Origin of the sequence: Shewanella sp. 2_MG-2023, assembly GCF_030548905.1 — a bacterium.
Taxonomy (GTDB): Bacteria; Pseudomonadota; Gammaproteobacteria; order Enterobacterales; family Shewanellaceae; genus Shewanella; species Shewanella electrodiphila.
In genome coordinates, this window is sequence record NZ_JAUOSO010000012.1 from 115343 (window position 1) to 173013 (window position 57671).

The window sequence follows — 57671 nt, forward strand, 5'->3', positions numbered from 1 at the left end:
GTACCTGTTAAAAACTGCACATCTAAATGAGCAGCAAGTAAGGTAATAGCTTCTTCATTCTCTAATTCAACATTGTGATGAATCGCAGCAAGGGCTAATACGCGATAGATAGCACCGCTATCTAATAAGTGCCAATCTAGTTTCTCTGCGACTAATTGACATATGGTCCCTTTCCCTGCACCGCTTGGTCCGTCGATTGTGACTACTGGAGCACGTTCAGACATAAATTCCTCCGAAAAAAAACAATCTTCCATGAAAGTATAAAAAGGTTCATCAAAATGAGCGGGCGGCATTGTATAACAATTTTGATGAAAAAACTGGAGTATTTTGTAAGTTCACTAACCAGATCAAAACAACGGCAGTATATTGACTGCCGTCATTTAATTGGTCGATAAAATCAACAGCCTTATTGAGCTAAACGAGCAAACTCAGCGAAATAGGTAGGGAATGTTTTAGACGTGCAATCTGGGTCATTGATGGTAATCCCGCAGTCAGCAAAGGCTAACATAGAAAAACACATTGCCATACGATGATCATTATAAGTATCAATTGCTGCAGTATTTAACTCAGCTGGCGGAGTAACAGCAATAAAGTCATGACCTTCTTCTACAGTGGCACCGACTTTACGGAGTTCAGTTGCCATAGCTGATAAGCGGTCAGTTTCTTTAATTCTCCAATTGTAAATATTTGTTATACGTGTGGTCCCCTCTGCAAATAACGCAGCTGTCGCGATGGTCATTGCCGCATCAGGAATATGATTCATATCTAAATCAACAGCCGTTAGCTTTGCTTGGCGTGCAATAATGTAATCATCACCCCACTCAATGTCTGCACCCATTTTTTCAAGTACATCTGCAAATTTCACATCCCCTTGAATACTTAATTTACCAACACCAGTAACTTTAACTTCACCACCTTGAATTGCACCAGCAGCGAGAAAATAAGAAGCTGATGATGCATCACCTTCAACAAGCACTTTGCCCGGTGAAACATATTGCTGACCAGTTTGAATTTCAAAACGGCGGTAATCATGATTAATGACTTCAACACCAAACTGAGCCATTAATGCAATGGTAATATCAATATAAGGCTTTGAAACTAACTCGCCCTTGATATTTATGTTTACTGTGTCTTTAGTTAATGGGGCAACCATTAATAATGCCGTTAAAAATTGACTAGATAAATCACCTGCGATTTCAACTTCTCCGCCATTTAAGCCGTCAGCATTGATAGTTAAAGGTGGAAAGCCATCATTCTTCAGGTAAGTTATATTTGCACCTAACTGACGTAACGAATCAACTAAATCTCCAATAGGTCTTTCTTCCATGCGAGGTTCACCTGTTAAGGTAAACTCACCTGAACCTAACGTAAGCGCTGCACATAATGGGCGCATTGCCGTGCCTGCATTACCTAAAAATAAAGTCTGTGATTGCTGAGCACTTAATGGCTTGCCTAAACCTTCTAATTCACACACGGTGTTGTTTTCAGACAATTGGTACTCAACGCCTAATTGCTTTAATGATGCCAACATATAGCGAATATCGTCTGAATCTAATAAATTTGTCAGGGTTGTTTTCCCTTTTGCTAGCGTAGCTAACAATAATGCTCTATTTGATATGCTCTTTGAGCCAGGGATATTAACGACACCATTTACTTTGTTAACGGGTTCTAGACGCAATTGTTTCATTAGCGATTCTTCTTAAATGATTTCTAGCTAAACGCGAGAATGACTGAAGGCAAAAGATAAAGACAGCTTTGTCAATTTATCTATACGATTTGGGCACTATCAAATTGAATAATTATTCTTGCCTACAAATTTACTGATTGCAGCCCATGATTCAAGGGAAATATGACATTTATTTACTGTTTTTAAGCCAACTTGAATAAAATGAATGAAAAACAGCCTGTTTAACTTAAAGTCAGAGCCTGTTCTGCACTATTGAACCGTAAACTGTAAACTTTCGGCTCATAAAAATAAGCTTTTTGGTGTTATTAAAAAAAAGGCATTTCATTCAGTATTTAATCTACGTTACCCTTAAGTTAATCCTACTAAAACTGAATAATAAATAAGGTCAACAGTCATGTTCAAAACATTAACTGCTATGCCAGCCGATCCAATCTTAGGTTTGCTAACTCAATACCGCCAAGATAATCACTCACAGAAAATAGATTTAGGTGTTGGCGTCTATAAAGATCCAGCGGGTCACACACCCATTCTGGAATGTGTAAAAACAGCAGAAAAAATGCGTACAGAAACTGAAACCACCAAAGTCTACATTGGCCCAACCGGATCAGAGTCGTTTAATCAATTAATGTCTGAACTTGCATTTGGACAAAGTCATACAGCATTGCTTGCTGATCGTATTCGCACAGTGTCAACACCTGGCGGTACTGGCGCATTGAGAGTGGCAGCTGAATTTATTAAAAGTTGTAATCCCAATGCCGTCATTTGGGTTAGCGATCCAACTTGGGCCAATCACACTGGCCTATTTGAAGCTGCTGGCTTAACGGTTAAAACCTATCCTTATTATGACTATGACACTAAAACCCTTAAATTTGATCAAATGGTCGATGCATTAAAACAAATCAATAAAGATGACGTCGTTTTATTGCATGCATGTTGTCACAACCCGAGTGGAATGGATTTAACTCAATCGCAATGGGATGAAGTAATTAGCATCACAGCTCAGCAAGGCTTTACACCGCTGATTGATATGGCTTATCAAGGTTTTGGTGATGGTGTCGATGAAGATGCCTATGGCGTTCGCCAGATGGCTGCGGCTGTAGAGGAAATGATTTTATGTAGTTCGTGTTCTAAAAACTTCGGTTTATACCGTGAGCGTATTGGCGCATGTACTATTGTCGCTGATAATAGCCAAGCTGCAAACGTTGCTTTTTCTGTTCTACTGTATGTTGTGCGTTGTATCTACTCTATGCCGCCAGCACACGGAGCAGCATTGGTTGAGACCATACTTGGAAATCCAGAGTTAAAACAAGCATGGTTAAATGAATTAACAGTCATGCGCGATCGCATTAACGGCAACCGTCAAATGCTGGTGAGTAAGTTAATTGAAAACGGTGTTGAGCAAGATTTCAGCTTCATTGCTAAACAAAAAGGAATGTTCTCCTTCTTAGGTATTAACCCTGAACAAGTAGAAACGCTTAAGCAGCAACACAGTATTTATATGGTAGGTTCAAGCCGGATGAGTATTGCTGGTATCAGTGAAGCAAACGTTGATTATCTGGCTAAATCAATCGCGACAATTTTATAATCAACATCACTAAATACATATAAACTAAAAAGCGAACGACATTAATGTCATTCGCTTTTTTATTTATGATTAGCTTAAACAGTTATGCGCTATGTTGCTTTGCAAACGTTTCCATAAAGTTAACCAAAGCTTGAACACCTGATAATGGCATCGCATTATAAATACTTGCTCTCATGCCACCGACAATACGATGTCCTTTAAGCGCAACAAGACCCACCTGCTCCGCTTGCTTTAAAAACTCACTATCTAGACTGTTGTCAGTTAACTGAAAAGTGACGTTCATTCTTGAACGGTTTTCTGCTTTAACACCATTTTTATAAAACGGATTACTGTCTATACACTGATACAGTAAATCCGCTTTTTGTTTATTGATTTTTTCTATCTCAGTAACGCCACCTTGCGCAGTCAACCAATCAAACACTTCTGCGGCAAGATACCATGCAAAAGTTGGTGGTGTATTGAACATAGAATCGTTCGCCTGCGCGACGCTGTAATCCATAATTGAAGACTGAGCTAAACTAGGCAGTTTCAACATATCGTCACGAACAATGACAATAGATAAACCTGATGGGCCGATATTTTTTTGAGCGCCGGCATAGATCAGCCCATACTTACTAACGTCTATTTGGCGTGACATAATCGTTGAAGATAAATCAACCACCACAGGCCATGGGCTTTCAAGTGATTCAAATATTTCTATGCCGTCAACGGTCTCATTGGCACAAAAATGGACATAGCGATAATCTTTATCAATGGCATTGAGATCAGGAAGAACAACTTGATTGACACCATCACAGTTTTCGACAATGTTCATTTGATCAATATTGTCATCACCCACCAATTTAACCGCTTCTTTAACCGCTGCTGTTGACCATTGGCCATTAACTAAATACAAAGCCTTACCGTTATCACCTAAAAAGTTATTAACGACATTGGTGAATTGACCACGACCACCACCATGCATAAATAACACATGATAGTTTTCTGGTATATCCATTAATGCGCGTAATGTTTTTTCAGCATGTTGAGTTAATGCAATGAACTCTTTACTTCGATGGCTAATTTCCATGACGGAGACACCTAAACCATTCCAATCAATTAGTTCTTGCTGCGCTTTTTGCATTACAGCTTGTGGTAACATGGCAGGTCCAGCACAAAAATTATAAATAGCGCTCACAGCATTGTCCTTTATCGTTTTTAGTTAAAACATTAAATTGATAGCATTTTGACATGCAGTATATCCCAACTGTTTCACAGCTAAAATGAAAAATAATCATAAAGCAGATCAAGCATGATTTAATTACTCAAAATATACTTTTAAATACTATCAACAAGGCATTTTTTGATAGAATCTACTGGTCAATTATCAATAAATAACCTGCTATTTTATTAAGTGCTGCATAAGTAAACTACGGCACTATTTTTATGTTTAAAATGAAACAGATTTTATGAATTTACATGACGAGTCACTAGTAAATATCATTAAATTAAACAACAATACTTGTATACAAATGAGTAACAAACGTCCTTTTTAGTTATAGACGTCAACACAATAATAAATAAACCGTATTAACGGTCATTGGAACTGTACATGTTTTTAAAACCTATATTATTTTTAGGCGCTGTATCTTTTGTTAGTTTGCTCCCTACTTCCTTAATAGCTGCAGAGCAATCTGACTATTCTCCTTTAGCCGACAGCTTTAAACAGCGTTTTCATCAACAGCTTAAAACAAGCAAAGTGCCAGGTGGCGCATTTGTGATAGTTGAGGGCGACAAAGTGCTGAAACTCAGTACATATGGTAAACGAACAAAAGGCGGCAGTTTGAATGTCAATGCAGACACTGTATTTAGATTAGCGTCTGTATCTAAAACTTTTGCTGGCACGTTAGCCAGTATGTTGGTCAATGAGAAAAAATTAAATTGGCAACAGCCGATCAAAAGCTACTTGCCAGAGTTTACCCTTGCCGACAAACAAAAAGCGCAGCAAATCAATCTCGGTCATATCATTGGACAAAGTACCGGCTTGATGCCAAATAGCTATGATAATTTAATCAATGCCAATGTGGGCATGGAAAGAATTATCAACAAATTCTCTGAGCTCACCCCGATGTGTTCTCCTGGTGTCTGTTACAGCTACCAGAATGTAGCATTTTCGTTTATTCAAGACGCAATAGAACAACAATCGGGGCAATCTTATGAATCTTTACTGCAAAATAAGATATTTTCACCTTTAGATATGAAGTCAGCATCCATTGGTTATGACGCATTCGATCAACAAAGTAATCGCGCTGAACCACACGTAAAAACGAAATCAGGGTTCAGAAAAGTAAAAGTAAAACCCAACTATTACAAATTAGCGCCTGCTGCTGGTGTAAATGCCAGCATTACAGATATGTCAAAATGGCTAATTGCCAACCTAGGTGAAAACCCAGGGGTGCTGTCCAACAGTGTGATTAAAGATGTTACTACCCCAGGTGTTAGAACAACAAAAGAACTACGCCGCCGCGATTGGAGAACTTATCTAGATAATGCTCATTACGGTAAAGGTTGGCGGGTTTATGAATTTGAGGGTAGACCATTAATCTATCATGCTGGCTGGGTGGCTGGTTATGTTGCCGAAGTCTCCTACTCACCTGAATTAAATATCGGTATGGCAATGTTGCTTAATGGAGAATCAAGGGTTATTGCTAAACTCAGTTCGGCATTTTGGCGTGATACATTTAAACGTGCAGATGTCCTCGCCAGTAATACATCAGCGAACTAAAACTGAATAGAACTGAGCTGAACTAAATTAAGTTAAGTTAAGTTAAGTCATCAAGCTGTCTTAAACAAGTTAATCCATCGTGTGGAGAATATTTGTGACAGCGAATAGCTGTAGCCATTTACGCATTAAGTAGGTAAGTAAGCAACACCAAACCAGACACTGTAGTTTGAGACAATTTACAAACCTATAATTAAAAACACTAAAGCTGTGTTTACGCTAAGTTTAACGTTATCGATTATAAAAAAGAACCAATAAAAAAGGATGCCATTGGCATCCTTTTTTTGTTTCAGCAAATAACTCGATTAAGCATCTGCTTCTGGTGTATCAGTCGCATCGTCAGCAGTATTTTCTACTGCAGCTGTTTCAGACTCTTCGCCTTCAACAAACTCTTCTTCTGGGACTTCAATTTCATCAAGTCTTTGCAAACCGACTACTTTTTCATCTTCAGCAGTACGAATGATTGTCACACCTTGTGTGTTACGACCAATCAATGAAACACCGTTAGAAGGAGTACGTACCAGAGTACCTTTGTTACTAATCAGCATGATTTCTTCAGATTCAGTCACCTGAACAGCGCCAACGACTGCACCGTTACGCTCACTCACCTTGATTGAAACAACACCTTTAGTGCCACGGCTCTTAGCTGGGTACTCAGATAGGTCTGTACGCTTACCGTAACCATTTTCAGTTACCGTAAGAATAGAGCCATCTTCTTTAGGAATGATCATTGAAACAACTTTTTGACCATCTTCAAGTTTGATACCACGAACACCCGTTGCCGTACGACCCATTGGACGGATAGCAATCAGATCTTCACCAGTCTCAGGATCTTTCTTCACTTCACCCGTTTCAGAATCACGTACTTTCTCGTTAAAGCGAACAACTTTACCTTCATTCGAGAACAGCATGATGTCATCACTACCATTAGTAATATCAACACCAATTAACTGATCATCATCTTTTAGGTTAACTGCAATAATACCGTTTGCACGAGGATTACTATAAGCAGTTAATGCTGTTTTCTTAACGGTACCGTGAGCGGTAGCCATAACAATAAACTTATCATCAGCATATTCACGCACAGGTAGAATCGCAGTAATACGTTCACCATCAGAAAGCGGTAACAAGTTAATGATTGGACGGCCACGCGCTGTACGGCTTGCCAACGGTAACTGGTAAACTTTAAGCCAGTACATTTTACCGAAGTCAGAGAAACATAGAATCGTGTCATGAGTATTGGCAACAAGCAGTTTTTCAACGAAATCTTCATCTTTCACTTTCGTTGCAGCTTTACCTTTACCACCACGGCGCTGCGCTTGGTAATCAGTCAATGGCTGATATTTAGCGTAACCCATGTGTGATAGTGTCACCACGACATCTTCTTCGTTAATTAAGTCTTCAAGACTCATATCAACTTCGTTTTGATTAATCACAGTACGACGAGCATCACCGTATTGTTCTAGAATCTCTTCTAACTCTTCTTTGATGACTTCCATCAAGCGTTCAGGGCTACGTAGAATAAACAATAGACCTGCAATGAACTCGAGTAACTCTTCATATTCAGCAAGAATTTTTTCATGTTCAAGGCCCGTTAGGCGATGTAAACGAAGCTCTAGAATTGCCTGTGCTTGCTGCTCAGTTAAGAAGTATTCGCCATCACGAATACCAAATTCTGGCTCTAACCACTCAGGACGAGCTGCATCATCACCTGCTTTTTCAAGCATACCTTGTACATTTCCTAGCTTCCAACCTTGCTCTACTAATTTAACCTTAGCTTCTGCAGGAGTTGGTGAAGCCTTAATTAACGCAATGATTGGATCAATGTTAGCCAATGCAATAGCAAGTGCTTCTAGGATATGTGCACGTTCACGTGCTTTACGTAATTCAAATACGGTTCTACGTGTAACGACTTCACGGCGGTGAAGGATGAAACACTCAAGCATTTCTTTTAAGTTAAACAGTTTTGGTTGACCATTTGTCAACGCAACCATGTTAATACCAAAAGAGCACTGCATTTGAGTTTGAGCGTATAGGTTATTAAGTACAACCTCGCCAACTTCACCACGTTTAATTTCAATAACAATACGCATACCGTCTTTATCAGACTCGTCGCGTAAGCCACTGATACCTTCTATTTTCTTATCTTTTACAAGCTCAGCGATTTTTTCAATCAAACGCGCTTTGTTAACCTGATAAGGAATTTCAGTAACGATAATACGTTCACGGCCATTCTCTTCTTCAACTGCAGCTTTTGAGCGCATAACAGCACGGCCACGGCCAGTTTTGTATGCATCAATGATACCTTTACGGCCATTGATAGACGCTGCTGTTGGGAAGTCAGGACCTGGAATGTGTTCCATTAGCTGTTCAATTGAAAGACTTGGCTCTTCAATTAACGCTAAGCAACCACCGATCACTTCAGAAATGTTGTGAGGAGGTATATTGGTTGCCATACCAACAGCGATACCAGAAGAACCATTAATTAATAATGTCGGTACACGCGTTGGTAGTACAGCAGGAATAAACTCAGTACCATCATAGTTAGGTACATAATCTACTGTTTCTTTTTCTAAATCGGCTAATAATGAATGAGCCAATTTTTCCATGCGAATTTCTGTATAACGCATTGCTGCTGCAGAATCGCCATCAACTGAACCAAAGTTACCTTGGCCGTCAACAAGCGTATAACGCATAGAGAATGGCTGAGCCATACGTACGATTGTATCGTATACAGCAGAGTCACCATGTGGGTGATACTTACCGATTACGTCACCAACAACACGAGCTGATTTTTTATAAGGCTTATTAAAGTCGTTCTTTAATTCGTTCATTGCAAAAAGCACACGACGGTGAACCGGTTTTAAACCGTCACGAACGTCGGGTAATGCACGACCTACGATTACACTCATTGCATAATCTAAATAAGAATTTTTTAGTTCGTCTTCGATGTTAATTGGCGAAATTGATGATGCCAGATCAGTCATAAACTGCTCGTTCCCCTAAAATTAGCGCACAATAATTATTCCATTTTATTGTGTAGCTCAAAAACGTGATTTGGCATTCTAACACAGATATAAAAAGTGGCTAGACCCTAGGACAACGAAAAGTTAAAGCAAGTGAAAAACTGAATAAAAACAGCAAGAATAAGTCAATATTGTTTAGGTTTCTCTACTATTTAAATTACGAAAATGGTTTAACAAATATCGGATGTCCTTTTTATCTACAAATAGTGTTGAATATATAACCAACTAGAAATGAATCTTGTTTCATCTCACTATGTTTATTGCAACGGATGGTTATAATGCATGCAATAATCACTAATAAATCATGGGTCCTTGCAATGTCGAATCAAGAACACACCACTCAACAAAATGTTGATCATCAAGAAATCGAAAAATTTGCCAATATGGCTGAGTCTTGGTGGGATCCAAATGGTGACTTTAAACCTTTACATTTGCTGAACCCATTGCGATTAAATTATATCGACCAAACCTGTGGTGGTTTGTTTGGTAAAACAGTCGTTGATATTGGTTGCGGTGGTGGCATTTTGTCTGAAAGCATGGCAAAAATAGGCGCGAAAGTGACTGGGCTTGATATGGGTGAAGCCCAAATAGAAGTGGCAAAGCTGCATGCATTAGAAACAGGCGTGACAGTGGATTACGACACAATGACAGCTGAAGAGCATGCTGGTGCAAACCCTGCTAAATACGATGTTGTCACTTGTATGGAGATGCTTGAGCACGTCCCTGACCCATTATCTGTGATTCAAGCCTGTTGTGACATGGTAAAACCTGAAGGTTATGTGTTCTTCTCAACCATTAACCGCAATATGATGTCTTATATACAAGCCATTGTAGGTGCTGAATATGTATTAAAAATGCTGCCAGTCGGCACACACGATCACAGTAAGTTTATTAAACCATCTGAGTTAATAAATTTAGTGGATAAAACAGATTTAATTTGTCGTGATGCCCTAGGCATTACCCATAACCCATTATCGGGTGTATATAAGTACACTAATAAAGTTGACGTTAATTATATGATTGCCACTCAAAAAGTGGCTGACTAATTAATAGTTTTCATGGGTAGCATCAAATACGGTGCTGCCAGAGGCAAAATGCTTCGTTGGTAGAATTAGCTTTGACAAAGAGTGCTAATCCGTTTTGCTCATTGATAAAGTGTCGATTACGTATCTAAGGGATGTATGAATTCGATTAAAGCAGTGTTGTTTGATTTAGATGGTACTCTTGCTGATACCGCCCCAGATTTGATTCATGCATTAAATTTAAGCCTACAAGAACGCGGCATTGAGTCTAAAAGCGTTGATGAATTACGTTACTCAGCTTCTCATGGAAGTTTGGCACTGGTTAAAGCCGGAGTGCCACACCTTGATGAAGCATCTCAATTTGAAATTCAACAATCCTTATTGGCCTACTACAAACTAGTCAATGGTGAGAAAGCGAAATTATTTCAAGGGTTCGAAGCCTTCCTCACTTTATTAGATAGTCATAATATCCCATTTGGGATCGTAACTAATAAGCAAGCTAAGTTTACTCGCCCTCTAGTCTGTGCTTTAGGGCTGACTAAAAGGGCCAAAACGGTAATTAGCGGTGACTCAACTCAATATCCAAAACCACATACTGCGCCAATGCTATTAGCCGCTCAACAAATTGACTGTCTACCAGAGCAGATCTTATACCTTGGTGACGCTGAGCGTGACTTAGTCGCGGCAGAAAAAGCAGGTATGATTGGTGGGACGGCATTGTGGGGCTATTTGTCTGAATCTGATACACCGTCACAATGGCCAAGCCAACTTGAATTCGAATCAGTTCCTGCACTCCAGCAATACTTTCTAAATACTGTTCTCTAAACATTCTTCTCTAAAACTAGGGGGCTATTTAATTCGCTTACCGTATTTAAGACTATTTTTGACAGTGTTTTAATGAATTAAATAATACCAGTTTGGCTTAGCAAAACCTTTCTATAAAGATCAAACTATTTTTTCAACAAAACAATTGATCGCTGAATATTGTAGCGATCAAACCGAACTCGTTCTTCGTTCAAAATTTAACCTAACCTAATTATTCAAAGCGTAATTTGCGTTAGCAGGTTAGCTTTTACTAACTTGTTTCACTATACATAAGATATCCACAAGTTATTCAGTAAAATCTTGCTTGCAAAAGTACGCCAACCTCACTATCTTGTATGTATCAAATTTAAAAACACCATATCTTGTGTATGACATCACCACGAGACACTAGCTTAAAAAGCTCAGTATCTCGCTGTATCACTAGTATTTTTGTAAATTTAATGTTGTAAATGCTTTTGGATGATCGACTTACAAGGGAACGTAATGTGATTTATTGGCGATCGTAAGCAGTACGGTTAAACAAGATCCAAATAATAAATTACACCAATAAATATAGAACCAAGGTCTCTTTTTAATGAACAGCAATATGACAGTCACTAAACGTAGTGGCGAGCGCGAAACAATCGATTTAGACAAAATTCATCGCGTTATCGAATGGGCAGCAAAAGGACTGAATAACGTATCAGTCTCTGAAGTAGAATTACGATCACACCTGCAGTTTTTTGATGGTATTCCAACTGAAGCTATTCATGAAACTATTATTAAAGCCGCTGCGGATTTAATTTCTCCAGAATCGCCAGATTATCAATTTCTTGCTGCACGCTTAGCTGTTTTCCATCTTCGTAAAAAAGCCTTTGGCCAATTTGAGCCTCCAAAGTTAGTCGACCAAGTTAACCGTTTAGTAGAAATCGGTAAATACGATAAGCACATCGTTGAAGACTACACAGCTGAAGAATTAACCATTCTTGACGGCTATATGGATCATTGGCGTGATATGAACTTTTCATATGCTGCAGTTAAGCAGTTAGAAGGTAAGTATCTAGTACAAAACCGTGTGACTAACGAAATATACGAGAGTGCCCAGTTCCTTTATATTTTGGTCGCTGCATGTTTATTCGCTAAGTATCCAAAAGAAACCCGCCTTGACTACATCAAGCGCTTTTATGATGCGGTTTCTACTTTTAAGATTTCATTACCTACGCCGATTATGGCTGGTGTACGTACGCCGACTCGTCAGTTCAGCTCTTGTGTATTAATTGAATGTGATGACAGCTTAGATTCAATCAATGCTACAGCCTCTTCAATCGTTAAATACGTTAGCCAACGTGCTGGTATTGGTATTAACGCTGGGCGTATTCGTGCATTAGGAAGCCCAATTCGTGGTGGAGAAGCATTCCACACTGGTTGCTTACCATTTTACAAATATTTCCAAACAGCCGTTAAGTCATGTTCTCAAGGCGGTGTCCGTGGCGGTGCAGCAACCTTGTTCTACCCAATTTGGCATCTAGAAGTTGAATCTCTGCTGGTACTGAAAAATAACCGTGGTGTTGACGATAACCGTGTTCGTCACCTTGATTATGGTGTGCAATTAAACAAGCTGATGTATCAGCGTTTAATTAAGTCACAAAACATCAGCTTATTCAGCCCATCTGATGTCCCTGGTTTGTACGATGCATTCTTTGCTGACCAAGTTGAGTTTGAACGCCTTTATTTGCAGTATGAAGCTGACACTAGCATTCGTCGTAAAGAGATTAAAGCAGTTGAATTATTTTCACTAATGATGCAAGAACGTGCTTCCACTGGCCGTATCTACATTCAAAATGTTGACCATTGTAATACCCACAGCCCGTTTGATCCGAAAGTTGCACCAATCAAACAATCTAACCTTTGTTTAGAAATTGCCTTGCCAACTAAGCCAATGAAAAACATTGAAGATCCAAATGGTGAAATTGCCCTTTGTACTCTTTCAGCGCTAAACCTTGGCGCAATCAATGATTTATCAGAGCTAGAGCCTTTAGCTGATTTAGCCGTTCGTGCTTTGGATAACTTACTCGATTACCAAGATTACCCAATTATCTCTGCGCAACTTGGTTCAATGAATCGTCGTACGCTAGGTATAGGTGTAATTAACTTTGCAAATTACTTAGCAAAGAATGGCATGAAATATTCTGATGGCTCAGGTAACAACTTGACTCACAAAACCTTTGAAGCAATTCAATTCTACTTATTGAAAGCGTCAATGAACTTAGCCAAAGAGCAAGGTGCATGTCCGTTATTTAACGAAACGACTTATGCAGAAGGTATCTTGCCAATTGATACTTACAAACGTGACTTAGACAAAATCTGTGATGAACCATTACACATGGATTGGGAAGGATTACGTAGCGACATTAAAGAGTACGGTTTACGTAACTCAACGTTGTCAGCATTGATGCCTTCAGAAACCTCTTCGCAGATTTCTAACGCGACCAACGGTATTGAACCACCACGTGGATTAATCAGCGTTAAAGCAAGTAAAGACGGTCAGTTAAAGCAAGTAGTACCAGATTTTGATGAGCTTAAGCATCAGTACGAATTGCTTTGGAATATGCCGAACAATAACGGTTATTTAGAATTAGTCGGGATTATGCAGAAGTTTATCGACCAAGCAATTTCCGCCAACACTAACTACGACCCTACTCGCTTTGACGGTCAAAAAGTACCAATGCAAACCTTGCTTAAAGATTTGCTTACAGCCTACAAGTTAGGGGTAAAAACCCTTTACTATCACAACACTCGTGATGGTGCATCAGACAACTTAGACGACATTACTGTAGTCGAAAAAGAAGATGACGATTGTGCCGGCGGCGCTTGTAAAATTTAATCAATAATTAGCATATAATTGCGGGGGCTTTCCCCGCTTTTTTGGGATATATAAATGGCTTACTCTACTTTTTGTCAAACACCGAACAATCCAATGAACGAACCAATGTTCATGGGCCAATCAGTTAATGTTGCGCGTTACGATCAACAAAAATATGAAGTTTTTGAAAAGTTAATTGAAAAGCAATTATCTTTTTTCTGGCGCCCAGAAGAAGTAGATGTAAGTAAAGATAAAATCGATTATCAAAGTTTGCCTGAGCATGAAAAGCACATTTTCATCTCAAACCTTAAATACCAAACGTTACTTGATTCTATTCAAGGCCGTTCACCAAACGTTGCCCTTTTGCCGTTAGTGTCGTTACCTGAATTAGAAACTTGGATTGAAACTTGGTCATTCTCAGAAACCATTCACTCACGTTCGTATACCCATATTATTCGTAACATCGTTAACGATCCTTCGGTTGTATTTGACGATATCGTTGTGAACGAAGAAATTCTGAAACGTGCTGGTGATATTGCTCAGTACTATGATGACCTCATTGAGTTAACTCAAGTATTCAATCTGCATGGTGAAGGCACGCACACCATTAATGGTAAAGAGATAGCTGTTAGCTCTCGTATCCTTAAAAAATCACTTTACCTGTGCATGATGTCAGTCAACGCTTTAGAAGCGATTCGTTTCTATGTCAGTTTTGCCTGTTCATTTGCTTTCGCGGAACGTAAGTTGATGGAAGGTAATGCTAAGATTATTCGCTTAATTGCTCGCGATGAAGCATTGCACTTAAATAGTACGCAGCACATAGTGAATATCATGCAAGGTGGTAAAGATGATCCTGAAATGGGCGAAATCGCTAAAGAATGTCACGATCAAGCCTACGATATTTTTTATAAAGCGGCTGAACAAGAAAAAGAATGGGCACAATACCTATTCAAAGATGGTTCAATGATTGGCTTAAATGAACAAATTTTATGTCAGTATGTTGAGTACATAACCAACCAACGTATGAAAGCTGTTAACTTACCGCAACCCTACCCAGAGCAAACTAATCCACTACCTTGGATGAAAAACTGGTTAGAAAGTGACGCTGTTCAAGTAGCGCCGCAGGAAGTTGAAGTTTCATCATACTTAGTGGGACAGATTGACTCTGCAGTCGACAGTGATGAGTTCTCTGATTTTGACCTATAAGCACAATTTTAAAAAAGCGCCCATTGTCAGTTTAAATGGCGAACCAGTGTTGCTGTTCAACCAGCAGCAACACACACTACTTGAAGTATTAGAAACTAAAAAAGTAAATATTTTCTCTGAATGTAGAAATGGGTTTTGTGGCGCTTGTAAAACCAAGGTCAACAAAGGTAGCGTTCGTTACCTTACTAAGCCACTGATTGAGCTAAAACAAGATGAATGCTTACCTTGTTGCTGCGTACCTGATACAAATCTAGATCTAGATTTGACCACAGATGAGCCCAGTAACTTATATGTTCAACATAACAAGTCTGTGGTTTTCTTAGATTAAGCTAAGGTGAGTTGTCTCAAAAAAGCACTAACCTTTGGCTTTCTTTGCCTCATTAAACATTTTATCAACTTCACCAAACATCCAATTCATAATATTACCCGCCCCTTTATCGCGACGCTTTACCAATCCCATTTCAATCAATAACGAATCTGGAATGTGATAACAACTCAATTCTTTAATTTCACCAGAATACCAAGACGAGTCAGCAATGTGCTCAGGCACTAGCGCCCAACCTAAACCTCTTATGACCAAAGACGTAATATAGTAATAGCTATCAACATGCCAACAGTTTGCCGAAATGGGCTTACTCTGGGTTTGTAAATCACATATAACCAACTGTCGATACTGATTCAGTTCAGCGATATTGGGAGTCGCAACATTTGCTAGCGGATGATTTACCGAAACAATCAAAGATTGATGAAAACTGTCTATGCTAAAAAACTCAAGTCGCTCACAGAGTTGTTCATTGCGAAACAAAATACCTAAATCTGCTTTGCCATCATCAACCCATTGAGCAATGTCATCTCTTGAACCATTCAAAATAGTCAGTTTTAACAAAGGGAATGTATTGGCCGTTTTATCAAAAAAAGCTTCAAATGTAGAAATTGGTACAGCTTCGTCAATAGCAATAGTCAATGCAAGCTCATCCTCTGTTTGCACTGTCATTGCACGTGAATTTAATCGTTCACATTGTGCTAGTACTGCTTTCGCTTCGATGAACATCTGTTCGCCTTGCTCGGTAAGTACTGGCATACGCCCTGTTCTATCGAAGAGTTTAAAACCTAAATCTATTTCTAAATTGGCTACCGCAGTACTTACGCGAGACTGCGCTTTACCTAATGAACGCGCAGCAGAGGAAAATGATCCCATATTCGCCGCTGCAACAAATGCTTGTAACTGTTCTATAGACCAGTTCATGTTGACTCCCGCTAAAATACTATCCGAAAATCGGATAGATACTAACTTTATTCTATCTTATAAATAGCCATAATGGACAACATTAAGTCTGTAAATTTATTTGAGTGTGTAGAATGTCTAACCTTATTTCAAAACCATCAAGTTTGACGGTCAGCCAGCATTTCTGGAAATATGCCATCCCTTCTATTGCTGCTATGCTCGTCAGCGGCTTATATCAGATTATTGATGGCATTTTTGTTGGTCACTATGTGGGTTTTGAAGGTTTAGCTGGGATCAACATGGCTTGGCCAGTAATCTGCTGTATCGCCGGTGTTGGAATGATGATTGGCATGGGCGGTGGTAGTTTATTATCCATCAGCCGTGGCGAAAATAAACCCGAAGACGGACAGCGTGTATTAAATAATGCCATCGCACTAATTGTGTTGTTAAGTATTGCTGCTGCCGTATTCATTCAACTATGGGGTGAATCGTTATTATTGTTACAGTCAGCTAGCGGCGCTAACTACACCATGGCAATGGACTATATAGAAGTATTTGCTTATGGTGCATTCTTTACTGCAGCGGCAACAGCTTTACCGCTATTAGTACGAAACGATGAAAACCCAGGTCTTGCCACAAAGCTTTTAATCGTTGGTGCCACGCTAAATATTGCATTAGATTATTTGTTAATTGCCGTCTATCCATTGGGCTTAAAGGGCGCAGCGATTGCGACATTAGTGTCACAAGCGGTAGTGGTGGTACTCGGTTTCAGTTACTTTTTCTCATCAAAAGCCAATACAAAAGCCAAACTTAATCTAAGTTCTATTTGCTTTTCTCAAATGAAACATATCATTGTGCTCGGTAGCTCCAGTTTGTTTATGTTTTTATACTTCAGTTTTATTATTGCATTGCACAACTATTTATTCATGAAGTTCGGCTCTGCTGTACATGTTGCCGCTTTTGCCATCGTAGGATACGTGGCTACCACCTTCTTTTTACTAGCTGAAGGTATTGCAAGCGGTATGCAACCACCTGTGAGTTACTACTACGGCGCAAAAGAAGTCAGCAATATCAAAGCGACGGTAAAACTCGCTGTTAAAGTCATTATGGTATTAGCCGTATCAACAGTGACTTTTATCAATGTACTCCCTGAGTTTGTTATCGGTTTTTTTAGCAGTCAAGACCAAGCTTTAATGACTGAAACCTTGATAGGGATGAGATTACATTTATTTGCTTTGGTGTTAGATGGACTTATTTTTATCGCTACCATGTATTTTATGGCAGTTAACCAAGGCGGTCGTTCATTAACGATTTCATTGGGTAATATGTTAATTCAAATACCCTTTCTATTAATGCTACCTTATTTACTTGGGGTTAATGGCATTTGGTTATCAGTGCCCTTATCTAATATCGCTTTGTGTATTATTTTGTCACCATTAATTTTCAGTGAGATTAAACGGATCAATCAATTAGGTGAGCAGCCAACAAAGAGGGATTTGCATACTTTCAGTGAACTTAACGCCTCTTAATCGATGCATGGATGAATATTGCTCCGCAGTTAATGCTCATTACAACTTGATAAAATAAACTCGCCATATATATACATCCATTATGTGGCGAGTGTAGATTCAGCATTGTCATAACCCTTCAAAATCCTTCATAACCTGCCATGAAAAATAGTTGTATTTAATCCGCTCGTCTTCAGCTCAAAATACCTGCTGTTTACAAGCTTAAGTACTAAGCAAAAAGTTATTAGCAATCAGCTAATATTCATCTTTGGCATACAATTTTACACTTTTAGTGTTCAATAACTTCGACTTATGTTAGTTAGTTGTTAATATCCACTGGCGTAAAATAAGATTAAATCATTATCTAAAATGGATTAAAACAACAATAAATAGGGACAATCATGATTAAAAAATCATTGAAATGGTTAGGACTTGGCACGTTAGGTGTTGCCACTATTGGTGCGAGTTTCGCTGCCCATGAGTGGTATGCCGATAAACCATTTATGTTTAGATCTTATCTAGATCGCCAAATGGTTAAGATGGCTTTTAAAGATCCTGAAGGGTTAACCTCTCTTGGATTTCTCGAGTCAGTTGGTATAAAAGGACATAATGCTCACCTTGATGATGTCGATCCATCTAACAGCAAAGCCATGTTTGATGAAATGAAAAGCTTTCGTGATGGCTTGCATCAATATGAAGATAATAATTTAGATGAAAATCAGCTTATATCGAAACAAATAGCCCTATATTTGACAGGTCTTATCGATGATTTCGACAAGTTTCAGTATCACACCTATCCGGCAAATCAAATGTTTGGCATTCAAAGTGGCTTCCCAAGTTTTATGGAGTCATCACATCAAGTGGCCACAGTTGAAGATGCCGAAAACTATCTTTCAAGAATGGGTGAACTAAACCGCAAATTTTCACAATACCTATTAGCACTTCAAGAGCGTGAAGATCGCAATATCATTCCGCCACGCTTTGTGATTCAGCGAGTGCTTGATGAAATGCATGGTTTTGTTGCAACACCTGCAAATGAAAATATTCTTTATACTTCGCTTGTAACAAAATTTGATGCGACTGAAGAAATATCAGACGCTGAAAAAGCTAGACTACTTGCGCAAACAGAGCAAGCGATTATAGATTCAATATATCCCGCCTATGATTTATTCATCAATTATTTTGAAGCATTAAAACCCAAGGCTGGCACTGACGATGGATATTGGCATTTACCTCAAGGCGAGCAAGCCTATGCGTTAGCTTTAAAGCTATTTACTACAACAGATTACACCCCTGATTATATTCATGAATTGGGTTTAACCGAAGTCGCGCGTATCCAAGCAGAAATGTTAGTTTTATTTGAGCAAGAAGGCATTGATACCAGTGATGGCTACCTTGCAGCAATGAACACGTTTTCTGATAAACCAGAATATTATTATGAAGACAGTGATGAAGGTAGAGCTCAAATCCTCGTCGACTACCAAACCATACTGGATGAAATTAATGACGGTCTAGATGACAGTTTTAACATTCGCCCAAAAGCTGGCATGGAAGTGGTTAGAATACCTGAGTTTAAAGAAAAAACAGCACCAGGAGCTTATTATCAAGGCCCCTCATTAGATGGCAGTCGCCCAGGGCGTTTCTTTGCAAATCTATATGATATAAAGACCTCACCTAAATATGCGATGCGTACATTAGCCTACCATGAGGGCATTCCAGGACATCACTTTCAAGTATCTATTGCTATGGAACTTGAAGGTATGCCTTTGTTGCGCAGATTTGCTCCTTTTACAGCTTACTCAGAAGGTTGGGCATTATATGCTGAGCGTTTAGCTTATGAGCAAGGTTTTCAAAACACACCAGCAGATAACATAGGCCGCTTAACAGATGAGTTATTACGTGCCGTTCGCCTTGTCGTCGATACTGGCTTGCATCACAAACGCTGGACTCGAGAAGAGTCGATAGCATACATGAGCGCTAATACTGGCCGTGCGGAGCGTGATGTCATATCAGAAATTGAACGCTATATTGTCATGCCAGGCCAAGCGACATCTTACAAAGTTGGCATGATGAAAATTCTAGAGCTGCGACAAAAAGCTCAAGATAAACTCCAGGATAAATATGATATACGTGAGTTTCATGATGCGGTGCTGAAAAATGGTGCAATGCCTTTAGATTTATTGGAAACAGTCATTGATCAATATATAGAACAAAGGCTACAACAAGCTTAGAACTCGTTAAAATATAACAATAAAATAAAAGAGAGGACTGCAAATGCAGTCCTTTCTTTGTTTTAAGGTTCTGTACTGAATGTCTTAGCCGTAAGTGTAGCTAGCACCTAATCCTAATGGGAATCCAATTGACCAATAAATTAATAACCACGCACTCCAAATCGACAGTAGCGCCAAGCTAAATGGTAGCATCATTGAAATGAGCGTACCTATCCCAATCCCCTTCACATAGCGTTGACAATAAACAACAACTAATGGGAAGTAAGGCATTAACGGGGTAATAATGTTGGAGCTTGAATCACCAATACGGTAAGCCGCTTGAGATAAATCAGGGCTGATATTAAGTTGCATCAACATAGGCACGAGCACTGGACCAATCAACGCCCATTTAGCAGATGAAGAACCCACAAACAAGTTAACGAAGCCCACTAGTAAGATCATACCTACCACAGTCACTTCTGCAGGTAGGTTTAAGGCTTTAAGCCCACCAGCGCCTTCAACGGCAATTAATGCGCCTAAGTTCGATGCTGAAAATGCTGCTACAAACTGTGCACAGAAAAATGCCATCACAATATAGTGAGACATACCACTCATTGACTTAGACATGGCTTGTACAACATCTGCTGAAGTTTTGAAGCTTCCAGTCATGTAACCATAAACTAAACCCGGCAACATAAAGAAGATAAAGATTAGCGGAACAATCGATTGCATTAGCGGTGCGCTAAAACTGGTAAGTGATCCATTAGCATCTCGTAATGTCGACGTTTCTGGAATGGCGAGTGAAAAGAAACCTATAATTGCAGCTAACATCACAGCCGAAGCAATCCTAAAAGCTTTCATTTCTTTCGCACTAGCTTGATCCATCTTGGGTAAGTCAACTTCATCACGGTTAACTTTATGAGATTTATTCAATCTAGGCTCTAAGATTTTATCGGTTAAATACCAAATAACTAACGTAATAGGAATACAAGAAGACGCAGCAAAAAACCAGTTATTCAGAGGGTTTACTTGGATATCAGGGTCGACAATTTGCGCTGCTGACTGAGTAAAACTTTGCAATAATGGGTCGATACCTGATGGGATAAAGTTGGCACAAAATCCACCTGAAACGCCCGCAAACGCTGCCGCAATACCCGCTAATGGATGGCGGCCAACCGTAAAGAAAATAACCCCTGCTAAAGGAATAACCACTACATAACCTGCATCTGTAGCAGTATGAGATATAATCCCCACAAGTACGACAGCTGGCGTCAGGAACTTAGCGGGTGTAACTTTTAGCATTTGCTTTAATGCAGTATTAATAAAGCCAGATTGCTCAGCAATACCCACACCCAGCATGGCAACTAACACAACACCTAATGGCGCAAATGCGGTAAAAGTAGTTACCATTGAGGTTAAAAAATGGGTTAACGCATCTGCGCTCAATAAGTTATTCACTTCAATAGGACTGTTTGTACGAGGATCTATCGCTTCAAAACTCACGCCTGAAAGCAGCGCTGAAATCCCCCACACAGCAAACATCAAAATTAAAAACAACATCGCTGGATCAGGTAATTTATTACCCACTCGCTCAATACCATCTAAAGCTCTACCTAAAAAGCCAGGCGCTTTTTCTGCAGATTCACTTTTTATTGTCATCACTTCCTACCTTGTCAGTTTTCGGCAAATCTCTATGCCAATGATATAATTATCATTACACAGAAAACCCACTCGAATCTGCTTAATATATTTTTTAGCCTTCAAGAATAAGCAATCAATCTGTAATTAAACTTAAATTCAAACTTAAGTAGTACATTAAGCAAGCAGTTAATTACACTTTTAATGGTTACTTAGAATAACAATCTTAATTAATGACTTTTCACGGTGTAGCAAACGTTCTGTCATCTAAGCAATAAAAAAGGGAGCACTGCTCCCTATTTATTAGAATATTGAATAACCCATTACCAAGGCAATGTTTGACCATTAGAGTGTTTAAACACACCAGAAGATGCCATATTCAAGTCATTAATCAGCCCAACAATCCGACTTGCTGATTCAACTGCTGAGATATCCCCACCATGGTTAACCATATCAGTCTGCACGTAGCCTGGATGATAAATACCAACAGCTATATTTTTATCAGCAAGATCATGACTTAACGACATTGAGGCCGCATTTAATGCCGCTTTCGACATGCGATAACCATAACGTCCGCCAGAAGTATTATCTTCAATAGAGCCCATACGAGAAGTGATCATCGCAACTTTACTGCCCGGATTAAGTTGATTTTGCAGTGAAGCAACAACCCTAAGCGGTGCGACGGCATTGACTTCAAACTGTTGTCTGATGGTATCTAAATTAAGATGTGATAATTGCTCATCGCGTAAAATACCTGCATTGCAAATAAGAATATCAATAGCCACACCCGCAAGCGAAGTGTGCATATTATGAATCCCCTCATCTGTCGCAACATCAATTTGTGTAATCACATTAATATCCAGTGCTTCTAATTCATCAGAAGTGTGGCGACACAAGCCAAATACCTTACATCCTTGTTGCTTAAATAGTTGTGCTAAAGCTAAACCGATACCTCGGTTAGCCCCTGTAATAACAACGTTAGACATTACAATACCCTTAAAATCTTTGATAACATTAATGAAAAGTATCAATAAAATTGACACATACCAAGTCCTAAAACTTCACCATCCCGGTTTTGGTAACCGTATCGCTGATAAAATGATTCTTTACCTTTTACAGATAATAATCCTACAGTCGCTCCATTGCAGACCGTATCAGCCAAATAACATTGAATATGTTCCATAATAAAATGCCCTAAGCCCTGACCTTGATAATGGTTTTTTACCACAACATCTTGTACATAATAAAACAAAGCTCCATCACCAATAATCCTGCCATAAGCAGCTAAATTATTGTCACAATATAAGCAAACATGAAATAAAGATTGATTCAAACTGTTTTGCGCCAGTGTTGGGTCCACTTCTCCCCAACCAGCATCAGCTCTTATTTGATTAAACGCTCGCACTGATGGCGAGTTGAAACATATATTTACTTTATGTTCCTTATCATCATGGCGGACAAAATGATCAAAAGATTGCTTTAGCAGATTAAGATTCATCCAAATCACCCCGTGTTACCTATACGATAGGTTTAATGGCAAAATATCGTTATCAACATTTAATGACTAACAAAGCAAAAAACCTAGCAAAATGCTAGGTTTTTAAAGCTAAACTGAGTTTCAGTCGAACTGAATACTGACAATAAAAATTAAATTGCCATCGCTAGCTCTGCGCCTTGACGGATTGCACGTTTAGCATCAAGTTCAGCCGCTACATCAACACCACCAATCAAATGAACAGGTAACCCTGTGGCTTTCATATCGTCAACCAATGAGCGATTAGACTCTTGTCCAGCACATAGAACAACATTATCAACAGCCAAAATTTCAGACTGCTCACCGACTTTTATATGCAAGCCTTGCTCATCAAATTTTTCATAACTGACGCCAGTTTTCATATTTACTTGATGTTGTTTCAATACACTTCGATGGATCCAGCCAGTCGTCTTTCCAAGGCCTTTACCCATTTTGGTCGTTTTGCGCTGCAGTAAATACACTTCTCGCTGCGGCTTATGTTGCACTGCATCAGTTAATCCACCGGCATGCTGGTACTCTTTATCGATACCCCATTGCTTTAACCATTTATCAGGCTGCAATGTTGTTGATTCTTGCTCACATAAGAAATGCGCAATATCAAAACCAATACCGCCTGCACCGATCAGGGCAACTCTTTCACCAATATAGGCTTCGCCTTTTAGCACTTGCTGATAATCAACCACTTTTGGGTTATCAAAGCCTGGTAAGTCTAATGCACGAGGAACGACTCCAGATGCAATGATGACTTCATCAAATTGTTCATTAATAAACACTTCTGAATCTAAACGAGTATTAAGGCGTAGTTCGACATTATGTAATTTCATTTGGTTTGTGAAGTAACGAATAGTTTCATCAAACTCTTCTTTACCCGGGATTTTTCGCGCTAAATTAAACTGACCACCGACTTCAGATTTAGCCTCAAATAGTACGACTTCATGACCACGCGATGCCGCATAAACCGAGAAAGCCATACCCGCAGGGCCTGCGCCCATCACAGCTAAACGTTTTTTGTTTGTCGTAGGAGTAAAGTTGATTTCCGTTTCATAACACGCACGCGGATTAACTAAACATGTCGCTCGTTTTAACGCGAATGTATGGTCTAAACAGGCTTGGTTACAACCAATACAGGTATTAATAAGTTCACTGGTGCCCGCAGCTGCTTTATTGACAAATTCAGCATCAGCTAAGAACGGACGCGCCATTGATACCATATCCGCCTGACCAGATGCGATGATTGATTCACCAATCTCTGGGGTGTTAATTCGGTTAGTTGCAATGAGCGGCACGGAGACTTCAGACTTAAGTTTTTCTGTTACCCATGAAAACGCACCACGGGGGACACTGGTAGAAATTGTCGGTACACGAGCTTCATGCCAACCGATACCCGTGTTAATAATTGAAACACCGGCGCTTTCTAACCATTTAGCTAATTTAACCACTTCTTCCCAAGTCGAGCCGTTATCAACTAAATCTAGCATTGAAAGTCTAAAAATAATGATGAAGTCTTTGCCTACTTTTTCACGTATAGCTTTAACGATTTCCAGTGGTAAACGGGCACGATTATCAAAACTTCCACCCCATTCATCTGTACGTTTGTTAGTACGAGAACTAATGAACTGGTTAATCAGATAACCTTCAGATCCCATCACTTCAACGCCATCATAACCGGCTTTTCTAGCAAGCTTAGCGCTATTAGCGTAATCAGCAATTGTGCCTTTTACTTGTCTGCCTGACATTTTTGATGGGGTAAACGGCGTAATAGGTGATTTTATTTTGCTTGGCGCTTGGCTAAACGGATGATAGCCATAACGACCCGCATGTAGAATTTGCATACATATTTTGCCATCCGCTTCATGCACTGCATCAGTGACGATACGGTGCTTACTCACCTGCCAAGGAAAACTCAACTGGCAAGCGTGTGGCGCTAAACGTCCACGAAAATTTGGAGCAATACCACCAGTGACAATTAATCCGCAGCCACCTGCTGCTCGTTCTTTATAAAATGCAGCCAGTTTCTCAAATCCGCCCTTTTCTTCTTCAAGACCTGTGTGCATTGAGCCCATCAGCACTCGGTTTTTTAACTGAGTGAAGCCTAGATCTAAGGGTTCTAATAAATGTGGGAACGACATTCAAACATCCTTTTTAAACAAGTGATTTAAACTAGCATACAACGAGAGTTACTTAAGCTCAATGCTTTCCAAAGGCTCTTGTTAAAAACCGTTACAATTCAATTTCCCAAAGCTGTACATAATCAGTTAGCATTACAGTATTAGAATGTTATAGGAGTGGCTATGTCCGCCAAACCATCACTTATTAAAAGAATCTTTACTCTGATTTGGAAAACCATTAACGGTATTCGCAAAATCATCCTCAACCTTATCTTTTTCGGGTTCATAGCCATCATTATTGTGGCGTTGAGTGCGGATGACGAAATTGTGGTCGAAGATCAATCAGCCTTAGTATTAAACCTTGCTGGCAGTATCGTTGATCAAAAGCGCCATGTAGACCCGATTGAAGCGGTGTTTAAACAAAGCAAAAGTAATGATCCTGAAGGTGAAGTTCTGCTTTCTGACATTATTTATGTGATTAACAGCGCAACACAAGACCCTCGAATCCAGATCATCGTATTACAAGTGGGTAATTTACGCGCTGGCGGGATCAGTAAAATGACTGCGATTGGCGATGCATTAAATGAATTTAAAGCCGCAGGTAAATCTGTTGTTGCTTTTGGTAATTCCTATGAGCAAAACCAGTACTTTATTGCCAGCTATGCCGACAGTATTTACTTAAACAATAAAGGTGCAGTTTCCCTTGAGGGACTTAGCAGTTACCGCTTGTTTTATAAGTCCGCACTCGAAAAATTAAATGTCAGCACCCATGTTTTCCGTGTTGGTACTTTTAAGTCTGCGGTTGAACCTTTCATTCGTGATGATATGTCAGCACCAGCTAAAGATGCCTCTAGCGCATTACTTACTGATATTTGGCAAAACTACGAATCTACTGTTGCTGCTAACCGCAATATAGACCAAAACGATATTGTATTAAATCCGCAACGTTTTTTAACTGAGCTTGATAAAGTTTCTGGTGATTCTGCACAGTTAGCATTGAAGATGAAATGGGTAGACGAACTTGTTTCAGATGAAGCCTTTAGATTAGCCATGGTAGAAAAAGTAGGCCAAGATACTGAAGGTGATTCATTCAAACAAATCAGTTTCTCTGACTACCATGCTGCAGTGCAACCAATACCAAGTCTTATAGAAAAAGACTCGGTGGGTATCATTGTTGCTAAAGGCAACATCTTAAATGGTAAGCAACAAGCTGGACAAATTGGCGGTGAAAGTACCTCCGCGCTACTTAAAAAAGCGCGCTTTGATGACAAAGTAAAAGCAGTAGTACTTCGCGTCGACAGCCCAGGTGGTAGTGCATTTGCTTCTGAAAAGATCAGGCAAGAAGTGATTGCGCTTAAAGAAGCAGGTAAACCTGTTGTCGTCAGTATGGGCAGTCTTGCAGCATCAGGCGGCTATTGGATTTCAGCCAGTGCAGATTATATCTACGCGACTCCTACTACCCTAACCGGTTCCATTGGTATCTTTGGTATGTTTGCCACATTTGAAAATGTGTTATCAAACTGGGGCATAAATTCAGATGGCGTATCGACGTCTGAATGGGCAGGTATTTCAGCGACTCGTGCACTGGACCCTAATGTCTCAGCCGTTATTCAACGTCACGTTGAACATGGTTACCATGAATTTATCTCTCTTGTTGCCAAAGAGCGTGACATGACTCTCGAGCAAGTTGATCGTATTGCACAGGGCCGTGTTTGGTCAGGGACTCGCGCTGTCGAACTTGGTTTAGTTGATGAGCTTGGTGATATTGACAGTGCAGTAGCCAAAGCCGCAACCTTAGCCGAAATTGAGAAATTTGATACTAAGGTCATTCAGCAAGAGCTCACAACTGAAGAAATCTTTGTTCAGAAAATGCTGGCTTCAGCATCAGCTTACTTGCCTCAAGCGTCGACTCAGTCACCGATACTTGAACAGTTATTTAGTCAGTGGATTTCAGTTGTTGAAGAGTTCTCAATGTTTGAAGACCCTAATGGCATGTACCTGTACTGTGAAAACTGTAATTATTAACTCTATATCGCTAATAAGCTCAATTTAATTGCTAACAGAAAACAATTAAATTGAATATTATTCAAAAATGCCCGCTTTGCGGGCATTTTTATTGGGTTTTAATCAATCTAAGACGTATAATTTGCAGATCTGATAATTTCCAGTGCTGAGAATCAACTTCAATGACAAAACGTTCTATATACGTCGCCTACACAGGCGGTACCATAGGTATGCGCAAAACAGACAATGGCTTTGCACCTGTGGCTGGTTTTTTAACCGATTGTGTTAAATCTATGCCAGAGTTTTATCATGAAGAAATGCCAAGCTTTGTCATTAATGAATACTCGCCGCTAATTGATTCATCAAACATGGCGCCAACTGATTGGCAATTGATTGCCAATGACATCAAAGCGAATTACGACAAGTATGATGGTTTTGTTATTTTGCATGGTACTGACACTATGGCGTATACCGCCTCTGCTTTATCTTTCATGCTACAGGGCTTATCAAAACCGGTTATTGTGACAGGATCGCAGATCCCGTTGGCACAGCTTCGCTCAGACGGTCAAACAAACCTACTAAACTCGTTATATATAGCAGCAAACTATCCTGTCGCTGAAGTTTGTTTATTCTTTAATAACAAACTCTTCAGAGGTAATCGTTCAACCAAAGCCCATGCTGACGGCTTTGATGCATTTGCATCACCTAACTTTCCGTTGCTACTTGAGGCTGGCATAAAAATAAACCTCCGTGCTGGCCAAATTACCGAGCCAACAAACGAAGCGCCACTGATGCCTCTTGAAGTGATAAACATTAGCCCGCAACCAGTTGGCGTTATTACGCTTTATCCAGGTATTTCCACTGAGATTTTTGCCAATATTTTAATGCAACCCGTTAAAGCATTAATATTATTAACCTTTGGTGTTGGCAATGCACCGCAAGACAAAGCATTGTTAGATACGCTAAAGCAAGCAGATGAACGTGGCATTGTTATCGTCAACTTAACCCAGTGTTTCCAAGGAAAAGTGAACATGGGCGGTTATGCTACGGGCAATGCCCTTGAGCAAGCGGGTGTAATAAGTGGATCAGATATGACCATTGAGGCAGCACTGGCAAAATTACATTATTTACTATCAAAAGATTTGACATCAAGTGAAATAAAATCAGCCATGACGAAAAACTTACTAGGTGAGTTAACTGAGTAGATTTTACATTTAAATTAAACTACTGTTTTATTTGCATTAAAAAGCCACATTAAATAATGTGGCTTTTTTTGTTTGCAATGTAATTACTTCACACTAAATGTCAGACTCTTTGAATTCAGCTATGGACTCGCCGCGGAATTCTTTTTTAAGTTGAGATTTAGATAGCTCGTTAATCTTGCCACCAGCACCAATCGTAAAGTGATCAGTCTGAGATAATTTACGTGCTTGATATAACATGACAACTTGTAACGTTGATTCTTTCTGCTCATCAGATAAAACGGTGCCGTCTTCCCACTTACCCGTTTCAGCCGCTGAGCGGAGTCGATGATAAACTTCTTCAGGCATGTCATCGATGACTTTATTGATATCGTTCATACGCTTTTCCGTTTGTGTAATACAATTCTTGCACGGGTTATGGTGTAGCCCACAAAACCAAATACAAAACAACCTACAGCTATATACGACTGCATTCCGGTTGCGGTTTCACCACCCCAAAACCAAATCACCACACCAGCAATAAATAAAGTTAAAAACACAAAACTATGGGTCATTAACTGATTAGATTTTTGGATGTGACTAATAACACGAACTGATTCATTATCGCCATCGGTACTCGAATGACAAAACTGACATTGTTTCGCTTTACTAGAAATACGTTTTTGACATGAAGGACATTCAATTAACGCCATAACTTGACTACTCTGTTAAATTATCAACAACGGCAAGCATTGCCACTAGCGATGCTTCACCAAGGTACTCACAACGAGCTGGAGACCAACCCACTACAGGATCAGGCAGATTGTCGTTGTCTTTAAATGGCATTTCTAACGTATTTGCTAGACATTTAAATGTGTTCCCTACCCAGTTAGAGCCAACAGTTAAGTTTGCTTTTCCAGGCTCATCTTTGTCATAACCGTATTTAGTTTGAAAATCAGCACTTGCCATGCCTAATGCTGCAAGGAACTGCTCTTGTAACTTAGCCATATGTTCAGTGTAGTTTGGTGCGCCTTCACAGCCAGCAACAAACACATAAGGTAGACCCTCGTCACCGTGCACATCGTAAAATAAGTCAACGCCCGTTTCTTTCATTTTATTCGTTACATAAAACACTTCAGGGCTTCTTTCTAAACTTGGCGACTGCCATTCACGGTTTAGGTTAGTTCCCACAGCATTAGTACGTAGATGCCCTCTCACGCTTCCATCAGGATTCATGTTTGGCACAATGTAGAAGTTAGCTTTGTCTAATAAAAGTTTTGCTGTTGGGCAATCACTGTCAAGTAATTGGTTTAATAGACCTTCAATTAACCATTCAGCCATGGTTTCACCAGGATGCTGTCTTGCAGTAATCCAGATGTTTTTCTTAGCAGGATCGTTATCGCCAATTTTAAGTAAGCTCATATCGCGACCATCAAGGGTTAAGCCAAGGTTTTCTAAGCTAACTGATGGGTGTAATTGCACAGAGCTTATCAAGTCTAAGTGGCGCTCGTAGCTGTATGGTGCAAAGTAAGCAATCTGAATGGCTTCACAATCTAAATCAACTTGAATGGTTAGCTTGCCATCTTGGTAGGCCGTTGGTAAACGGAACCAGTGTTGACGGTCGTAACTCGCCACTGCTTGATAATCTTCCCAACCTTTAGGGTAAGATGCAGTACCAGCATTCATAATGTTCAATGAATATGTTTGACCAATTTCACCTTCCATACGGAAGTTAAACCACTGATAAAACTCGCCACCTTCATCAGGTCTAATCGCCAGTTGAATGTCATCGTGCTTGTCTAAATTGATAGTCTCAATGTTGCCACCATCAAAATTCGCGCTAATACGCATAGGACTTCCTTATGTAAGGTTATTATCGATTTTTATCAATGCATCTTATCAAATGCAGTTACTCAATAAAATCAAATCTAGAACAACTGATAAACATCTGCACAATTAAACCCCTTAACAGAGTATTCCTTTGCCAAACCGTCTTTGTTCCAGCTCAATATTCAGGTTTATTCTATTAAGATCTGTTATAAAAATCAGTAGAAAATCAGTTACTGAAAGTGAATTACTTGAAGTTAATTAATGGAAGTGAGTTATTGGAAGTAAAAAAATAAAAAGTCAGATATAAAAATGCCAAGTATGTCTGACATGCTTGGCATTAATTCAATGTTTGTTAATTCTAGAATCTTTAATCAATTACAACAACATTAGTGAATATATATACCCATGTTACCTCAAGATGCTTTGTCAGGCACAAGCTCGGATAACAATGCAAGGCGTAAGTTGAGGTAATTGTGATTCACTTTTTAAATATTACAACGTAGCAATGGTTTTCGAAGCAAAGGTTTTCGAAGCAATGGTTTTCGAGCTTGCGCCCCATAGGCCAAGTCAAATAGCACCAATCTGCGTTGTTATAAAATATCGATGTAGAATAACTTTACTTCAATTTTATGCCTAGGGACTGTTGATCTCTAAAGGTTGTTTTTGCAGCTTGAAATATCATGGGGATAAGTGCCAAAAACTTAAATTAGGCTTGAACTAAAGCAATAGCCTTTACCACGAACAGTGTTGATAAGCTCACGAGGTAAACATTTTTTGGCCATTTTACGTCGAGTATTGCTGATGTGCATATCAAGATTTCGGTCAAACTCACCCAGTTCTTTATGTAATACCCTCATTTGTAGCTCTGCTTTAGTAACAACTTCACCTTTGCGCTGGAACAAATATTTAAACAAACGATATTCTGTTTGAGTTAGTTTCAGATGCTGTGTGTTCAAGGTGACGGTATTACTGACATCATCAAACAACACATCATCAAAATCAGACTGATGGATTACTTTGTCACTTCTACGGCGAAGTACATTAACTCGCAGCAATAACTCTTTTACATTGTAAGGTGCTGCAATATAGTCATCTGCGCCTAGCTCATATGCCTGCATACGCTCAACGTCATCATTGTTATTCGCTAAAACAATGACAGGGGTTTGGCAATGTTTAGCCATTAATAACCAAAATGAATCCATTTTAGGCACAAAATAGTCTAATAAAATTACTTCAAAGTCGTTACGTTCTATCTCAACCAGTGCATTAAAAGCATTATCAACTATTTCTATGCTATAGCCTAAAGACTCCATGTCCTGACAAAGTGCCAAACTATGAGTAAGTTGCTGGTCAATCAGTAATATTTTTTTCATAACGCTTTAATCTAAATGATAACAATTACCATTAAGATTACCACTCTAGTTGAGTTATTGCTACAGTAATTGTGTAAAGATGAGATCTTAATAACATTTATAGATAGTTCATTGTCTTACCTAAATTAATAAACAAGGTGTGTAGGGGTCGATCACATATTCGTCATCATTAGTTGAAGAGTAGTAAACTGAGGAATATACTTACATCGTTAATCGACGATTAACTATTGCTTAATCTTTTATAGCTTCAATAGCTATAATGTAAATTTTGAATGATATGTAATGTGTAACGTGAACTGCCCTAGAAAAATAGGTTAATGATCGATGCGTATACACTCTTTATGAACTAGCCCCAAATTGGATGTTGCAGTGAATAAAACTTGTGATCAAATCAACCAACTTGCTTTTAAAACCACAGAGCAAGATATTGCTAATGAAATCGCTTTTGCAGCTAAAGCAAAAGCTTTATCGCACCCTGCCCGTATCCGAATTCTCAAGATATTATTTACTCTTGATGAGCTGGGTGGCTGTTTAAGCAGTGATTTAGTTTCAGAAGTAGGACTTGCCCAATCAACGGTTTCAGAGCACATCAGAATTTTAAAAGCGGCTGGCTTTATTAGTGCTGAGCCCAAACCGCCTAAAATATGCTATCGCATTGTTCGTAGTGAGCTGGTTACATTTCAAACAAGTTTCAAAGACATTTATAGCTAATATGAATGGCAGTTTTTTAGTTTATTTTGCGCTCAACTTAATCGCTATTCGACGATTTACGATTAAGCACTTAAAGCTTACGAACTAAAATGGTAAACCACACAAGCGATGAGCTGTTATGCCAAGCTTGAAACCGATTTTTATAACTGGAATTTATGATGAACACTGACATACAAACACTCGGGGCTAAGAAAATGAGTTTTCTTGACCGCTACTTAACACTTTGGATTTTTGTTGCCATGGCCATAGGTGTGTCTATTGGTGCGTTGTTTCCACAAGTTGAACAAATTACCGAATCACTGAGTATTGGCTCAACCAATATTCCACTGGCCATTGGTTTAATACTGATGATGTATCCACCGTTAGCAAAAGTGGACTACAAGTTATTAGGAAAAGTGACTAAAGATAAGCAAGCCATAACGCTATCGCTCATTATGAACTGGGTTGTCGGGCCAATTTTAATGTTTGCCCTCGCCTTAACGTTTTTAAGCGATCACCCAGGTTACATGGTGGGTATTATTTTAATTGGTATTGCCCGCTGTATTGCCATGGTTTTAGTGTGGAATGATATAGGTGGCGGTAATAAGGAATTGGGCGCTGCATTAGTGGCAATTAACAGTGTGTTCCAAATTTTAACTTATAGTGTCATGGCTTGGTTATTTATCACCGTACTGCCACCGATATTCGGATACGAGGGCTTTGTGGTCGATATCTCAATGGCCGATATTGCCCAAAGCGTGATGATTTATTTAGGCATTCCATTTTTAGCAGGGTTTTTAACTCGTAAAATCTTAGTCGCCAGAAAAGGAGAAGATTGGTACAACACAGTATTTATTCCAAAAATCTCCCCTATAACGTTAGTTGCCCTACTCGCAACCATCGTGCTGATGTTCAGTTTAAAAGGCGACATGATCCTTGAATTACCCATGGATGTATTGCGTATTGCTCTGCCATTGGCAATTTACTTTGTACTGATGTTCTTTATCAGCTTCTTTATTGGCGAGAAGATGGGGATCCCTTACGATAAAAATGCGTCTATCGCATTCACAGCCACAGGAAACAACTTTGAACTTGCGATCGCTGTGTCAATTGCAGTCTTTGGTATCCATTCAGACCAGGCGTTTGCCGGCGTCATTGGGCCATTAATCGAAGTCCCAGTGCTTATTGCTTTAGTGAACATTGCCTTACGCATGTAAGCTAAATCTGAGCAAAAGCTGCAACAAGCCAGTTAATCAAACTTATCAAAACAAAAAGCCGGCTATTCATAATCAATGATCATAGCCGGCTTTTTATTTGCTCTATTAATACAGTCAGACAGTAAATTATTTCGTCATCATTAGCTGCTTAATGTACTTAACTGGCGCACTACCATAACTTAAGAACTGCTCATGGAAAGCTTTCAAATCAAAGTCATCACCCTGGGCAGCTTTTAACTCTTCACGTAAATCATAGATTTCACGATAACCAGAGTAATAACTGGTTAACTGAACTTGGCTAAATGTAGCACGGCGCCATTTACCTTCTGCCTCTGCACGCTGCTGAAATGCCTCATTCATCATAAGATCGAGTGCTTGCTCTTCGGTCATGCCATTCACTTGGATACTGTAATCTAAAATAGTATTGGCAATAACGCGCAAATTCCATTTGTAGTACATCAGCCAAAGTTCAGGTTCAAAATCACCGTAGCCTTCTTCAAGCATCATGCGCTCAGTGTATACAGCCCATCCTTCAACCATGGCACCATTACCAAATAAGCTTTTAACCAAGCTTGGTGATTCGTTTGAATAGACTAATTGGGTGTAATGTCCTGGAATAGCTTCATGGATATTCAGAACTTGTAAAATCCAGTGATTATATTCACGTAAATAACTTTCAGCAGACTCATCACTCATGCCATCTAACGGTGTCACATTGTAATAAGTATTAGCAGACTTCTCATAAGGGCCAGGTGCGCTGATAGACGCTCCTGCAAAACCACGCATGTATTCAGGAGTTTCACGCACGACTAATGGCTTAGATGGATCTAACGTCATCAGTTGTTTTTCATTGACGAATTTAACTAATTCAGGAATTTGCGCGCGCACTTCATCAACAAAATCTTCACGCTTAACATGCTTAACTGACAAAACATCAATCAGTTGCTTAATCGCAGCATTGTCATCTTGTGGTTTTGGCGTATCAATGTATTTAGACCATAAATCATGAGTAATTTTAGCCATTTCCGCTTGAACGCGGGACTTATCAGCCGTCGCCTTTTCAAATAATGCTTTACCTGACATGCCCGCTTGAATATCAAAAGCGAACTTTTCTTCATATAACTCTTCACCGATTCTAAAGCTACGTGAGCCCTCTTTTTCAAGCTTGGCTTCTAGCTGCGTCAACCATTCAATATGTTGATTAATCGCATCCGTTGCTTTAGCAAAACGTTGGTTAAATAACGCTTTGTCCGCATCAGATAAACCAGATCCGCTGACTTGCTGTTTAAGCTTGTCTGATAATACAGAAAAGGCGCCTTTGTTTTGCATAATCGCCAGTTGTGTATGCTCAATCGTTGGGTCAATAATATTAGCTTGCGCAGCTGCGTAATAGGCAGGCACATTCTCTAAACGCTCAACCACAGATTTAAGTCTTACATCTAGGTGCGCAAAGTCTTCATTAATGATTTGCGCAAAACCACCTGCCACATTGTATTGTGATGGATTCCACTGCCAAGATTTAAAGCGCTCTTGTTGCCACTTAATACTGCCAAGTAAATTTGAAATTAATTCGTAATCGATCAATTCATTGGTCGTTAATGCGGTTTTATCAAATGCCAGTAATTTAGCTTGCTGGGTTTCAACAAACACTAATGTCTTAGCTCGTGATGCTTCGTTTGGAATGTCTAAGTAGCCATCGTTTACATGTTTACCACTGTATAGCGCCCATGTGGGAGACCACTGCCATAAGTCATCAATAAATCCATCAGAGAACTGGCTAAAACTCGGCGCTTGAACTTGTTCAGCTGCCGTTGTGGTATCACTTGTTGTCGATGCACTATTACAACCCATTAGTGCAGCAAGCCCTAGTGCGATAGCGACTGAAATGGTGGCTTTTTTCATTGTCTGTATTCCTTTATCCCTTGAGATCATCTTAATCATGAATTTATAAAAAGGTGCTAGCTGTACTTAGATACTTGAATTAGAAACTTGGATTAGAAGCTTGAATTAGAAGCTTGAATTAGAAGCTTTAATCACAAACCTTAGTACGGAACCTTAATACGAAACCTTGATCTATTTTTATTGTTATTTATTTCACTTTTTTAAGCGGTTGAACATTTAGTTGTTAATCTTTTTGTGGCATAAGTAAATCATGAACTTCAATTCATTTCAGCTCAATTTAGTCTTTTGACACCTTTTGTGACAACTTATTCAGTCACTTTGAGCTAATAGATTAATTACCCATGGCACACTATGTCATCAGGCTCACCGCAAAAAGGATTTGAAATGACAACGCTACGTTACAGTATGATTTGGAATGGTAAAAAAGCGGGTATCCCAGAGATCCGTACAGCGGTTTATGCATTAAGAGATAAAGGTTATGACCTTGCCGTTAAAGTCACATGGGAAGGCGCGGATATGCAGCGCCTAATAAAAGAATCAATCATTGCAGGTGCTGATAGAATTATCATTGGTGGCGGTGATGGCTCACTAAATGAAGCTGTTACCGCGTTAATGCACTTACAGAGTGATTATTCATTACCGGAAATTGCTGCTTTACCACTTGGCACGGCCAATGATTTTGCAACCGCATGTCAAATCCCCACCACTATCACTGAAGCACTTAACTTTTCAATAACAGGCGACAGTTTTCCTATCGATCTGATCAGTGCTAATGATCGTCACTTTATCAATATTGCCGCTGCGGGCTTTGGCGCCCAAGTCACCGCTGAAACCCCTGTTGAGCTAAAAGATTTCCTTGGTGGCGGCGCATATACCCTTACAGGTTTAGCTAAAGCGATCGGGTTTAAACCTTATGAAGGTTCCATTACTACTGAAAAAGGTCGATTTGAAGGTAATATAGTCGTAGGTGCCATGTGTAATGGTCGCCAGGCAGGTGGTGGTCAGGTGCTAGCACCGACGGCAAAAATAAATGATGGTTTGATGGATGTTACTTTGCTTAAAGGTTTTACCCCAATAGATTTACCCCAAGTAATTGAAGAAATAAAGACTTCGAATACCAATGGTGAATTTTGCTTTCACTTTCAATCTAAATGGTTAGAAATTGATTTCCCATTGGCCTTACCTCTGAATCTCGATGGCGAACCTTATCACTGCGAACAAGTCCGTTTTGAAGTCAAACCTAATGCAATTAAATTTGTACTGCCTAAGAACAGTCCGCTGATTTAGCCGGTTCCTGTCGCAATATTCAGTTAACAAGGAGTTTATATCATGAATCAATTGCAAAAAGCTGGTGGAATTGCAGCGCTTATGGAGGCAAGCATTTACGTATCAGCTTTCATTTTTTTTGGCGCATTCTGGGCTTATCCCATAGATGCTAACCCCGCTCAACAGTTTGCTTTTCTTGCTGAAAACCAAGTTGCCCTGTCTATTGTAAATCTCATCATGTATGTATTATTCGGTGTCTTGCTAGCTATATTGGTAATGGCTATGCATCACCGATTATCAATAAACACTCCATTGCTATCACAAATTGCTTCGGTCTTTGGGATCATTTGGGTGGGTTTGGTCATAGCCAGTGGAATGATTGCCAATATAGGGTTAGCTACGGCATTGGGCTTGGCAACAAAAGACCCTGAGCAAGCAATGACAGTCTGGCGAGCTATCTATGCTGTCGTCGAAGGCTTAGGCGGGGGAAACGAGGTTGTTGGCGGTCTGTGGGTATTATTGCTGAGTGTTGCCGCTTTAAAAGGTAACGAATTACCTAAAATCCTCAATTACTTTGGCCTTTTTGTAGGCATTGTGGGTATTTTCACCATCTACCCTGCAGATGTACTGACAGAGATTTTTGGTTTAAGCCAAATCATATGGTTTTCTTGGCTAGGGATAGTATTGTTGAGTAGGTCTAAGAGTTAGTCATCATTGAGTGAAGTGAAGTGAACTTATTTTAAGTTGAGAAGTGCGCTCTTCGTCAAATGCTAAGGCCGCACTATTAAACTGTATAATATCAAAAAAGATACCCAATTGATTTGCAGCCTTGAAAGAGTGATAATCAGCAGGTTTTCGTTATTAAATGTATAGAAAGCAAGAATAAAGCGGTACAGAGTATATAACAAATGCCCGCTTAGTCGCTCTTAAAGGTGCAGGTTACGTATTTTGACGTTTACCTATACAAACTAAACTTTTTGGTGAATTCCCGTAAAATTTCAGTATCACCAAATAAGCACACACCGAGATATTCTAAGTCTGCTTCTTTAGTTTCATTGGTCCTTTGCTGTTGTGCTAAAGAGCCACCTTCAATCATCGAACTGGTAAAGTCTGTAAACTTAATATCTCGACTTATGGCTTCCTCGCGCACTTTACGAAGTTTATTGGAGTTATCCGCTTTTAACACAATAAAAGGATAATGAGATAAGTTCGGGTGCAAATTCCCATCCATGTCATGGTAATCAATATACTGAGTTTCACTATCATCTAGCTGACTTGCAAGACCAACACTCAAGTGACCTAAAACATTCAGCGACCTGCCAAGTTCCATCTTTTTACTCAAAACCGCTATGAATCGTTTCTGACTTTCATCTGGTAAATTTGACCATAACATTTCCTTGTTAATTGATAGGTGAACACAAGTGATATATCGCATCATTATAAATCCCAACTCCGCAGTGATATATCACTTAAAGATCAAGGCTATATAAGAACTGATTATTGATTTAATGCACCAAGTTTACTTTTTTACCTGCTCGCCACATGAGTATGAAAAACATCATAAAATAAATAGGTGTTTCCACAAAGGTGTCATATGTGAGCCACTGTTCTTCAGTTAATTGACTTGCTACACAATAATTTAACCCAGCCATACATAAACCAATAAATGCTAAACCTATGACAAAGAATCTATGTTGAATAGGTGAGTTTAAATAGCGCTCAAAACGAGTTCCAAAGTAACCACCTTTATTAAACACGCCATCGATTATTAACGCTGATGCACTGAGTATTCCCATGAATGTGCCTTTGAGTTGAACTAAAAACTCACTTTGAAATGCAAACGAGAATATCGCTGATACGAAGAGCATTATTGTTCCGAACACTGCAAATCCACCAAGTAAATCGGCTTTTACAAAGCGTTGAATAATAACAAGTGCTAACCCTAAAAATACACCCGTAAATGCAGCCATGACTAAATCGCCAGTAACTTTCGCTACTAAGAAAAATACAGCACCTATGCCTATATCCGCGACAATAGAGGGTTTGTTTCTCCGCCATTTTTCACTTTGAAGCATTCTTTTTTCAGTTGCCTCTGGTGTTTGATCAGAAACACTCAGTTTTTCGAGTGTTTTAGTGGCAAAGTGAATATCTTTACCTGGATGACTTTGATAAATTAAATCAGTACCTTTCCTAACCTCGATACCGACACTAAACCAATTAAAGTAGCCAACTGATACGTGCACGGGTTTTGTTTCGTTGCCTGCTTGACTGGTCGATTGAAACTTATGCACAACTACTTTGACAGCTCCGTTGAATGAATCTGAACATTGGTCTATTAGATTCCCATTGCAAAATAGTTCAGATGTATAAGAAGTAAGTGTAAATGAGTACTTCACTTCATAGTCATCACCGTTATATTGAAAAGGCCGTTTGTAAGTCCATAAACGCATCGTCATCACCCTGATTTTTCCTATTTTTGTTTTTCTATCATCTAGCAAACTTGTATGGGCTGCACTTAAGAGCTCCAATAGGATCCGTTACTGCCTAGTTTTTAATTTAATAAGAGCCTCTAAGTATCGTTTCTGACTTTCATCTGGTAAATTTGACATAACATTTCCTTGTTGAGGCTCATTTTGAGACATTTAGCCAACCTTGTTGAAGCATGAACAAGCTTTGAAATAAACTACTTGTAAATTCTGGTCTTTCATTTTCAATAAATTGATGCAATTTTAATACTTGATATTTATGTATTCCATTGTTCTGCCACGCACGCCCTTCAGTGGTAATACTATTATGAAATGGCAAAATCAATAGATGGCCTCTAACAATTTTGCTTCTCGCTTTCGCCAGACTCTTGCTTATCCCAGAGTTAGACGACCCTTGTTATCCATTTTTTACGCTGTTTTTAGATAACAGACTTCACTGACAGTGCTACTTTTCTAATACCGTGGGCTGGCGTCCACCTTTTAAATTCGATAAAGCCATGTTTCTTATATAAATTAATTGCTGGTATATTTACTACAGCAGTTTCTACAACAGCTTCTGAAAACTCAATTTTTTCTAGAACAAAGCTTACCAATTTACCACCAATACCTTTCCTAAAGTAATTGGGGTCAACAGTTAAACTATTAATATCTAAGTGCTGGTCTTCCATTACAATCTCTATAACTCCAGCTACGCATTCATTTTTAATAAACCCATAAAACTGTGTTTTTGAATTTTCTATATTGTTAATACTTCGGAATAGAGGCGGAAAATCAAGAGTGCCTATAAGATGAGCTTCAACTTGATATGATCGTTGAAAAACAGTAAAAATCTGGTTTGCTACTTTTTCATCCGAATTATTAAGTTTTCTAATCATAATATGCCTAAATCAAACATTTTCATTACTCTCTAATATCGCAATAAGCGGCAAATATATAGTTGGCTAAAATCTTAAAGTAAGTGAAACAGCCAAACCAATTTTTTCGATTATTCTTCTTGTTATATATATACTTAGCTCTGACTAGATTGCTTTAAATTATTTAATAAAACAAGACTTAAACCGATAATGGGAATATTGGTTGTTATAGGGTTGAAAGCCTCTATTAATAACTGAGGCTGTATAACTGCGACAAATAGCAATAAACCAATAAGTGCAAAAATGTTAAGTAAAACAATCAACTTAGAGCGGTAAAAAACAAATAAAATAATGCCGAATATCACTTCGATAATACCAGCAGATTTTGTAATGTGATAAGACACTTCGTCAGAAAAACCAATGCTTGCTGTCATTAATTGTTCGAGCGGAGCAATATGGATTAACTTTGGGAATATTCCATGATAAAGCCAACTAAAGCTGACTATATAGCGGGCTATTTGAATAGATGACAACGACTTACTTCCTTGTATTTATAACAGTCTATTAGTGAGATTTCAGATAAACATATTCAATCATCTCTCGTGCAAAATGATTACTAATAGGTATATTCTTCATTAATTTCAATACGCTATCAGCATATCGCCTCAGAATCAATTATCCCTTTTGGGGAAGCCAATAATTTAGTTAACCAAGAATTAGCACTTCTCGTTATACAAGCGTAACTATTCTAAAAAACACAAAGTATCAATAGGTTATAATTTAACACAAAGTGAAAATGAAATTTTAAGATAACATACCAAGAATCAAAGTGGCCAAGTTTGTAGTAAGAGAATAAAACTGTTTGAAGGTTCAAAATCTATGCTAAAGAAACGATAACAGTATTTAGATTTCTGGCAATATTTTCGCTGACAGCTGGGCTGAGCAAATAGGAATGTTAACTAGGGTAAAGTACAAGAAGTAATCATAGTCATTAAGCAAATCATTTTTAGAAAACAGACTTATGACAAATACATTAAGAGATAGACAATAGAAACTGATAATTAAAAACAGATAGATAGAAACAAATAGATAGGAACAGATAAACAAAAAATATTTTGAGAGAAAATTTGGCGGTGACGGAGAGATTCGAACTCTCGAAGGGTTGCCCCTTACACACTTTCCAGGCGTGCTCCTTCAGCCACTCGGACACGTCACCATTTCAAATTTTTATCTTGTAGCAATTCTCACAAACGCCAAATACTGATTAGTCAATTTAGATATTGATATCAAGATGTTCGTGAACGGACGGTACTTTACGCAAATGCGCATAGTGGGTCAAGAGAAAATCCCCTATTCCCATTCTATTGCGCATTTGCTGCTCAAAATGGTTTCAAACTGAGGTGATTAACGCTGTTTACGCCATCAAGGTTGGGAACAAGCCTTTTAAGCCCGCTGCTACAACCTCAATGCCTATGGATAACATCAGTAGACCCATCAGACGGGTAATGACGTTAATACCTGTGGTACCTAATATTTTAAAAATCACAGGTGCAAGTCTAAATAAACCAAAGCTCATGAAGCCAAAGACCGCCACCGTTATCGACATACCGATTAAATCGACCATCTTATTATTATCAGATGCAAATACAATCACCGAACTAATGGCTCCTGGGCCTGCCATTAATGGCAATGCTAATGGCACTACTGCCACTGACTCCATCCCTGACGCTTCACGATCTTCTTCTTGATTTCGCTTTACTGGGCTTAATTTACCTTGCAGCATCGACATTGCAATGATTGCGATCAAGCTACCACCAGCGATTCTGAACGCTGACAGTGAAATACTGAACATATTTAAAATATGCTGACCGATAAATATCGTCACCAATAAAATCACGACAACCGCAAAGTTAGCCACTTTGCCTGTATGGTTCCGTTCGACCTCTGTTTGGTGACTGGTCAAGCTTACAAAAACCGGCAATAACCCCACCGGGTTAATGATGGCAACCAGTCCTAAGAAAAACTTAACGTAAAGCATGAAATCCACAAGCAAATCCTCAAATTATATGGTTTTGTGGCCCAAAAAATAATCGCGCAACTTTACTGATTATTTGCTTTTTATCAAATGAGATTTTTTAAAACTTTGAGCCAGTTAATAAAAAATTTAATCTATGAATATATTCGCTTTTTCGAATTAGATTTACTTATGAAAAAGTATGCCTTGAATCACATTTCTGCCTTCATCCTTCATTTTCCACTCTTGTACCAAATAAACAACGTAGCCTTCATAGTGAAATTTAATTTCAATTAAAGGCGAAAATTAATATTTTTCAGCCTGCAGAGTGCAACATTTGTTATAATATTTCTTTTTCTGAATATAAATTACTGTTTAGCTTTTGTTTTCACTTTTTTCAATACAGTACATTGAGGTTTCCCATGGGTAAACGAAATAGAATCAGCCAAAAAAACGGTCAACGCAAAATTACTGGCTCTAGAAGAAGGTTAGCTTATTTTCTATGGATAACAAAAACCGGACATAAATGCCCGCCTACCGAGCTTAAAATAGCTGACGATAATAGCTAAAACTCAAACGCTATTTAACGACTCTATGATTAAGCTGTAAGATCCACTTCATAAAATCAGAAAAAAAAAAGAGATGCTTATTAGCATCTCTTTTTGTTTAATCAGACGTGTTGGTATAACTATTTTTTCTCAGTCCAACGATCCATCCAACCAAGTACGTTTTTGTACCATTGTTGCAAGTTATCTTGGTTCAGAATCCAATGGTTCTCATCTGGGAACATTAATAGTTCTGATGGGATATCGTTACGCTGCATGTAAGTAAACGCAGCTAAGCCTTGTCCATAAGGCACACGGTAATCTTTTTCACCGTGGATCACTAGCATTGGCGTTTTCCAGTTTTCAACATAGTTTACTGGGTTAAACTTCTCATACAGTTCTTTGTTTTCAGTGTAAGTACCACCGAACTCATACTCTGGGAACCATAATTCTTCAGTTACGTGATACATAGAACGCATATCAAATAAACCAGCATGGTTAACTAAACACTGGAAGCCGTCACTCCAATTACCTTGGAACCAGTTCATCATGTAACCGCCGTACGAACCACCTAATGCACAAGCGTTATCAGTATCTAGCCATTTCTGTTGTTGACCAACAGCTGCTAAGCCTTTTTGTAAATCTTCTAAAGGCTTACCGCCCCAATCTTTTGAGATTGAATCAGTAAATGCTTGGCCATAACCAGTAGATCCATGGAAGTCGACCATTACTACGCCATAACCTGCACCAGCCCAAAGCTGCGCATTCCAGCGACCACTAAATGAATTGCCAAACGATCCTTGTGGGCCGCCGTGAACTAAATAGGCAACAGGATACTTTTTACCAGACTCATAGTTAGCAGGTTTGATCCAGTAACCATGTACTGTCTCGTTGTTCCAGCCTTTAAAGTTAAACTGTTGGAATTCGCCAAATTGAATCTCAGCAAGCTTTTCTTCGTTAACATTAGTTAAGCGAGTCAGGTTTTCACCTTCCAGGCTGATTTTGTATAAGTCACCTGGCTCTACCAATGATTTATTACTAAAGATGATGCCTGAATCAGTAACGGCTACAAGGCTGTTACTGCCGTCATTGTATAGTGGACGTACATCACCAAACTGGGTGTTAACTTCAAAGATGCTAACTTGACCCACATCTTGCGCAGTGACATACAAGGTTCGGCCATCATCACTAAATGTCAGTGAGTGTGGGCTGCGATCCCACAGCGGTGCGACTTCTTTTTCAGCGCCTGTCACAGTGTCACGTAACATGATGCGGTAACGATCGGCTTCAAAACCAGGTTTGCTCATGGCTAAATACGCTAATTGGCGACCATCTTTTGAATACGTTGGCTGTGCATCCCATGCTAAGTTTTTCTCAGTTAGGTTTTCAGCTTCGCCGCCTGTTACTGGCACTTTCCATAAATCGTAATTTGTTGTCCAAGCTTGGTCTTTACTTGGTGCTTTTGCGCTATAAACAATATGCTTACCATCTGCAGTAAATGTGACCTCTTCCATGCCTGAGAAAGGTTTTGGCGGGGTTTCAGTATCTAGACCTAAAGTAACATCAACCACATCTTTTACTGGCTTACCATTTAACTGGCCAACGAATAAATGATTACGGGCATGATCTTCCCATGTGTCCCAATGGCGAACCATCAACTGCTTGTATTCACGGCCTGTAGTCTTTTTGTTTTCTTCTTCTGCAATACGGTCAACAGTACAAGCTAAGTCCTTGCACTCTGGAAAGACGCGCATATTCATGACAACTTGTTTGCCGTCATTTGAAAGCTTGTAACCATTAACGTCTAACGGTAAATCAGTGACTTGTAGTGCTTCACCGCCAGATAAAGACAGGTTATAAAGCTGGCTTGAACCATCGCGCGCAGCAAGGAAGTAAATTGATTTATCGTCAACACTGAAGTTAACGTCATGCTCAGTCCCTTTATGGGAAGTAATTTGCACTGGTTTAGCATTTTTGTTGCTTAAGTCGAGAAGATAAAGATCAGAACTACTCTCGCCTTGTGCATCAATGTGTTTAACTGCATAAACCAATTGAGTGCCATCATTTGACACTGCCGCAGAATGTAATTTGTTAAGTTTAACGAGCTGCTGCACATTAAAAGGAGTTTTAGTTGGCTCTGCAGCTTGGACAGAAAGTGCAAGTCCTGCTGCGCCAAGCGCAAGTAGTAGCGACGACTTTTTCATTTGATGAAGTTCTCTTGTTATTTTTTGTTGTTGATATCAATCACATTCAATTTCTAAATAAATCAATTATGGCTAGCATCATCACAGTTTTATGAGGTGAAGTTAGCAGTCAGTTAGTGAACTGAAATGACTCTGTTTAAAAAATACTGCTAAGCACATTACCCAAACAAAAACGCTCAGGCAATAGAGGGGTTCAAAAAAATGAATCTATCTATTTCTGAGCGTGATTTTTTAAACAATTTGAGTGTTTAAGCAGCTATATAAGCACGTATGACAGCATTTATATATGTTTCCATATAAGCACTTAATTAAGCTAGTCAAATATCAACACTAGCTTTTAGCGTTAGCAATATTCACTTTCCAAATTGCAGGACCCGTTTCATGAGCATTAATACCTTGTGTATCAACTGCTACAGTAACTGGCATATCTTGCACATCAAATTCGTAAATCGCTTCCATACCTAAATCTTCAAATGCGACAACGCGCGACTTTTTGATTGCTTTTGATACAAGGTAAGCTGCGCCGCCCACAGCCATTAAGTAAACCGCTTTGTGTTTCTTAATTGACTCGACAGTCTGTGGTCCACGCTCTGATTTACCAATCATGCCCATTAACCCTGTTTTTTCGAGCATAAGATCAGTGAACTTGTCCATACGGGTTGCTGTTGTAGGGCCTGCTGGACCAACCACTTCATTACCTACTGGATCGACTGGGCCAACGTAGTAAATAAACTTACCGGTAAAGTCGACACCTTCAGGTAAACCTTCGCCAGATTCGATGAGAGTTTGAATACGTTTATGCGCTGCGTCGCGACCTGTTAGCATTTTGCCGTTTAGCAATAAGGTATCACCACTCTTCCAGGTTTCAATTTCAGCTTGGGTAACGTTATCTAAATCGACTCTGTGAGTGTTCTCACCCGCTTCACGAGTGATTTCTGGCCAATCAGCTAATGATGGTGGGCTTAAATCTGCAGGGCCTGTGCCATCTAAATGGAAGTGAACGTGACGAGTCGCTGCGCAGTTAGGGATCATTACAACAGGTTTAGATGCCGCATGAGTCGGTACAGACTTAACTTTAATATCTAAAACTGTTGTTAATCCGCCTAAACCTTGTGCACCAATACCTGTGCTGTTAGCACGTTCAAAAATATCTAAACGTAGCTTTTCTTCGGTAGTTTCTGCGCCGCGTTCCATTAGCTCATGGATATCAACAGGATCCATTAACGACTCTTTTGCTAACACAGCGGCTTTTTCAGCAGTGCCGCCAATGCCTATACCTAGCATTCCTGGTGGACACCAACCCGCACCCATTGTCGGTAAGGTTTTTTCAACCCAAGCTGCAATGTCATCTGACGGATTTAACATGACCATTTTAGATTTGTTTTCTGATCCGCCGCCTTTAGCAGCAATCATCACTTCAATGTGATCGCCAGGCACCATATCAATATGTACTACAGAAGGCGTGTTATCACGAGTGTTTTTACGTGTGCCTGCAGGGTCGGCGACAATAGATGCACGTAATGGGTTGTCTGGATTCAGGTAAGCTTGGCGTACGCCTTGATCAACCATTTCTTGTACAGTCATGTCGGTTTTATCCCACTGAACTGCCATACCAATTTTAACGAAAGTGGTCACAATACCCGTGTCTTGGCATAAAGGACGTTTGCCTTCAGCTGACATACGAGAATTAATCAAGATTTGTGCGATTGCATCTTTTGCAGCTGCACTTTCTTCGCGATCGTAGGCTTTCGCCATCGCGTCAACGAAATCTTTTGGGTGATAATACGAGATATACTGCAGAGAATCAGCAATGCTTTCGATGAAATCAGCTTGCTTAATCACAACACTAGCAGAAGAATTTGTAGACATATAGGGGCGCTCCAGCAGCCATTGAGGCATAACTTGTTTTATTTTTATATGAATGCGGTGTTAAAATTGAATTTAACCATAGAGTTAAAAAAGCATTCAATTAGCTATTAATCCTTTCAGGGACAATATGATACTCTTTCCAGCCTTTTTGGGCTACATGACATTTTAAATAGGTGTATTAATGGGACAGTTGAGCCAAGACTCTCTTGCTATAACAAAGCTAAATTGGGCATTAGACACCCACACAGTTTTCAGCGTGGTGAGCGATCAACCCTGGGCAATGTTATTGGATTCAACTCAAACCCTACATCAAGATGCCAATTTTGACATCATAGTGTTTAGCCCAATTGCCACTCTTGTCAGTGATGGGTCAAGCATCGACTGTTCAATAGTACCCACAAGACAAACTCAATCTGATATCAACTCCTCAGCTACTATTACTCCAACTGCCACTGCTAATGTTTTTGAAACACTGCAAGCAATGCAAAGCAAACTTTATCCAAGCCGCTTTGATTGTAAGTTGCCATTTAGTGGCGGCTCAGTGGGTAGTTTTAACTATGATTTAGGCCGAGTCATTGAAAACTTGCCCCAACAAGCCATGAAAGATATTCAACTACCTGATGTTAATGTCGGTTTTTATGACTTTTCTTTATTATTTAGTCATCAAGAAAAATGCTGGTATGCCACGCATTATCTTGGCGAGCAGGCTCTAAAGCTTGAGGTGAAAAAATTTGAATCGAAACTAAATAAAGTTAAACTCAATGAAGCTAAACTAAATGTAGCTAAACTAGACGAAGCACAAAATACCAGTAAGCAATCTCATCCAAACAATGTATTTAAACTCACCTCGACTTGGCAAAACCAAACCACAAAAGCGCAATATCAGCAAAGATTTGAGCAAGTTCAAACCTATTTACATCAAGGTGATTGCTATCAAATCAACTTAACTCAGCGATTTAATGCCAGCTATGAAGGCTGTGAGTGGCAAGCTTATTGCGCTTTATCAGATGCCAACAAAGCCCCTTTTTCAGGTTTTATACGTTTAAAAGATCATTGTATTTTATCAATATCCCCTGAGCGGTTTATCCAGCTGACTGACGATAAAGTCTCTACAAAACCTATCAAAGGCACGTTACCGCGCGGTAAAACGCCGCAAGAAGATAATGCCAATGCCGTTAAGCTTAAAGCATCAGAGAAAGATCGCGCCGAAAACGTGATGATTGTGGATTTACTGCGTAATGACATCAGCAAAGTCGCTACTGCGGGTTCTGTGAATGTGCCAAAGCTATTTGATATTGAAAGTTTCCCTGCAGTGCATCATTTAGTCAGTACTGTGGAAGCCACCCTTGCCCCTCAGTATGATGCTGTCGATTTATTAAAAGCGGCCTTCCCTGGTGGTTCAATTACTGGCGCACCTAAAATCCGCGCGATGGAAATTATCGAAGAGTTAGAGCCATCAAGACGAAATATCTATTGCGGAAGTATTGGTTATATTAGCCAAGATGGCCATATGGACACGAGCATCACCATCCGCACATTAGTCACGGAAAACAATTCAATCTATTGCTGGGCTGGCGGCGGCATTGTTGCAGATTCCGATGTGGATGCTGAGTATCAAGAAACCTTTGATAAGGTCAGTAAAATTTTGCCAGTGCTTGAGCAAGTTAATCAATAACATCTTAAAATCATCGATTATTCTCAATCAACTCATATTAATACAAGGCCAGCCAAACATTAATTTGCGGACCTTGATTTAACATAAAATAGAAAGCCGTGAAAATATCAAAGATAATTAAGCCTTATTTTACACAGTTACAAGATAGGCAATAAAACGATTCTTCTAATCTAATTAAAGGCTCTCTAACTGCGTAGTTTTCAACAAGAACATTTAAAGAGAAAGAACAGTTAGCTTGCCATTATTTATTAGAATATTTTTATAAGTTTCTATGGGTTACTTTATGATTAGTTGAGTAAATCTGACTCAATTCCACTTTCTTCTAGCAGCTTAAATATATTACTCGGTAAGATAAACAAGGAAGTTGACCCCTCTTCAACCGATAGCAATGCTTGATTCGGAAACCACTCCATAGCCAAATCTATAATCTGCTGAAAGTAATCTGCAGTTTCATTGCTAAAAACCTCATCCAGATTAATCTCACCTATTACTTTTTCATTTAAACTAATCGTTAATACATCATCTTTAACTTCATCTTGGTAGCTAACGCTATCAAGCTCGCCACGTAACTTAACTAACTGCTCTAAGGGGTCAATAAAACCTGAGTAAGGTGGGCGAATATTATCTAAATCCTCAATATCAAATAACGCAATCGTTTCGGCTTCAAAATACTCCGCTAAACAGTCTATGATTTCACTTTTATCTGTCCCATCAAGGAGTAACTGCTTAAGTTCATCTTCTACATTAATCTTATTGTTCTCAATATCCACTTCATCAGCTTCATCTTTTGAAAAGTATTCATCACGTGTTAGATACTTACCTGCCTTGGCATTCGCCCAAATAGTTTTCCATTCTGGGGCAATCTCGTCTGAATCAAGTTGCTTAAACCAAAGCTCTGCGATTGTTTGAAACGCCGCAGAATATTGCTGCCGTTGCTGGTAAAACTGCAGGCTAGTTGCCAGCATCCGCCCGAGTTTTTCTTCAGAATCATCCCTTCGCATTTGTCTTTTATACATTTCAGTGGAGAGATATTGACTTAAATGACAAAGATGCTGAATAGAGAAAGCATTAAAATATGGAGCGAATGGTTCACCCTCTTTATTATCTTTAATAATCCCCCCCAACTTATCAATAGAAAATAATGCTCCACTATTTAACGGCCGAAGCGCTTCAAGTCGCCATTGTTCTGCCTGCTTAACATAAGCGTCATCGAGAAACTGCTGATTTAAGAATAAAAACTGATAAAGTAGTTGCTCACGCTGTAAAAAAAGTGACTTTACATTTTCAGTCGCATTTAATGGAGAATATAAGTAACTGTTATCTTTTATTAAAATATAGCTAGTGCTGATACTGCCCAGCATTGATTCTTCACAGCGGGCTTCAGACTTGATGCGCTGAAACTCTGCAAACCAAACGTTAATATCATCTGATGGGTGCCACGCTAAACAGTAGATAAGCGGTACAGGTTCTGCCCATGCAATATCTTCTTGTTTACGTATTCCCTTTAGAAAATAGGGCTCCATATATTTAACTTCTTTTTTAGAGTATTGGTGCTCTAATAGGCATTTTTTTAACTCAGCCCATAATACCTTACGAGCCTTCATCCATTTTTTATCTTCCACTTTCCAATACATGTTCTACTACTCCACCGCGTTAATTAAGTCTTACATACCTTCCAGCAAGTTATTATCTAAATAAGTCTTTCATTAATCTATTTGATTAAGGAGTAATATTAATTAAAAATGCCATTAAATCCCTTTTAGAAAAAGGTTAATTTAAACATGACATCTATTTTAAAAATACAACCCAGCAATTGTTTTCAGTAATATCTATTGCCGCTTTAATATTTGAAATATCGTAAGTTATCATCTGAATTCTGGCCTAATTCACTCATTCTAATTAACATTAAACAAAATCGATTTATCGAAAAAATGGCAGCAGAATTTGCTTGATGATGTTTATCAAGTTTATTGGCTCATCTAATAAAAGCGTAACTGCCTGAAAGACATTAGCGCGGGGGCCATGTTATTTAATCTTCGCCAATGTTGTCATAACCTGCATATTATTTATTTTCGTTATGTTACTCGGTTGCATATTGACTGGTTCTAATTTCTTCAACTCTATCCCTTAACGCTTGAGGCATTTCAGGGTCATTGATGGCATCAATAATATCTTGCGCTAACTTAATCTGTTTGGGATGTTTTTCACCTGTTGAAGCTAAAAAAGTATCAAGATCTTCAATAAACCACACGAACCCCTTTTCCTTTTTATACTGCTCAAAACTTAACTTAACTGCAGATTTCCATATATCTATCTTATTCACACAGATATCAGTATCAAAACGTTCTTTTCTAGTTAGAAAGTCCCCCCAATCATAGCAAGGATCCATACAAAACTTTCTAACAAGGCGCTCTCGTTCGCTTTCACCTTCAAGCTCAATACACTCTTCTAAGGTCTGAGGCATAAAAACTTGATCGATTACCCATTCTCGTCCATTTAATAGGCTAGCCCCTTTATAAGGTATCTTGTGCCTATGCTGCGCAGAAGAATAAAAAGTGTTTCTATCATTCATCCTATAGGCAGGTATATCTGAATAGTCTTTTTTTTCTTCACAATAGCGATTAAACACTTGCTTTAATGTGTCAATGTTTTCACTTGGATGCAGCCAGAGTTGAAGAAGTAAACCACTCCTTATCTTATAAAGTGTTTCAAGCGCATTGGTATCGCCGGTGAAAAAGTAGCTTTTTAAACTGATTAATTCTTCTTTAGATAAGTCTGTAACCTCAACCAAAGCCTCAGAAATATTAGTCCGATACTGCAGCCACTCTTTTTTACGCTGCTTCATCCACTCTTTGTCGTCACACTTCCAATCACTCATTAAAACTCCACTTGCAGTAATTAACTCGTTTATTTCTCGTCATCTATCCCATCAAGCAGATACGCTTTTAGACAATTTTATATATACCTGTCAACCATTTAGAAAATAATTAACACATATCAACGACATCTTCTAATTTCTCTTTAAAATCAGCATCATTAAATTGACCTGTATATGGTGCAATCCAGTCTTGATAATGTTTTTCAAAATACCCGCGGGCACCAAGCCTTAGTGCGCTACGGTCATGACTATCTAATTCATCTTCATCCGCTTCTTCTAAGTACTCAAAATAAGATGAGCTTAGGGTGTTGCGGTTGATGTTACCTGCCACTAGGGATATCAACTCAGGTTCGGGCTCTTCGTCACCGTCTAACCAAACTAAAACTGGGTTTTGGGTAACCTTACTGATAGCTTGCAGCATCTCATCAATATCATCAGGTAAATCAGATGAGCCCATAATATAAAGCTGACCAAAACCTGATTTTAATGAACTAGTCTCAAGCTCTGCTGTATCTTCAACAATCTCTTTAATCTGTTGCCAAACACTCGTTTCAGTTTTAACGATTAACTGTGCGTACATTTCCATCGGTATGTCCTTATAAATGTTTATCTAAATCCGAGACTATTTATTCTGGTTTTTGCTATTCCGTCAACACAGTTAATATTGGGTATTTTTTAGGGAAAGAAGAATACGTTGCCTCTTTACCCTCTGGCGTTTGGGCAAAATCCCACATTTGCTGCAGAAGCTCAGGTAATTCAGTGGTATTGAGTTTCTCGCGGGTTAAATTTACTAATTTCCAAGCCCTTTGATAACGTTCTTCATCAATGCCTTTAAAGGGGTCCAGTAATTCATAATATTGGATGAGCTGTAAAAATTGGTTAACTTCTACAGGTGTACGGCCAAAAGTATAATCTTGCAACGGTGCCATATAAAAAGAAAAATCGCCTAAGTATTGATAATGATCGTTAATATAAGTATCTGGATTGAGCAACAATAGGGTGCCACTACTACAAAAGGCACCAAACGAGCATTTATTTCCTCTTGTTAACTCCTGCCATTGTTGTTCTGTAGTGCCATATAACAAGCGGCAATAGACCTCTTCTAGACCATGAACCACTCCTTGTGAATTCCCTTTAAAGTAAAAGTTTTGCTTGGCTAATACCCTATGAAAAAAGAAATCTTTATCACGATAACGGTAGTTACTATAGTTTGCTTGTTTATTGTTATTTGCATCTTCTCTCAATTGACAAAATGTTAAATATAGCTCGGTTATATTTTCCTCTGTTTGCAAAGGATGCAAGAGTAACAAAATAGTACAATTTGCATGTTCAGGCAGGTCTTTTAGCTCATCTTTTATCTCAGGTAATTCACCTGTTAAATAATAACTTTTATAGTAACGGACATCTTTTGGCAAAAAAGACTCCATGTCACGTAATGTTTTGCTCAGTTCAGCCCAGTCTTTTTTACGCTGTTTAATCCAGATTGGATTATCAAGCTGCCATGGTGTTTTATTTATTAAATCTACGAGTTTTTCTATTAACATGCTGTTGGTCACTCCTTGTTGACAGGTTTTATCGCGCGCTAAAGATGTTAATTAATCTAGCCTATTTAATATCCAATAAAAATAAGCTTGCTGATAACATACAAATTTATCATGACACCTATTTTAAAAATACAACCCAGCAATTGTTTTCATTAATATTGACAACCGCTTTAATATTTGAAATGTCGTAAATTATTATCCTAAGTCACTCATTCTAATTTACATTAAACAAAAATCGATTTATGGCAAAAATGGCAGCAAGATCTGCTTGATGATGTGTTGTGGTCAACTCATATTGGCCACGTTCTTAGAGTTTGACCAGAACAATCGTTCTGATTCATTGGTTGTCAGTCCGCCGTTAAATTGATATGTACGAAGCTGGCAATAATATCCATATATGGCCGTGATATTACTCAGTGATATTACTCAGTGATATTACTCAGAGATAAAATCAGAGTAGCTAAGGCCATCAACTAATTTGAACTGGTCATCTACACCGTACTGTAACCCATACGCACCATAGATAAAGATACTATAATCTTTATCCTCAAAAGGAATATCCAGCAATTTGAGATAAGTTAGATATTCTTCTGGCTCTGGAGGCATACTATTAGGATCATTATCATCATGGGTATAATTTAAGTAACGTTTAAAACCTAAACCATGCTCCTCCCTTAAAGTATCCATAAGTAATAACCTTCGACCACTGAATATTCTGGAGTTACATACAACATTCCTCAATGCTGAGCTTTCAGTCATAATAACCTTTTGGTTATTATTGTTATCAAGTAATAAAAAAACATTTTGGTATACAGTTAATTTATCTGAACCAATATAAAATGGTGATAATTGGAAACAAGCATGATAAGCATGTACAGTTTCTCGGCATAGTTCGCTTTTAAACTCAGATGTTAGCACATCAGAAATATCAACCAGCTTAATATCGATTTCATTGTAATTCTGTTCACATAATCCAGAAGACTTCATAGCCTGATGAATTATAAAAACAGGGTCTGATTTACTCTTATAATCACAAATATAAGTATTATAAAAAGCATCTTCTAGTCGAGTTTCTAAATTATCTGAAGTTAGCGGTAAACTACGAACCTCACGACCAACTGACTCATCTTCCTTATTTTCAGCCGTTGCCCCCCATAACTCAGCCATTCTTTCCAAAGTGAAGCCATACTTTTCAACACACTTTAAAAACTCAGTGACAAACTCTTTTTTTGCTTGGGATGCTGCGTGGCATGCGTGTTCCGGTATAAAGTGCCTTATATAAAGAAACAGCTGATTTATTGTCTTGACGTTTTGATCCCATTCAAATATCGACTCGTCCATATGGCGAAGAGAGGTGAACCAAAAAGGCAATAAAATGGTAAACCCTTGATATTGGTTACTATCAATCATATATAACCAATCACTAACCCAGTGAAGATAATGCTTCGAAAAGTAATTTCCATTAGCTTTACTTGTTTCAAGAGGAAATGCTCTAACCTGAAAGGAATTGTATTCTATTAGCTTATCAGTATATTCAACTTCATCATTGATCACCCACTGGAACAGAGTTAAACGACGATGCCAATCATCAAAAGGCATAAACTCTTCAGGCACTACTTTCATTACTGATTTAACTAATGTTTCCCTAAGGTACTGTGTAGCATATTGTGTCGTGGCTTCACTGGCCATTTCATCAAAATAAGATGTTGAAATTGTAGGGCACCACCTCATTCTAGTATCAAGTGAAGGGGCATATTCAGAACCTTCAGTCCATTCTCCTTTAATGAAATAGCGTTTCATTGCGGATATTCTATTTTTGTTAACACCTTCACATAGCAACTGAAATTCTATGGGCTCCCAAGCAAGCGCCCTATCGGACAGCCATTGTGGATCTTTTACTAACCACACTTCTTTATGAAAACTAAACTTTGCCATTCAACCCACCATAATCTAAAAACCACTTGATTTCGGATTAGCATCTTCCTAGAAGTTAACACTGAATTAAAACCAATTTTCAATAGCTTAATGGATTTACATTAAAGATTCGATAGCTCTTTTAGGTAGGTTTTAAGTCTTTACTGATTAAGTTTGATCAAGAAGATAGATTGACTAGGATTAATATCAATGACTAACAGCCATGTGCTCAAGATACAAAGCTCGCAGATTGTTATATGTGCGAGCTTTGTTTATCAAGCCTTTAGATAATTAACCTTAACTAGAGTAAAGCTTTTCTAAATACTCTTGCGCGACTTTGTGCCAAGTAAATCGAACTTCACTGGCAGATTGTCTCATGGCCGAAAACTCATCAGGGTTGTCATTGTGCATGGTTAACGCTTGCTCGAGTACTAATAACAACTGCTGGGCTTGATGTTGTAAATTATTGCCTTCAAATAACCAGCCATTATGTTTATCTGCAATCGTGTCTCTTAGACCACCGACGCCATGGGCAATACACACTTGGCCGTGTTTCATGGCTAATAATTGGCTTATTCCACAAGGCTCAAAACTGCTTGGCATCATAAACAGCTCACCGTATTGATATAGGCTGGTTGATAAACTGTCATCGTAACCGTTAAGAAACACAAAGTTATCGTTGTTTGCAGCGACTTTTTGAAACTCTGCGGCAATTTGTTTATCGCCACTGCCTAAAAGGATAAATATTGCTTTTGGTTTAGCTTGTTTTAGTCGCTGTAAAACAGATTGTAAAATAGAACCTGAATTATCGTTGGCTTGCCTTAGCAATAACACTTTTTGATCGGTTAAACGCCCTACTGATGTCATTAAAAAATCACAGGCTACACTAGGCTTTGATTGTTTTGCCATCAGCATTTGTAAGCGTGTTAAAGCAATTTGATCGACTGCTTTTACATACTCAGATTTACCAATCCACTTAATAACGGCTTGCTGAGAATGTTCAAATACTTGTGCAATTTGTTTGCTGGAAACAGGCTTTACAGATTTAGCGACTTTCGACACTTTGTTTACTTGAGTCAATTGATCATGAGTCGCCTGAGTTTCATAAATACAGCCATTAAGTATGCCGACAACGTCACCTCGATGATGCTTATCCAGCAATGAGCCTTCTAAATCTTCGCCACCAAAAAAACCGTTTTGGTGATCGGATGCCATTAATACTTCATTGGCATAAGTCGGCGAGACTAAATGGACCTTATCACTGAGTTCAATGCCCATTTTCATCGGGTTAATACAATGAGGATAGCGAGGATCACTGATTTGGGTTTTCTGTGCTTGAGTTAATTTCATCGTTAACTCAGGGAACCATGCCGTAAATGAGGACACATCTTCACGAATTGGACGAATGCCCTGTAAGGCTAAATTATGTATAGAAAACACACAAGGTAAGGCTTTAAGCGCTGCATATTCAGATGCAAAGGCACGTAGCATCACTAACATTCCTGCATGCCAATCATGCATATGCAAGATATCAACTGGGGCTATGACTGCATCGATATAAGCTTGCGCTACCACTAAGTTAAATAAGGCAAACTTAGTGGCATCTTCTGCAAACGGACGGTCAGGAGCACCTTCGGTATACACTTGGTTATCTGGGCTATTAAATAAATGATGATCAAACAAATAAACTGAGCTAGTTAACTCAATACTTTTGCCTTGGGAGCTTGTATCTTGCGCGCTATTATCTTGTGTGCTTTTATCTTGCAAATCAGTCGCTGTTAAAAATGGCGCTGGCATTTTGTAGACATCGATTGTTTCAAGATTGGCGCCAAACTTTACCACGACCTTAGCAATAAACTCTGCGTTATTGTCTTTGGCAATGAAACCATAATTAGGCATTGCCACATCAACACACACATCAACTTTGGCGAGTGCTGGTGGTAAGTCACGGATAACATCGGCCATTCCACCTACTTTGGCCCCTTTTATTGCGTCGTTTTCTGCTGCGATCATCAACACTTTTTTCACGTTGCTGGTTACCTTTTCAATATTTAATTTGGAATTCATTACGTCGATAGCGATATCTAGCTAACAAGCGGCTATTTAATGACATAACCGCTCATTGAGTCAGATTTACTCGTAACCTACTGGCAGCCCGAGCATTTTACGGGTGACTAAAGTGATACCTTTTTCAGAGACTCTAAAACCACGGGCTAGGTCTTGCTCGCGGCTGTAACCTATTTCCATGCCCTCAGGTATAACGCAGCCGCGATCAATAATCGCATTCTGGATACGACAGTTTTTAAGCACCACCACATCAGGTAACAGCACTGAATCTTTAACGAATGAATATGAACACACTCTGACTTCATCAAACAGCACACTGCGTTTAACTTTAGCGCCCGAAATAATACAACCACCAGAGACAATAGAATCCACCGCCATACCGCGACGGTCATCATCATCAAAAACAAACTTTGCTGGTGGCAATTGTTCTTGATAAGTCCAAATCGGCCACTTGGCGTCATACAGGTTTAACGCTGGGGTTGGCGAGAGTAATTCCATGTTAGCTTGGAAGAATGAATCTAAGGTGCCTACATCACGCCAATACGCTGGCTCGTCTGGTACTGCACTGGTAAACGGAAATGCAAACACATTGGCTTCTTTAATGATGGCTGGAATAATGTCTTTGCCAAAATCTCGGTCAGAATTCGCGTTGTCAGCATCTTTTCGCAGTTGGTCAAACAAGAATTTAGTATTGAATACATAGTTGCCCATTGAGGCTAAACAGAACTCTTCGTTACCCGGAATCGATTTAGGCAGCTCTGGTTTTTCTTCAAAACCAATCACTCTTTTATCTTCATCCACTTCCATCACACCAAATGAGCCTGCCGCTTCTGGAATTGGGGTTTCTAGGCAACATACTGTCATGTCAGCACCAGATTCAGCATGGGCTGCGAGTAAACCAGCATAATCCATACGATAGACATGGTCGCCAGATAAAATCATCACGTATTTAGGTATTTCATGGCGAATGATATCGATATT

Annotated in this window: 44 protein-coding genes, 1 tRNA gene and 1 pseudogene (2 of these 46 running past the window's edge); 16 read left to right on the forward strand and 30 right to left on the reverse strand. The window is 39.0% G+C overall.

Annotated features, from left to right (window positions below):
- Together cmk and aroA are read right to left on the reverse strand one after the other, a co-directional pair.
- Positions 1–224 carry the start of a (d)CMP kinase gene (cmk, locus tag Q4600_RS13325; RefSeq protein ID WP_229368742.1) on the reverse strand. The gene continues 454 nt to the left of window position 1, outside the view, so only the first 224 of its 678 coding nucleotides appear in the window; it begins with the start codon at positions 222–224; the stop codon falls past the left edge of the window.
- A 182-nt stretch (positions 225–406) separates the two neighbouring features.
- A complete protein-coding gene (aroA, locus tag Q4600_RS13330) occupies positions 407–1687 on the reverse strand; it encodes a 3-phosphoshikimate 1-carboxyvinyltransferase (protein ID WP_303516863.1) in 1281 nt (426 codons plus the stop codon).
- A 394-nt stretch (positions 1688–2081) separates the two neighbouring features.
- On the opposite strand from aroA, the gene Q4600_RS13335 reads away from it, so the two are divergent.
- On the forward strand, positions 2082–3272 hold the full coding sequence (locus Q4600_RS13335) for an amino acid aminotransferase (protein WP_102527374.1): 1191 nt from the start codon (positions 2082–2084) through the stop codon (positions 3270–3272).
- An 82-nt stretch (positions 3273–3354) separates the two neighbouring features.
- On the opposite strand, the gene serC is transcribed toward Q4600_RS13335, so the two are convergent.
- Complete coding sequence (gene serC / locus Q4600_RS13340) at positions 3355–4449, reverse strand: 3-phosphoserine/phosphohydroxythreonine transaminase (protein ID WP_303516865.1); 1095 nt, start codon at positions 4447–4449, stop codon at positions 3355–3357.
- 414 nt (positions 4450–4863) lie between these two features.
- On the opposite strand from serC, the gene Q4600_RS13345 reads away from it, so the two are divergent.
- Positions 4864–6036 carry a serine hydrolase gene (locus tag Q4600_RS13345; protein ID WP_229368746.1) on the forward strand — a complete coding sequence of 391 codons (1173 nt, stop codon included), beginning with the start codon at positions 4864–4866 and terminating at the stop codon, positions 6034–6036.
- Positions 6037–6338: 302 nt separating this feature from the next.
- Here Q4600_RS13345 and gyrA read toward each other — a convergent pair whose 3' ends face one another.
- Positions 6339–9020, reverse strand: coding sequence for a DNA gyrase subunit A (gyrA, locus tag Q4600_RS13350; RefSeq protein ID WP_102527377.1), 2682 nt, complete (start codon positions 9018–9020; stop codon positions 6339–6341).
- Between the two features lie 356 nt (positions 9021–9376).
- On the opposite strand from gyrA, the gene ubiG reads away from it, so the two are divergent.
- The 5 genes from ubiG (at position 9377) to yfaE (ending at position 15282) form a co-directional block, all read left to right on the forward strand.
- On the forward strand, positions 9377–10105 hold the full coding sequence (gene ubiG / locus Q4600_RS13355) for a bifunctional 2-polyprenyl-6-hydroxyphenol methylase/3-demethylubiquinol 3-O-methyltransferase UbiG (RefSeq protein ID WP_102527403.1): 729 nt from the start codon (positions 9377–9379) through the stop codon (positions 10103–10105).
- Between the two features lie 135 nt (positions 10106–10240).
- Positions 10241–10906 (forward strand): HAD family hydrolase, encoded by a 666-nt coding sequence (locus tag Q4600_RS13360; RefSeq protein ID WP_303516870.1) that lies wholly within the window; start codon positions 10241–10243, stop codon positions 10904–10906.
- Positions 10907–11480: 574 nt separating this feature from the next.
- Positions 11481–13769: a class 1a ribonucleoside-diphosphate reductase subunit alpha gene (gene nrdA / locus Q4600_RS13365; RefSeq protein ID WP_102527379.1), complete on the forward strand. Its 2289-nt coding sequence runs from the start codon at positions 11481–11483 to the stop codon at positions 13767–13769.
- 54 nt (positions 13770–13823) lie between these two features.
- Positions 13824–14954, forward strand: coding sequence for a class Ia ribonucleoside-diphosphate reductase subunit beta (nrdB, locus tag Q4600_RS13370; protein WP_102527380.1), 1131 nt, complete (start codon positions 13824–13826; stop codon positions 14952–14954).
- A complete protein-coding gene (yfaE, locus tag Q4600_RS13375; protein WP_102527381.1) occupies positions 14929–15282 on the forward strand; it encodes a class I ribonucleotide reductase maintenance protein YfaE in 354 nt (117 codons plus the stop codon). The genes nrdB and yfaE overlap by 26 nt, the downstream gene beginning before the upstream one ends.
- Positions 15283–15309: 27 nt before the next feature.
- On the opposite strand, the gene Q4600_RS13380 is transcribed toward yfaE, so the two are convergent.
- Positions 15310–16200: a LysR family transcriptional regulator gene (locus tag Q4600_RS13380; protein ID WP_102527382.1), complete on the reverse strand. Its 891-nt coding sequence runs from the start codon at positions 16198–16200 to the stop codon at positions 15310–15312.
- A gap of 113 nt (positions 16201–16313) precedes the next feature.
- On the opposite strand from Q4600_RS13380, the gene Q4600_RS13385 reads away from it, so the two are divergent.
- Positions 16314–17708, forward strand: coding sequence for an MATE family efflux transporter (locus Q4600_RS13385; protein ID WP_303516874.1), 1395 nt, complete (start codon positions 16314–16316; stop codon positions 17706–17708).
- A gap of 380 nt (positions 17709–18088) precedes the next feature.
- A complete protein-coding gene (locus tag Q4600_RS13390) occupies positions 18089–19918 on the forward strand; it encodes a DUF885 family protein (RefSeq protein ID WP_303516876.1) in 1830 nt (609 codons plus the stop codon).
- A gap of 84 nt (positions 19919–20002) precedes the next feature.
- On the opposite strand, the gene Q4600_RS13395 is transcribed toward Q4600_RS13390, so the two are convergent.
- The 4 genes from Q4600_RS13395 to Q4600_RS13410 form a co-directional block, all read right to left on the reverse strand.
- Entirely contained in the window at positions 20003–21556 is a 1554-nt protein-coding gene (locus tag Q4600_RS13395) for an AbgT family transporter (RefSeq protein WP_229368752.1), read from the reverse strand.
- A 302-nt stretch (positions 21557–21858) separates the two neighbouring features.
- Positions 21859–22521: an SDR family oxidoreductase gene (locus Q4600_RS13400; protein ID WP_102527538.1), complete on the reverse strand. Its 663-nt coding sequence runs from the start codon at positions 22519–22521 to the stop codon at positions 21859–21861.
- A gap of 41 nt (positions 22522–22562) precedes the next feature.
- Positions 22563–23033 (reverse strand): GNAT family N-acetyltransferase, encoded by a 471-nt coding sequence (locus Q4600_RS13405; protein ID WP_229368754.1) that lies wholly within the window; start codon positions 23031–23033, stop codon positions 22563–22565.
- Between the two features lie 149 nt (positions 23034–23182).
- A complete protein-coding gene (locus Q4600_RS13410; protein ID WP_102527500.1) occupies positions 23183–25198 on the reverse strand; it encodes an NADPH-dependent 2,4-dienoyl-CoA reductase in 2016 nt (671 codons plus the stop codon).
- A 162-nt stretch (positions 25199–25360) separates the two neighbouring features.
- Between Q4600_RS13410 and sppA the strand changes: the two genes are divergently transcribed.
- Positions 25361–27202, forward strand: coding sequence for a signal peptide peptidase SppA (gene sppA / locus Q4600_RS13415; protein ID WP_303516882.1), 1842 nt, complete (start codon positions 25361–25363; stop codon positions 27200–27202).
- A 161-nt stretch (positions 27203–27363) separates the two neighbouring features.
- A complete protein-coding gene (gene ansA / locus Q4600_RS13420; RefSeq protein ID WP_303516884.1) occupies positions 27364–28386 on the forward strand; it encodes an asparaginase in 1023 nt (340 codons plus the stop codon).
- 93 nt (positions 28387–28479) lie between these two features.
- On the opposite strand, the gene Q4600_RS13425 is transcribed toward ansA, so the two are convergent.
- The 4 genes from Q4600_RS13425 to Q4600_RS13440 all read right to left on the reverse strand — a co-directional run bounded on the left by Q4600_RS13425 (position 28480) and on the right by Q4600_RS13440 (position 31565).
- On the reverse strand, positions 28480–28761 hold the full coding sequence (locus tag Q4600_RS13425; protein WP_102527503.1) for a YeaC family protein: 282 nt from the start codon (positions 28759–28761) through the stop codon (positions 28480–28482).
- The gene (locus tag Q4600_RS13430; RefSeq protein WP_102527504.1) at positions 28758–29075 is read right to left on the reverse strand and encodes a zinc ribbon domain-containing protein; all 318 of its coding nucleotides are present in this window, start codon (positions 29073–29075) and stop codon (positions 28758–28760) included. Before Q4600_RS13430 ends, Q4600_RS13425 begins: the two co-directional genes overlap by 4 nt.
- Positions 29076–29082: 7 nt before the next feature.
- On the reverse strand, positions 29083–30213 hold the full coding sequence (locus Q4600_RS13435; RefSeq protein WP_102527505.1) for a M14-type cytosolic carboxypeptidase: 1131 nt from the start codon (positions 30211–30213) through the stop codon (positions 29083–29085).
- Between the two features lie 680 nt (positions 30214–30893).
- Positions 30894–31565 (reverse strand): response regulator transcription factor, encoded by a 672-nt coding sequence (locus Q4600_RS13440; RefSeq protein WP_102527506.1) that lies wholly within the window; start codon positions 31563–31565, stop codon positions 30894–30896.
- Between the two features lie 369 nt (positions 31566–31934).
- Here Q4600_RS13440 and Q4600_RS13445 point away from each other — a divergent pair, with 369 nt between their 5' ends.
- Positions 31935–32276: a helix-turn-helix transcriptional regulator gene (locus tag Q4600_RS13445; protein ID WP_102527507.1), complete on the forward strand. Its 342-nt coding sequence runs from the start codon at positions 31935–31937 to the stop codon at positions 32274–32276.
- Positions 32277–32434: 158 nt separating this feature from the next.
- Positions 32435–33472 carry an ACR3 family arsenite efflux transporter gene (arsB, locus tag Q4600_RS13450; RefSeq protein ID WP_303516888.1) on the forward strand — a complete coding sequence of 346 codons (1038 nt, stop codon included), beginning with the start codon at positions 32435–32437 and terminating at the stop codon, positions 33470–33472.
- Positions 33473–33598: 126 nt separating this feature from the next.
- On the opposite strand, the gene Q4600_RS13455 is transcribed toward arsB, so the two are convergent.
- The gene (locus Q4600_RS13455; protein WP_303516890.1) at positions 33599–35374 is read right to left on the reverse strand and encodes a DUF885 domain-containing protein; all 1776 of its coding nucleotides are present in this window, start codon (positions 35372–35374) and stop codon (positions 33599–33601) included.
- Positions 35375–35758: 384 nt separating this feature from the next.
- Here Q4600_RS13455 and yegS point away from each other — a divergent pair, with 384 nt between their 5' ends.
- Together yegS and Q4600_RS13465 are read left to right on the forward strand one after the other, a co-directional pair.
- A complete protein-coding gene (gene yegS / locus Q4600_RS13460) occupies positions 35759–36661 on the forward strand; it encodes a lipid kinase YegS (protein WP_303516891.1) in 903 nt (300 codons plus the stop codon).
- A gap of 42 nt (positions 36662–36703) precedes the next feature.
- On the forward strand, positions 36704–37348 hold the full coding sequence (locus tag Q4600_RS13465; protein ID WP_303516893.1) for a hypothetical protein: 645 nt from the start codon (positions 36704–36706) through the stop codon (positions 37346–37348).
- A gap of 247 nt (positions 37349–37595) precedes the next feature.
- Here Q4600_RS13465 and Q4600_RS13470 read toward each other — a convergent pair whose 3' ends face one another.
- The 8 genes from Q4600_RS13470 to Q4600_RS13505 all read right to left on the reverse strand — a co-directional run bounded on the left by Q4600_RS13470 (position 37596) and on the right by Q4600_RS13505 (position 46612).
- Entirely contained in the window at positions 37596–38078 is a 483-nt protein-coding gene (locus Q4600_RS13470) for a DUF2000 domain-containing protein (RefSeq protein ID WP_303516895.1), read from the reverse strand.
- 67 nt (positions 38079–38145) lie between these two features.
- On the reverse strand, positions 38146–39138 hold the full coding sequence (locus Q4600_RS13475) for a hypothetical protein (RefSeq protein ID WP_133146626.1): 993 nt from the start codon (positions 39136–39138) through the stop codon (positions 38146–38148).
- Between the two features lie 407 nt (positions 39139–39545).
- The gene (locus Q4600_RS13480) at positions 39546–40001 is read right to left on the reverse strand and encodes an N-acetyltransferase (protein WP_102527513.1); all 456 of its coding nucleotides are present in this window, start codon (positions 39999–40001) and stop codon (positions 39546–39548) included.
- A 134-nt stretch (positions 40002–40135) separates the two neighbouring features.
- Positions 40136–40513, reverse strand: a complete 378-nt coding sequence (locus Q4600_RS13485) for a DoxX-like family protein (RefSeq protein WP_303516897.1) — start codon at positions 40511–40513, stop codon at positions 40136–40138.
- Between the two features lie 595 nt (positions 40514–41108).
- Positions 41109–41196 (reverse strand) — tRNA-Ser (locus Q4600_RS13490).
- 198 nt (positions 41197–41394) lie between these two features.
- Positions 41395–42027 carry a YchE family NAAT transporter gene (locus Q4600_RS13495; RefSeq protein ID WP_303516899.1) on the reverse strand — a complete coding sequence of 211 codons (633 nt, stop codon included), beginning with the start codon at positions 42025–42027 and terminating at the stop codon, positions 41395–41397.
- A 655-nt stretch (positions 42028–42682) separates the two neighbouring features.
- On the reverse strand, positions 42683–44743 hold the full coding sequence (locus tag Q4600_RS13500; RefSeq protein ID WP_303516900.1) for a S9 family peptidase: 2061 nt from the start codon (positions 44741–44743) through the stop codon (positions 42683–42685).
- A 330-nt stretch (positions 44744–45073) separates the two neighbouring features.
- Positions 45074–46612, reverse strand: coding sequence for a fumarate hydratase (locus Q4600_RS13505; RefSeq protein ID WP_102527517.1), 1539 nt, complete (start codon positions 46610–46612; stop codon positions 45074–45076).
- Positions 46613–46793: 181 nt separating this feature from the next.
- Between Q4600_RS13505 and pabB the strand changes: the two genes are divergently transcribed.
- A complete protein-coding gene (gene pabB / locus Q4600_RS13510) occupies positions 46794–48287 on the forward strand; it encodes an aminodeoxychorismate synthase component I (protein WP_303516903.1) in 1494 nt (497 codons plus the stop codon).
- Positions 48288–48574: 287 nt separating this feature from the next.
- Here pabB and Q4600_RS13515 read toward each other — a convergent pair whose 3' ends face one another.
- The 8 genes and pseudogenes from Q4600_RS13515 to glgC form a co-directional block, all read right to left on the reverse strand.
- Positions 48575–49921 (reverse strand): hypothetical protein, encoded by a 1347-nt coding sequence (locus Q4600_RS13515; RefSeq protein ID WP_303516905.1) that lies wholly within the window; start codon positions 49919–49921, stop codon positions 48575–48577.
- A 446-nt stretch (positions 49922–50367) separates the two neighbouring features.
- Positions 50368–51165 (reverse strand): hypothetical protein, encoded by a 798-nt coding sequence (locus Q4600_RS13520; protein WP_303516907.1) that lies wholly within the window; start codon positions 51163–51165, stop codon positions 50368–50370.
- 109 nt (positions 51166–51274) lie between these two features.
- On the reverse strand, positions 51275–51751 hold the full coding sequence (locus Q4600_RS13525) for a hypothetical protein (protein WP_303516909.1): 477 nt from the start codon (positions 51749–51751) through the stop codon (positions 51275–51277).
- 55 nt (positions 51752–51806) lie between these two features.
- Positions 51807–52709 (reverse strand): hypothetical protein, encoded by a 903-nt coding sequence (locus tag Q4600_RS13530; protein WP_303516911.1) that lies wholly within the window; start codon positions 52707–52709, stop codon positions 51807–51809.
- A gap of 285 nt (positions 52710–52994) precedes the next feature.
- Positions 52995–53117: pseudogene (locus Q4600_RS13535) on the reverse strand (IS3 family transposase); the annotation flags it as partial.
- Positions 53118–53144: 27 nt separating this feature from the next.
- A complete protein-coding gene (locus Q4600_RS13540) occupies positions 53145–54644 on the reverse strand; it encodes a hypothetical protein (protein WP_303516913.1) in 1500 nt (499 codons plus the stop codon).
- 276 nt (positions 54645–54920) lie between these two features.
- Positions 54921–56636 (reverse strand): glycogen synthase, encoded by a 1716-nt coding sequence (locus tag Q4600_RS13545; RefSeq protein WP_303516938.1) that lies wholly within the window; start codon positions 56634–56636, stop codon positions 54921–54923.
- A 120-nt stretch (positions 56637–56756) separates the two neighbouring features.
- On the reverse strand, positions 56757–57671 hold the 3' portion of the coding sequence (glgC, locus tag Q4600_RS13550; protein WP_303516915.1) for a glucose-1-phosphate adenylyltransferase. Its footprint extends 348 nt past the window's final position; 915 of the gene's 1263 nt are visible here — the last part of the coding sequence; the start codon falls outside the window, past its right edge; its stop codon occupies positions 56757–56759.

Excerpts from the sequence above, each read along its gene's own strand:
- aroA (WP_303516863.1), bottom strand. The coding sequence starts at position 1,687 with ATGAAACAATTGCGTCTAGAACCCGTTAACAAAGTAAATGGTGTCGTT.
- Q4600_RS13335 (WP_102527374.1), top strand. The coding sequence starts at position 2,082 with ATGTTCAAAACATTAACTGCTATGCCAGCCGATCCAATCTTAGGTTTG.
- Q4600_RS13345 (WP_229368746.1), top strand. The coding sequence starts at position 4,864 with ATGTTTTTAAAACCTATATTATTTTTAGGCGCTGTATCTTTTGTTAGT.
- gyrA (WP_102527377.1), bottom strand. The coding sequence starts at position 9,020 with ATGACTGATCTGGCATCATCAATTTCGCCAATTAACATCGAAGACGAA.
- ubiG (WP_102527403.1), top strand. The coding sequence starts at position 9,377 with ATGTCGAATCAAGAACACACCACTCAACAAAATGTTGATCATCAAGAA.
- Q4600_RS13360 (WP_303516870.1), top strand. The coding sequence starts at position 10,241 with ATGAATTCGATTAAAGCAGTGTTGTTTGATTTAGATGGTACTCTTGCT.
- nrdA (WP_102527379.1), top strand. The coding sequence starts at position 11,481 with ATGAACAGCAATATGACAGTCACTAAACGTAGTGGCGAGCGCGAAACA.
- nrdB (WP_102527380.1), top strand. The coding sequence starts at position 13,824 with ATGGCTTACTCTACTTTTTGTCAAACACCGAACAATCCAATGAACGAA.
- yfaE (WP_102527381.1), top strand. The coding sequence starts at position 14,929 with ATGAGTTCTCTGATTTTGACCTATAAGCACAATTTTAAAAAAGCGCCC.
- Q4600_RS13380 (WP_102527382.1), bottom strand. The coding sequence starts at position 16,200 with ATGAACTGGTCTATAGAACAGTTACAAGCATTTGTTGCAGCGGCGAAT.
- Q4600_RS13385 (WP_303516874.1), top strand. The coding sequence starts at position 16,314 with ATGTCTAACCTTATTTCAAAACCATCAAGTTTGACGGTCAGCCAGCAT.
- Q4600_RS13390 (WP_303516876.1), top strand. The coding sequence starts at position 18,089 with ATGATTAAAAAATCATTGAAATGGTTAGGACTTGGCACGTTAGGTGTT.
- Q4600_RS13395 (WP_229368752.1), bottom strand. The coding sequence starts at position 21,556 with ATGACAATAAAAAGTGAATCTGCAGAAAAAGCGCCTGGCTTTTTAGGT.
- Q4600_RS13400 (WP_102527538.1), bottom strand. The coding sequence starts at position 22,521 with ATGTCTAACGTTGTTATTACAGGGGCTAACCGAGGTATCGGTTTAGCT.
- Q4600_RS13405 (WP_229368754.1), bottom strand. The coding sequence starts at position 23,033 with ATGAATCTTAATCTGCTAAAGCAATCTTTTGATCATTTTGTCCGCCAT.
- Q4600_RS13410 (WP_102527500.1), bottom strand. The coding sequence starts at position 25,198 with ATGTCGTTCCCACATTTATTAGAACCCTTAGATCTAGGCTTCACTCAG.
- sppA (WP_303516882.1), top strand. The coding sequence starts at position 25,361 with ATGTCCGCCAAACCATCACTTATTAAAAGAATCTTTACTCTGATTTGG.
- ansA (WP_303516884.1), top strand. The coding sequence starts at position 27,364 with ATGACAAAACGTTCTATATACGTCGCCTACACAGGCGGTACCATAGGT.
- Q4600_RS13425 (WP_102527503.1), bottom strand. The coding sequence starts at position 28,761 with ATGAACGATATCAATAAAGTCATCGATGACATGCCTGAAGAAGTTTAT.
- Q4600_RS13430 (WP_102527504.1), bottom strand. The coding sequence starts at position 29,075 with ATGGCGTTAATTGAATGTCCTTCATGTCAAAAACGTATTTCTAGTAAA.
- Q4600_RS13435 (WP_102527505.1), bottom strand. The coding sequence starts at position 30,213 with ATGCGTATTAGCGCGAATTTTGATGGTGGCAACATTGAGACTATCAAT.
- Q4600_RS13440 (WP_102527506.1), bottom strand. The coding sequence starts at position 31,565 with ATGAAAAAAATATTACTGATTGACCAGCAACTTACTCATAGTTTGGCA.
- arsB (WP_303516888.1), top strand. The coding sequence starts at position 32,435 with ATGAACACTGACATACAAACACTCGGGGCTAAGAAAATGAGTTTTCTT.
- Q4600_RS13455 (WP_303516890.1), bottom strand. The coding sequence starts at position 35,374 with ATGAAAAAAGCCACCATTTCAGTCGCTATCGCACTAGGGCTTGCTGCA.
- yegS (WP_303516891.1), top strand. The coding sequence starts at position 35,759 with ATGACAACGCTACGTTACAGTATGATTTGGAATGGTAAAAAAGCGGGT.
- Q4600_RS13465 (WP_303516893.1), top strand. The coding sequence starts at position 36,704 with ATGAATCAATTGCAAAAAGCTGGTGGAATTGCAGCGCTTATGGAGGCA.
- Q4600_RS13470 (WP_303516895.1), bottom strand. The coding sequence starts at position 38,078 with ATGATGCGATATATCACTTGTGTTCACCTATCAATTAACAAGGAAATG.
- Q4600_RS13480 (WP_102527513.1), bottom strand. The coding sequence starts at position 40,001 with ATGATTAGAAAACTTAATAATTCGGATGAAAAAGTAGCAAACCAGATT.
- Q4600_RS13500 (WP_303516900.1), bottom strand. The coding sequence starts at position 44,743 with ATGAAAAAGTCGTCGCTACTACTTGCGCTTGGCGCAGCAGGACTTGCA.
- Q4600_RS13505 (WP_102527517.1), bottom strand. The coding sequence starts at position 46,612 with ATGTCTACAAATTCTTCTGCTAGTGTTGTGATTAAGCAAGCTGATTTC.
- pabB (WP_303516903.1), top strand. The coding sequence starts at position 46,794 with ATGGGACAGTTGAGCCAAGACTCTCTTGCTATAACAAAGCTAAATTGG.
- Q4600_RS13515 (WP_303516905.1), bottom strand. The coding sequence starts at position 49,921 with ATGTATTGGAAAGTGGAAGATAAAAAATGGATGAAGGCTCGTAAGGTA.
- Q4600_RS13520 (WP_303516907.1), bottom strand. The coding sequence starts at position 51,165 with ATGAGTGATTGGAAGTGTGACGACAAAGAGTGGATGAAGCAGCGTAAA.
- Q4600_RS13525 (WP_303516909.1), bottom strand. The coding sequence starts at position 51,751 with ATGGAAATGTACGCACAGTTAATCGTTAAAACTGAAACGAGTGTTTGG.
- Q4600_RS13530 (WP_303516911.1), bottom strand. The coding sequence starts at position 52,709 with ATGTTAATAGAAAAACTCGTAGATTTAATAAATAAAACACCATGGCAG.
- Q4600_RS13540 (WP_303516913.1), bottom strand. The coding sequence starts at position 54,644 with ATGGCAAAGTTTAGTTTTCATAAAGAAGTGTGGTTAGTAAAAGATCCA.
- Q4600_RS13545 (WP_303516938.1), bottom strand. The coding sequence starts at position 56,636 with ATGATCGCAGCAGAAAACGACGCAATAAAAGGGGCCAAAGTAGGTGGA.